This is a genomic window from Modestobacter sp. SYSU DS0904 (assembly GCF_054051115.1).
In genome coordinates, this window is record NZ_JBJHAQ010000002.1 from 57,101 (window position 1) to 113,684 (window position 56,584).

The window sequence follows — 56,584 nt, forward strand, 5'->3', positions numbered from 1 at the left end:
AGGACATCGCGCTGCTCGAGGAGCAGCTGGGGCTCAACGAGTCCGGCGTCTCCCGGTACCTGGACTGGCTGGGTGGCGCGCTCACCGGCGACCTGGGCAACTCGATCGTCAGCCGCCAGCCGGTCGGCGACCTGCTGGCCAACCGGCTCCCGGTCACCGGCGAGCTCGTGGTGCTGGCGTTCGTCGTCTCCCTCGTGCTGGCCATCCCGGTGGCGCTGCTGGCCGCGTACAAGCCCAACGGCCTGCTCGACCGGGTGAGCATGTTCATCAGCACGATGGGGCTCTCGGTGGCCAACTACGTGCTCGCCTTGATCCTCGTGCTGATCTTCGCCGTCCAGCTCGGCACGTTGCCGGCCATCGGGTTCGTCCCGCTGGAGGACGGGCTGTGGCCGAACCTGAAGGCGATGATCCTGCCGTCCGCGGCGATCGGCATCCCACTGTTCTGCTTCTACGCACGCTTCCTGCGGGGCGACCTGGTCGACCAGATGCAGCAGGAGGAGTACATCACCACCGCCCGTGCCAAGGGCATCGGGCCGTGGCAGGTGCTCATCAAGCACGCCTTCCGCAACTCGTCGTTCGGGCTGATCACCGTGGTCGGCCTCAACCTCGGGGCGCTGATCGGCGGCACGGTGATCATCGAGCAGATCTTCGCGCTGCCGGGCATCGGCCAGATGCTGCTGCAGGCCATCAACACCCGTGACGTCGTCGTCGTGCAGGCCGCGGTGGTGATCTTCGCGCTCGTCGCGGTGGTCGCGAACCTCATCGTCGACCTGCTGTACGTCGTCCTGGACCCGAGGATCCGTCATGACAGTCGTTGAACCAGCGGCCGCGTCCGCCGTCGGCCCGGACACCGACCTGGAACAGGTCGAGGCCAGCCGCGGACGCCGCCGCCCCGCCAACCTGGGCACCTGGATCCCCGCCGGGATGATCGGGTTCATCGTGGTGGCCTGCTTCCTGGGGCCGCTGCTGCTGGGGCTGCCCCGCCCGGTCGGCGGGAGCGTGCTGGAGAGCTACCTGCCGGCCGGCTCCCCGGGCCACCTGCTGGGCACCGACCCCAACGGGAACGACATCCTGTCCCGGCTGCTGCACGGTGGGCGGGCGTCGCTGGTGATCGCCACCACCGTCAACCTGCTCGGCCTGGTCATCGGGGGCACGCTCGGCGCGCTGTCGGGCTACCTCGGCGGCGTGCTCGACACCGTGATCATGCGCATCCTCGACGTGCTGATCGCGTTCCCGTCGCTGGTGCTCACCCTCGCGGTGGCGCAGGCGCTCGGCCCGAGCATGACCAACACGATCTTCGCGCTGACCTTCTTCAGCATCCCGGCCGTCGCCCGCGTGGCCCGTTCGGCCGTGCTGCGGCTGCGCGAGCAGCCGTTCATGGCGGCGGCCCAGCTGTCGGGCACGCCGGGCTGGCGGGTGCTGTTCAAGCACCTGGCGCCCAACATCGCCCCGCAGCTGATCACCTTCGCGATGCTCGGCATGGGCATCGTGATCATCATCGAGGGTGCGCTGAGCTTCCTCGGTCTGGGCATCCCTGCCCCGGCCCCCAGCTGGGGCAACATGGTGGCCGACGGCCAGCTCAGCCTCTCCGCGACGCCGATGCTCGTGGTGTGGCCCAGCCTGGCCCTGTTGGTCACCGTCCTGTCCTTCAACCTGCTCGGGGAGAACCTCCGGGCGCGATGGAGCGGTCGATGAGCGGCGAGCGGACGGCGGCCCTCGGGGTCGCGGAGACCCACGTGACCTCGGGGGTGATCGCCTCGGAGCCCGGGGCGTCGCCCGCCGGCGCGCTCGGCCGGCCGGACGCGGCACCGGGGGAGCCGCTGCTGCAGGTCTCGGACCTGCGGGTGCAGTTCACCCGCGGCGGCCGGACGGTGCGGGCGGTCAACGGCCTGTCCTACGAACTGGTGCCCGGCCGGATGATGGCGATCATCGGCGAGTCCGGCTCCGGCAAGAGCGTCAGCTCCCGGGCCCTGATGGGCCTGCTGCCGCCAACGGCGAAGATCACCGGCTCGATCCGGTTCGACGGCCGGGAGCTGCTCGGGTTGTCCGAGGGCGAGCTGCGCAAGCTGCGCGGCGGCGACATCGCCATGGTCTTCCAGGACCCGGCGCGGTCGCTGAACCCGACGATGAAGATCGGATTGCAGATCACCGAGGCGGTCAAGGCGCACAGCGACCTGGACAAGAAGGGTGTGCACGCCCGGGCGGTCGAGCTGCTCCGGCTGGTGAAGCTGCCGGCGCCGGAGCGGCGCTTCCACGAGTACCCGCACCAGCTCTCCGGCGGCATGCGGCAGCGGGTGATGATCGCCATCGCGCTGGCCGGTGAGCCGCGGCTGCTCATCGCCGACGAGGCCACCACCGCGCTGGACGTCACCACCCAGGCGCAGATCATGGACCTGCTGGTCGAGCTGCAGCAACGGCTCGGCATGGCGGTGGTCATGATCAGCCACGACCTCGGGCTGGCGGCCAGCTACGCCCAGGACGTCGTGGTCATGTACGCCGGCCGGGCGGTGGAGCAGGCGCCGACCCGCACCTTGTTCGCGAACGTCCGGATGCCCTACACCCGGGCGCTGCTCGGGGCGATCCCGGCGCTCGATCGGGAGCCGCACTCGCTGCTGCCGGTCACCCCGGGGCAGCCGCCGGACCTCTCCGCCCTGCCCAAGGGCTGCCCGTTCCGGCCGCGTTGCTCCAACGCCACCGACAAGTGCATCGAGCAGCCCGACCTCGTCGAGCAGGAGCCCCAGCACTCCTGGGCCTGCTGGCACCCCTGTGGCAGCGAGGACCAGGGCAGCGCGAACCAGGGCAGCGCGAACCACGGCACCGGGCACCACGGCACCGAGAACGGAGAACAGCGATGACCGCCGTCGACGAGCGCGTGGAGGGCGAGCAGACCCGGGACAAGGCCCCGCTGCTGCGCGCCCGCAACCTGGTGCAGGAGTTCCCGGTCCGGTCGGCCGGCGGGGTCAAGGGCGGCGTCGTGCACGCGGTGTCGAACGTGTCCTTCGACATCGGCGCCGGCGAGACCCTCGGCGTGGTGGGGGAGACCGGCTCGGGCAAGTCGACGCTGGCCCGGTCGGTGATCCAGTCGCCACGACCCAAGTCCGGCAGCGTGGAGTTCCAGGGCCAGGACCTGATGACGCTCAAGCGCGGCGACCTCAAGGACGCCCGCCGGCAGATGCAGATGGTCTACCAGGACCCGTTCGGGTCGCTGAACCCGCGCTGGCGGATCAACGACCTCGTCGAGGAGCCGATGATCGGCTACCGCGCGGGCAACGCCGACTGGCGCCGCACCCGGGTGGCCGAGCTGCTGGACCTGGTCGGGCTCGACCCGACGTCCTACGGCAAGCGGCGGCCGCACGAGCTGTCCGGTGGTCAGGCCCAGCGGGTCGCGATCGCCCGGGCCATCGCGCTGAACCCGGCGCTGATCATCTGCGACGAGGCGGTCTCCTCCCTCGACGTGCTCATCCAGGCGCAGGTGCTCAACCTGTTCGAGAAGCTGCGCCGCGAGCTCGACCTCGCCTACCTGTTCATCAGCCACGACCTGGCCCTGGTGAAGCAGGTCAGCGACCGGGTGGCGGTCATGTACCTGGGCCAGCTGGCCGAGGTCGGACCGGCCGAGGAGATGTACCGGCAGCCGCTGCACCCGTACACGGCGGCACTGCTGGACTCCATCCCGCGGGTCGACGCCGCCACCGGCCGGGCACACCGGCCGACGGCGCTGCCCGGGGAGCCGCCGTCGCCGATCGACCCGCCCAGCGGGTGCCGGTTCCGCACCCGCTGCCCCAAGGCCCAGCAGCGCTGCGCGGACGAGGCGCCGGAGCTCCGCGAGCTGCGGCCCCGGCACCAGGTGGCCTGCCACTTCCCGCTCGCCGGGATCGAGGAGAGCCTGCGCCGCCCCGCCGGGGCCACCGCGGTCGGCACGCCGGCGCCGGCCACCCCGGCACCGGCCACCCCGGCGAGCTGAACCGGACTGGCTGATCGAGACCGGCTGAACGAGACCGGCTGAACGAGAAGAGGGGACGCCCGCCGCCTGGCGGGCGTCCCCTCGTCCGTGGCACCCGGGCCGGTTAGCGTGACCCGGACCACGTCAGCGGCCGGCGGTGCAGCCGGCCCCGCCACCGGGAGCCGCCATGCGCGTGCCCTTGACCACCCGCGACTTCCTCGACCGGGCGGAGCTCGTCTACGGCGACCGGGTCGGCGTCGTCGACGAACCGGCCCAGCCGGCGCCCTCGCTGGGGCGGACCACCCACCGCGAGCTGGCCCGCCGGGCCCGCGCCGTCCAGGCCGGCCTCGACGCGCTCGGGGTGGCCGAGGGCGAGCGGGTGGCGGTGGTCAGCCACAACTCCGCCCGGCTGCTGGAGCTGCTGTACGCCGTCCCCTCCTCGGGGCGGGTGCTCGTGCCGGTCAACTTCCGGCTGCAGACCGAGGAGGTGCGCTACATCATCGACCACTGCGGCGCCGAGGTGCTGCTGGTCGACCCCGAGCTCGCCCCGGCGCTGGACGGCGTCGGCGCACGGCACCGGTTCGTGCTCGGCGAGGACTACGACACCGGGCTGCTGCGCCCGGACACCGAACCGCGTCCCTGGGCCGAGCCCGACGAGGACGCCACCGCCACGATCAACTACACCAGCGGGACGACGGCGCGGCCCAAGGGCGTGCAGCTGACCCACCGCAACGTCTGGCTCAACGCGGTCAGCTTCGGCATGCACATGCAGGTCAGCGACCGCGACGTCTACCTGCACACGCTGCCGATGTTCCACTGCAACGGCTGGGGGCTGCTCTACACGGTGGCCGGGCTGGGCGGCACCCAGGTGGTGCTGCGCAAGGTGGACGGCGCGGAGATCCTCCGCCGGGTCGAGGAGCACGGGGTCACCCTGATGGCCGGTGCCCCGGCGGTCTGGAACGCGGTGCTCGACGCGGCCGCCGAGTGGGACGGTCCGGTGCCGGGACGCGACGGGGTGCGCATCGTCGTCGCGGGCGCGCCGCCGCCGTCCCGGACGATCGCCCGGGTCGAGGAGGAGCTGGGCTGGGAGTTCAACCAGATCTACGGCCTCACCGAGACCTCGCCGCTGCTGACCATCAACCGCCCGCGCGCCGAGTACGACCGGCTGGACGCCGAGGAGCGGGCGCGGGCGCTGTCCCGGGCCGGGGCGCCGGCGCTGGGCACCCGGATCGCCACCAGCGAGTCCGGCGAGGTGCTCGCGCAGGGCAACACCGTGCTGGCCGGCTACTGGGAGAACCCGCAGGCCTCGGCCGACGCGCTCGACGGCGGCTGGTTCCACACCGGCGACGGCGGCACGGTCGACGACGAGGGGGTGCTGACCATCTCCGACCGGAAGAAGGACGTGATCATCACCGGCGGGGAGAACGTCTCCTCGATCGAGGTGGAGGACGCGGTCTTCAGCCACCCGGCGGTCGCCGAGGTCGCGGTGATCGGGGTGCCCGACGACAAGTGGGGCGAGATGGTCACCGCGCTGGTGGTGCTCGCCGAGGGCGCGGACGTCACCGAGGCGGAGATCATCGCCCACTGCCGCACCCGGCTGGCCGGCTACAAGTCACCCAAGCGGGTGGAGTTCCGCCCGGCCATCCCGCGCACCGCGACCGGGAAGGTGCAGAAGTTCAAGCTGCGCGAGGCCTTCCGGGGCACCCAGAGCCACCCGTAGGAGCACCCCGTCGCCCCCGCGCCACGCAGGATCGGCGCGGGCCAAGGCGACGGGGCCGAACCGCGCCGCCGGCGCCTCACCCCGAGGGGTGAGGCGGTCCCGGCTTCCTCAAGGCGTTCACCCGATCCGGTCGATGACCCGGTCGAGAGCACACCCGGACGGGTGTGCCTGGACTGGTCGAGACCGGCGCCGATCCCTGGTGCCGGGCAACGCGAGGAGTCGGGTCAGTGCGCCAGCGGGTCGGAACGCAGCTCAGCACGAGTGGACGACGGGTGTCACGCACCCTCGGGGTCGTCGCGGCGGTGACCGTGTGCCTGCTGGTCGCCCCGGCGCCGGCCTCCGCCGCGCCGGCCGACCCGGGCGACGCCCGGATCAGCGCCGCCGAACGTGCGCGGCAGGACGCCGCGTCGGAGATGGGCGCGATCACCGCGCAGCTCGCCCGTGCCGAGTCCGACGCGGCGGCCGCCTCCGCGGCCGCGCAGATCGCGCTGCAGGACTACGAGGAGGCCCAGGCCGCCTACGAGCAGGCGCGGGCCGACGCCGACGCCGCCGCGGCCGAGGCGGCGCGGGCCGTCGCCGCACTCCGGCAGGGTGAGGCCGAGGTCGCCGCGTTCGCCCGGGCGAGCTACATCCAGGGCAGCACCGCCTCCGGCACGATGGCGCTGCTGTCCGCCGGCGGGCCGGCCCAGCTGCTCGAGCGCGCCGCGCTGCTCGACGCGGTCGGGGAGCACCGCACCGACGTCGTCGCCCAGCTCACCGTGCTGCAGGAGCAGTCCGTCGCGGCCGACGCCGCCGCGCAGCAGGCGCTCGCCGCGGCCGACGGGCTGCAGCAGCAGGCCGCCACCCTGCTCGCCACCGCGCAGCAGCAGGAGATCGCCGCCCGGGCGCAGGCCGATGCCCTCACCGACCAGCAGGCCGCCGTCGAGCAGCAGCTCAGCGCGGCCCAGCAGACGCTCACCGGGCTGCAGGACGCCCGGGCCGCGGCCCAGGCGTACGCCGAGCAGCAGCGGGCCGCCGCGGCCCGCGCGGCCGCGGTTGCACCGCCGCGCAGCTCCTCGACCTCGAGCTCGTCCGCCGGCGGTCCGTCCGCGGGAGCCGGCTCGTCGTCCAGCGGCTCGTCGTCCAGTGGTTCGGCGTCCAGTGGTTCGTCGTCGGGTCGCCCGTCGACCGGGGGCTCCTCGTCCGGGAGCGGTTCGTCCTCCGGCGGCAGCTCCGGCGGCGGTGGCACCGCGCCGGTCGGCGGGACGACGGCGGGTGCGCCGTCCGGCTCGGCGGTGCAGACCGCGATCTCCGCGGCCCGCGGCCAGCTCGGCGTCGCCTACTCATGGGGTGGTGGCGGCAGCAGCGGCCCGAGCTACGGCATCCCGCCGGACGCCGGCGTCTGGGGCTTCGACTGCTCGGGGCTGACCGAGTACGCCTACGCGCAGGCCGGCATCCGGATCGGCGGCACCAGCCGGGAGCAGTACAACCGGTTCAGCGGCAACCGGGTCGCGGTGGGCGACCTGCAGCCGGGCGACCTGCTGTTCTGGGACGACGGCCGGGCCAACCCGACGTCGGAGGCGATCGTGCACGTGGCGCTGTACATCGGCGGCGGCCAGATGGTCGAGGCGCCGGACCGCGGGCAGACGGTGCGGATCTCCTCGGCGCGCACGTCGAGCTCGACCTACTTCGGCGCGGTGCGGCCGACCGGCTGAGCGGGGCCGGGAACGGGGAACTGGGCCGTCGCCCGGACGCAGAAGGGCGTCGGGCAGCCACGGGGGGAGCTGCCCGACGCGACGTTGAATCTAGCAGCCCGGGAGCGCCGGGGCAGGCTCTCCGTTCCGGTGGGTGGACCGACCGGCGCGCCGCGCCGGCGACCGGGTCACCCGGTCGCCACCGGTGTGCGCCGGGGCCTCGCACAGCTGGTTGTAGGAGACTGGCCGGGTGACCGCCGCCAGCAGCGCGCCTGCCCAGCAGCAGCCCACCCCGCCCTCCGTCGACGCCGCCCAGCTCGAGCGGGCGCTCTTCGAGATCAAGCGCGTCATCGTCGGCCAGGACCGCCTGGTCGAGCGGATGCTGGTCGGGCTCCTGGCCCGCGGGCACGTGCTCCTCGAGGGCGTTCCCGGGGTGGCGAAGACCCTGGCGGTGGAGACGCTGGCCACCGTGGTCGGCGGGCGCTTCGCGCGCCTGCAGTTCACCCCCGACCTGGTGCCGGCCGACATCATCGGCACCCGGATCTACAAGTCCGGGCAGGACTCCTTCGACACCGAGCTGGGCCCGGTGTTCGCCAACTTCGTGCTCGCCGACGAGATCAACCGGGCGCCGGCCAAGGTGCAGTCGGCGCTGCTGGAGGTGATGGCCGAGCGGCAGGTGTCCATCGGCGGGGTCACCCACAAGCTGCCCAATCCGTTCCTCGTGCTGGCCACCCAGAACCCGATCGAGAACGAGGGCGTGTACCCGCTGCCCGAGGCCCAGCGCGACCGCTTCCTACTCAAGGTGCTCGTCGACTACCCGAGCCCGGAGGAGGAGCGGGAGATCATCTACCGGATGGGCTCGGTCCCGCCGGTCGCCGAGCGGGTGCTCGACCCCGACGACGTCCGGCGGCTGCAGAAGACCGCCTCGGAGGTGTTCGTCCACCACGCGCTGGTCGACTACGTCGTCCGGCTGGTGGTGGCCACCCGCGCGCCGCGCGAGCACGGCATGCCCGACGTCGCCGGCTGGGTCTCCTACGGCGCCAGCCCCCGCGCCTCGCTGGGGCTGATCGGCGCGAGCCGGGCCCTGGCGCTGATCCGCGGCCGCGACTACGTGCTGCCGCAGGACGTCCTCGACGTCACCGGCGACGTGCTGCGCCACCGGCTGGTGCTCTCCTACGACGCGCTCGCCGACGGCGTGCCGGCCGACCACGTGGTGCGGCGGATCGTGGAGAGCGTGCCGCTGCCGCAGGTCACCCCCCGGCAGCGCACCGGCGGCTTCGGCCCGGGCGTGCCCGGCGGCCCGATGGTGCCCGGCTTCGGCCCGGGCGGTCCCCAGCAGGGCCCGCCGCCCGGCTGGGGCCAGCCCCAGCCCCAGCCCCATCCCCAGTCCCAGCAGCAGCCCGGCCTGCAGGGTTGGGGCCAGCCGGGTCAGCAGCCGTGGGGTCAGCCGCCGGCGCCCAACGGCCACCCCGGTCCCGGCCAGCAGGGTCCCGGCCACCCCGGTCCCGGCCAGCAGGGCACGGGTTCGACCGCGGCGCAGGGTGAGCGGCCCGACGGCGCCGGGCCGCAGCGCGGGTGACCGGCGTCCCGGCGCCGCAGCCGGACAGCGGCGCTCCGCCGCACTTCGGCAGCGGCAACTCCGAGGTGCTGCTGCGCCGGCTGGAGCTCACCGTGCGCCGGCGGCTCGACGGCCTGCTGCAGGGTGACCACCTGGGCCTGGTGCCCGGCTCGGGCAGCGAGGCGGGGGACTCCCGCAGCTACCACCCCGGCGACGACGTCCGGCGGATGGACTGGCCGGTCACCGCCCGCACCCAGGTGCCGCACGTGCGGGAGACGATCGCCGACCGCGAGCTGGAGACCTGGGCGGTGGTCGACCTCTCGGCGAGCCTGGACTTCGGCACCGGGCAGTGCGAGAAGCGTGACCTGGCGATCGCCGCGCTGTCGGCGGTCAGCCACCTGACGGTGCGCGGGGGCAACCGGCTGGGCGCGATCGTGACGACGGGGGAGCGGGTCGACCGCTACCCGGCGGCGCCGGGGCGGCTGGCCGCCGACCGGCTGCTGCGCTCGGTGGTGGCCACCCCGCGGGCGGCCGGTGGGCGCCGCGGCGACCTGGCGGCCGCGCTCGAGCTGCTGCGCCGGCCGCAGCGCCGCCGCGGGCTGGTCGTGGTGATCTCGGACTTCCTCGGCTCCGATGCGCACGGGCCGGCCGACTGGGAGCGGCCGCTGCGCGGGCTGTCCGCCCGGCACGAGCTGCTCGCCGTCGAGGTCGTCGACCCGCGGGAGCTGGAGCTGACCGACGTGGGGCTGCTCACCGTCGTCGACCCGGAGAGCGGGCGCACCCTGGAGGTGCCCACCGGCGACGCGGCGTTCCGCCGTCGCTTCGCCGAGGGCGCGGCCGCCCAGCGCGCGGAGATCGCCGCCGGGCTGCGCCGGACGGGGGCGGCGCACCTACGGCTGCGCACCGACCGCGACTGGCTGGCCGACGTCGTGAGGTTCGTGGCCGACCGCCGGCGCGCCGGCTCCGGAGGTGCATCCCGATGACCCTGCAGTCGCCCTGGTGGCTGCTCGCGCTGCTCGCCGTGCTCGCCGTCGTCGGCCTGTACGTGGTGCTGCAGTTGCGCCGGGCGCGGTACGCCGCCCGGTTCACCAACGTGGCGCTGCTCGGCTCGCTGGTGCCCAAGCGGCCCGGGTGGCGGCGGCACGTCGCGTTCGGGCTGGTCGCCCTGGGCCTCGGGGTGCTCGTGTTCTCCCTCGCCCAGCCCAGCACGGAGGTGCGGGTGCCGCGGGAGCGGGCGACGGTGGTGATGGCGGTCGACGTGTCGCTGTCGATGCGCGCCACCGACGTCGAACCCGACCGGTTCCAGGCGATGCAGGCGGCGGCCAAGGAGTTCGTCGACGTGCTGCCGGAGCGGATCAACCTCGGCCTGGTCGCCTTCGCCGGCACCGCGAGCACGCTGGTCACCCCGACCACCGACCGCTCGGCGGTGCGGACGGCGATCGACAACCTGGAGCTCGCCGAGGCGACCGCGATCGGCGACGCGGTGTTCACGTCGCTGACCGCGATCAGCAACTACCAGGCGTCGCTGGAGTCCGAGGGCGTGTCGGTGCCGCCGGCCCGGATCGTGCTGCTCTCCGACGGCTACAGCACGATGGGCCGTGACGAGACCCAGGCCATCGACGCGGCCAACGCTGCCGAGGTGCCGGTGTCCACGATCGCCTTCGGCACCGACTACGGCACGCTCGACCTCAACGGCGAGGTGGTGCCGGTGCCGGTCGACCGCGCGACCCTGGAGCAGATCGCCGAGGAGACCGGCGGCAGCTACAGCCAGGCGGCCAGCGCGGCCGAGCTGGAGGAGGTCTACGAGGACCTGGGCAGCCAGATCGGCTACACCACCGAGCTGCAGGACATCAGCCCGTGGTTCGTCCGCGGCGGCCTGCTGTTCGCCTTCCTCGGCGTCGTGGGCTCGCTGCTCTGGACCAACCGCCTGCTCTGAGGCCGCACCCACCCCGCGAGGCACAGGAAGCTCTGCACCCGGTTTCGGCGCCGAAACCCCGGGTGCAGAGCTTCCTGTGCCCGGGGGATCAGCGGGTGGGGGCGAGGAGGACCCGGTCCCGGTGGCCGAGGTCGCGACGTCCGCTGTGCGGGTCACGCGGGTGCGTCATCGCCGGGTGGGACGGCGTCGCGGGCACCGGTGCGGGCAGGCCGGCGTCCCCGGCCCGGGAGCGGAGGTGGACGCCGGCGATCATGCAGCGCACGGAGCCGCCGGCAAGCTCGATGGTCGGCACGGCAGTGGGCAGGAGCTGGGTCGTCGCCTCGATCCGCCGGCGTTGTGCGGGGGTCAGGCTGGCGGCGGCCCGGGCCGAGAGCGCGAGCACCGGCCCGTCCCGGCCGGACAGCTCGATGGCGTTGCCGGCGAACTCGTGGACCTGGTGCTCGGAGAGCGCGAAGACCTCCCGGCCGGTCGCGCGCAGCCGGTCGGCCACCCGGGCACGGTCGGTGGGCGTGGTGATCATGTCGAGTCCGACGAGTGCCACCGCCGTGCCGACGGCCATCATCACGTTGGTGTGGTAGACCGCTCGGCCTGCGGCGTCCGCCGCGTCGAAGAGCAGTGGCTCGTAGCCGAACGATGCGCAGAACCGCTCCAGCGCCCGGGGGTGCGCACGGCGGGACCGGGCGACGTAGGCGACCCGTTCCCGGTGGTCGAGCACCATGGCGCCGGTGCCCTCGAGGAACATCCCGTCCCGTTCCAGGCCGGAGAGGTCCACGACCTGGTCGACGTGGTACTGCTCCCGGAGCAGCTCCACGACGTCGGCCCGGCGTTCGCCGCGCCGGTTGACGGCGAACATCGGGTAGAGCGCCACCCGTCCGTCGGCGTGGGTCGTCAGCCAGTTGTTCGGGAAGACGCTGTCCGGGCGTTCGTGCTCGTGATCGTCGAACAGGTGCACGACTACGCCGGCTGCGGCCAGGGTGTCGGCCAGCGCGGTCACCTCGTCGCGGGCCCGGGCGGCCACCGCCTCGGGACCCGACGCGGGCAGGGCCTGGAAGGCGTTGTCGACCCGGGTCAGCTCGTTGGGCCGGAACCGGTGCGGGCGGACCAGCACGACGGCGTGCGGGGCGTGCTCGGACATCGGCGTCGGCTCCGGTCGGCAGCGGGAGGTGACCCCGTGGAGACCTTCGACCCTTCGGATCGTCGGCTGCCACGGGCTGCTCGGCACCCTCACCGCAGCGAACGCGGGGAACGACCCACTGGATCAACGAGCGAGAGCGTTCCGAACGTAACCCAGGACCAGAGGTGTGGTGGCGATCCACCGGCGCATCTGCGGGTCGGTCCTCGCGCCGTTCCAGAGCGCGACTGGCCGTGGCTTCTCCGTGGTGCCGAGCCCCGGAGCCCGCGCCCGTCAGCGGGTGGGGTCGAGGACCAGCTTGCCGGTGGTGCGGCGGGCGAGCAGGTCCTGGTGCGCCTCGCGGACGGCGCCGAGCGGGTAGCGGCCGCCGCTGACCGGGCGCAGCGTGCCGGCGGCGACCAGCGCCAGCAGGTCGGTGATCGCCTCGTCGAGCATCTCCGGACGGCGGAAGCAGTGCGCCAGCCAGAAGCCGGCGACCGCGCGGCTGGTGAGCATGAGCGACTGCGGGTTCACCGGCTTCGGCGGCACCCGGCCCGCCGTGCCGTAGGCGGCGAGCCGGCCGAAGGGGGTGAGTGCGGAGAGGGCGCCCTCGAAGACGTTGCCGCCGGTCATCTCCAGGACGATGTCGACCCGCTGCCCACCGTTGGCCTCGCGCAGGGCGGCGGTGAAGGTCTTCGGGTCGTCCTCGGCCAGCGCCGGGTCGACGGTGGCGTCGGCGCCGAGGGACTCGGCGAGCGCCCGCTTCTCCGCGCTGGAGGCGGTCGCGATCACCCGGCCGGCGCCCCAGTGCTTGGCCAGCTGGATCGCCAGCGTGCCCACGCCGCCGGCGCCGGCGACCACCACCACGGACTCACCGGGGGAGAGGTGGGTGGAGGTGCGCAGCAGGTGCCAGGCGGTGGCGCCCTGCAGGACGACGGCGAGCGCCTGCTCGTCGGTGACCTCGTCGGGCACCGGCCAGGTGAGCCGCGGGTTGGCCGCGACCCGCTCGGCGTACCCGCCGCCGGCCAGCAGTCCGACCACGCGCTGGCCGCCGCCGGCCGGGGTGCCGACGAACTCCGCACCCGGGATGAGTGGCAGCTCCTGCGGGGCGAGGTAGCTGTTCTCCGTCTGGTGGGTGTCGGCGTAGTTCACCCCGGACGAGGAGACCTCGTACAGCTGCTCGCCGTCCCCGGGGACGGGGTCGGGCAGGTCGACGACGTCGAGGACCTCGGGGCCACCGAACTCGGTGATCTGGACGGCACGCATGACCGTGAGGCTAGAGCTGTCCTCGGGGTGGCGCGTCGGTGCTGCATGCCGGCACCTGCCCGCCCGCCTGCCTGCACCGCCGGGGCGCGCTGATCCTGCCGCGGGTCGTCGTGGCCGCCAGCGCAACCGTCGGCTGAGGGGACGGCGGGGCAGCCGGGCGGGCACCGCCGTTCGAGGGTGCCCGGCAGCGCGGCCGGACCGGTCGGCGGACGGGGGCCAGCGCGGATCAGCCGGCGGTGCGGCGGGCCCGATGGGCGGCCATGTGCTCCCGGTTCGCGCAGCTGCTGTCGCAGAACCTGCGGCTGGCGTTCTTGGTGAGGTCGACGAGCGCGTCGTCGCAGCCGCGGGCCGCGCAGCGGCGCAGCCGGTCGAGTGCGTCGGCGCGGACCACGTCGGCCAGGGCCATCGCCGCCTCCACGCCCATCCGGTCGGCCAGCGAGGCGGTCGGCTCGGTGGCGTGCACGTGGTAGCCCCAGCCGTCGTGCCGGACCAGCTGCGGCAGCGCCTGCCCCTCCCGGAGCAGCCGGTTCACCACGGTGACCACGCCGTCCTCGTCGGCGGTCCAGATCCGGGCGAGCACCGTGCGCAGCTGGTGCACCTCGGCCAGCTCGGCGGCGTCGCCGGCGCGGCTGCCGGTGAACTGCCAGGTGTCCAGGAAGGCCGCCAGGGCCGTGGGGTCGGGCAGCCGCTCCGCGCCGTCCGCCGCGGTGTTGACCAGTGCGGTCGCGGCGGCCAGCGCGATCTCGGTGTCATGGGCGAAGAGCATGCGGGCCCTCCCTCCGCGGGTGTCCGGTCGTCAGGAGCTTATGCCCGTTGACCCCTGACTCTCTGCTAGCGTCCCGGATGTCAGGAGCGTCCCTCCGTTGACTCCTGACATGGGGGCTGCCGTGCTCGACCGCCGGACCGGACTGCTCGGCCTGCTGCTGGCGGTGCTCTCCGCCGCCGCCTTCGGCACGGCCGGGGTCTTCGCCGCCGGCCTGCTGGACGCCGGCTGGAGCGCCGGGTCCGCCGTCATCGTGCGCGTCGGCCTGGGTGCTCTCGTGCTGACCGTCCCCGCCGTCCTCCAGCTGCGCGGGCGGTGGCACCTGCTGCGGTCCAACGCCGGCGCCGTCCTGGCCTTCGGCGCGCTCGCCGTCGCGCTGCCCCAGCTCGCCTACTTCTCCGCGGTCGCCCGGCTCTCGGTCGGGGTGGCGCTGCTGCTGGAGTACTCCGCCGTCCTGCTCGTGGTGCTGTGGACCTGGGCGCGGCTCGGCCAGCGGCCCAGCGCGGTCACCACCGCCGGGGTGGTCGTCGCGATCACCGGCCTGGTGCTGGTGCTCGACGTGGCCCGGGGTGCCCAGCTCGACCCGATCGGGATCGTCTGGGGGCTGGTGGCCGCGCTGGGCCTGGCCTCCTACTTCATCCTCTCCGCCCGGACCGAGGGCGCCCTCCCACCGCTGGTCAGCGCATGGGCGGGGCTGGGCGTCGGCGCGCTGCTGCTCGGCGCGGCCGCGCTCGTCGGTGTCGTCCCATGGCGGACGACGGTGTCCGACGTCGAGTTCGCCGGGAGGTCGACCAGCTGGCTGGTGCCGGTCCTGGGCCTGTCGCTGATCGCGGCGGCGATCGCCTACGGCACCGGCATCGCCGCCGTCCGCCTCCTGGGCTCGCGGCTCAGCTCCTTGGTGGGGCTCAGCGAGGTGCTGTTCGCGGTGGTGGCCGCCTGGCTGGCGCTGGGGCAACGCCCGGGACCGGTGCAGCTCGTCGGAGGCATCGTCGTCCTGGCCGGGATCGTGCTCGTCCGGCTGGGCGAACGGCCGGCCGAGGAGCCGGCCGACGTCGTCGACCCGGGGCCGGTCGTCGCTCCGGGCCACCCGGTCGCGGTCGAACCGGCCGACCCGTGACGTCGGTGCAGTAGCCCCCCTGCTCGCACGACGGGCCCCGCGTCGGTGAGTGCCCGGATCCGTGGTGTCGTCGACGGCGTGCGGGGTCGGCGGTGGGACGCTTCCGAGCGGTCGTCGGGATGGCGGCCGGTCATGACCGGAGCTCGATGGCGATGGCGTCCTCGTTCGGCACGGGAGACCTCTCCCCGCAGGCTGCCCTGGTCGGCGCCAACCTGCACGTCTCCGTCGGCGGCGAGCAGCGGCGCCACGTCGACCTGGACGCCGCGGCCACCACGCCGGCCTCGGCGGGCGTCGTCCGTGCCGTGCAGGACTTCCTGCCGTGGTACTCCAGCGTCCACCGGGGAGCCGGCGCGAAGTCGCAGTACACCAGCGCCCGGTACGAGCGGGCCCGCGAGAGCCTCGTCCGGTTCGTGGGGGCCGATCCGGCGACGCACGTGGCCCTCTTCCCCGGCAACACCACCGAGGGCCTCAACCTGATCGCCTTCCGGCTGGGGCTGACCCGGGACGACGTCGTCGTCACCACCGCGGTCGAGCACCATGCCAACCTGCTGCCCTGGCGGCGTCATGCGCGGGTGCGGATCGTCGACGTCGACCGGTCCGGGACCTTCGACGTCGACGCCGTGGTCGCCGCTCTCGACGAGCGGCCCACGCCGCGGGTGCTGGCGGTGTCCGGGGCGTCCAACGTCACCGGCTGGATGCCCGACCTGGCCGGGATCGCCGCGGCGGCCCGCGCCCGCGGGGTGCTGGTGGTGGTCGACGGCGCGCAACTGGTGCCGCACCGGCCGGTGGACATGGCTGCGCTCGGGATCGACGCGCTCGCGTGGTCCGGCCACAGGATGTTCGCGCCCTTCGGCGCGGGCGGACTGGTCGTCGACCGTCGGCTGCTCGCCGACGGCGAACCCTTCCTCGTCGGGGGAGGGGCGGTGAAGGCGGTCTCGCACGAGGAGGTCATCTGGGCCGACACCCCCGACCGGGACGACGCGGGCACGCCCAACGTCGTCGGCGTCGTGGCCCTCGCCGCCGCCGCGGAGGAGCTGCTCGCCGCGGCGGGGCGGAACCGGCTCCACGAGGACCTGCTCGTCCGGGCGCTGGACGACGAGCTCGCCACCGCTCCCGGCCTGCGTCGCCTGGGTCCCACCTCCGGCGACCGCCTCCCGGTGGCCGCCTTCGTCATCGACGGGATGCCCCACGGGGAGGTCGCGGAGCGGCTGGCCCGGGAGCACGGCATCGGCGTCCGCAGCGGGTGCTTCTGCGCCCACCCCCACCTCGGCCGGCTGCTCGGACTCACCGCGGACGAGGTCGCGCAGTTCCACGACGACGTCCGGGCGAACCGGGCCGACCGGGTGCCCGGCGCCGTGCGCGCGAGCTGCAGCTCGGCCACCCCACTGGCAGACGTGGCCGCGCTGGGAGAAGCCCTGCGCGCCCTCACCGCGCACCCGGGGGACCAGGTCCGGCGCCGCCCCGCGGCGACGGCCGGCCAGCTGCGCTGAGCGCAGCCGGACCGGGCATCGGCGGGCGCGCGGCCGGCTCAGCGGGTCAGGGCCGCCTCGAGTGCCCGGGCGTCGGCGTCGGACAACCGCACGCCGATCTCCTCCCGCAGCGCCGTCACCGCCTGCGCCGGGGACAGCTGCTCCTCCTCGGCACTGCCGTCCGGCCGCTCCACCCGCCGGGTGACCCCGCGCAGCCGGACGAACGAGTCGTCGTCCTTGCGGATGGCCACCAGCTGCCCGACGAAGGGTGAGGACGGGTGGGTCGCGGTGAAGTGGTTGGCCATCAGCACGTCCGAGGCGTGCACCGGCTCGTCGACCAGGCTGTACAGGCTGGTGGCCCGGTCCCCGGTCTGCTGTTCGACCTGCCAGGTGTTCTCCGGCCCGCCGGCCATCCGGTACCGCCACCCGCCCTGCCGGTGCCAGCCGGCGTCCCCCCAGCGCAGTGGTTCGAGCAGGGCGTTGCCGAACCCGACGTCGGCCAGCCAGTCCCCGTCGTCGCCGCGCACGTGCAGGGCCATGTGGGTGCGGGGGCGGGGGCGGAACTGGTTCCCGCCGACGCGCGCCAGCAGTCGCTGCACCCGGAAGCCGGCCTCCTCGAGGACGGCGGCGAAGAGGGTGGCGTGCTCGTAGCAGTAGCCGCCCCGGCCACCGCCCACGAGCTTCGCCTGGACGCCGGCGAGGTCGACCGCGGGCGAGCGGCCCAGAACGACGTCGACGTTCTCGAAGGCGATGGTGGCCACGTGCGCGCGGTGCAGGGCGTGCAGCGTCGCACCGGTCGCCGCGACCGGACCCGCGTGCCCGATCCGTGCCAGGTAGGCGGCCAGCTGCAGCTCGCCGGTGGCCCACTCCGGCTGCCGGATCGGTCGGCCTGCGTCGGACATCGGCTGGTCCTGCCCTCCTGGCCCGGCGGGCCGGCTGCTCCCGGTGTCGCGCCGGTGCCGCGTGGGTCCCGGGGCACGGCCCGCCGGCACGCGGGGGGTCACTGCCGGCCCGCGACGGGGATGCCTCATGATGGCAGCATCCTGTCGCGCGCCGCGTCCCGTGGCGCCCCGCTCCGGAGGTAGCGCTCTCATGGAGGGACCGGCGCGCGTGGCCACGGGCAAAGCCGGCCGGGCCGCCGCCGCGGAGCTGCCGGCGGCTGTCGAGCGGGCTCGGGGGGCCGGCGTGCCCGACCGCGTGCCGCTGCTCCGGTGTCCCGGTGCGCGCCCGGGAGACCGGTTGCCGGGGCTCCCGGGCCTGCTCGCTGATCAGCGCTCCCGTCCACGACGAGGACGGCCGACGACCGCACCTCACGAAGGGGCGCGGCCGTGACCGGCCCGACCCGGACCCCGGCGGAGTACGCCGAGGCCTACGCGTCCTGGCAGGGCGACAGCGCCGTCCCGGCGGCTGCCACGACCCGGCTCTCGCTCCAGCTGGAGTCGCTGCGCGGCCTGAGCCTGGTGCGCCGGCAGGTGCACCAGTTCCTGCTCTCGTCGCTGGGCATCGGCCGGGACGACGACGTGCCCCCGGTCGTGGAGGACGCCGTGGAGCGGGCTGTCCTGGTGATCGACGAGCTCACCTCGAACGCGCTGCGCCACGGCGCATCACCCTCGAGCCTGCACGTCGGTGACGACGAGGGCCGGTGGATCGTCGTCGTCACCGACGGCGCCCCCGGACGCGCACCCACCCCGGCCAGGGAGCGCGCCGCCGGGGAGGGCGGCTACGGGCTCTACGTGATCGCCGACCTCACCGCCGCACACGGCGTGCACTACGAGCCCGACCGCAAGCTCGTCTGGGCCTGCCTGGTCAAGCCCGGCTGATCGCCACGGCTGGTCCTCGATGACGTCCAGCCCCTGCTCCCGCAGCCGCGCCAGCCTCTCCAGCATCGCCGCCAGCATCGCCGCCAGCGTCGCCGGGTCGTGCCCGGTCCAGTCGTCCACCTCGCCGACGACGCGCAGCGGATCGCGGGTGCGGTAGGACTGCGTCGGGTTCCGGGGGAACCGCTCGTCGGTCACGTTCGGGTCGTCCTCGAAGGGACCCAGGGGCTCCACGACGGAGATGCGCCCCCGCTCGCCGTTCCCGGCCAACGCCGTCGCCAGCTCCGCTCCCCAGGCGGCGGGGTCGAGGAGCGCGGTGGAGTACACGTGGTTCGACACCCGGCCCGCCTGGAAGTCGGACCCCCAGCCGGGGACCAGCTCGGCGCCGACGTCGAGCGCCGCCTTCGTCCCGTGGGAGAAGGGGCCCTCGACGTGCCCGCAGCTCTCGTGGGTCACGGCGACGCGGTCGCCGCTGGTCTCGTCCATGGCCGGCTCCTGTCCAGACGTCGGGGAAGCCCACTCTGCTCCCGCCCCGTTCCAGGAGGGCCACAGCACGCGCTGCGGTCGCGGGCCCCGGACTGCCCTCACCGATCCGTAGCCTGGCGGCGTGCACCTCAGGAGCCGGGACCGCAGGCCGCGGTTCGCCCGCCTGCCCGACCGGGCGCGGAAGGCGATCTCCGGCTCCGGTCCGCCGACGCAGCCCTTCGCGCTGCGCGCCCGCCCGAGCCCGGTCGATGCGACCACCGCACGGGCGGTACTCGGTCTGGCCCTCCGCATCGGGGAGTCGATGATGGCGGTCGGGGCCTCGGCGGCCGATGCGACCGCCTCGGTGCTGCGGGTCGCGGCGGCCTACGGGATGAGCGACTGCCACGTCGACATCACGTTCACGTCCCTGACGGTCAGCTACGACCCCGACGACGTCCCGCCGCTCATGCTGATGCGCATCGTGCGCCCGCGCGGGTTGGACTACACCCGGCTCCAGGGGATCACCGACCTGGCCGCGGCGATCAGGGCAGCGGGCCTGGACCTGGAGGACGCGCACCGCCAGCTGGACGACGTGCTGTCCGCGCCGCACCCCTACCGCCGGCCGATCCACGCCCTCGGCTGGTCGGGCGTGGCCGGCTGCGTCGCCTTCGTGCTCGGTGGTGGCTGGCTGGTGGCGCTGGTCGCGGCGCTCACCACGGCTGTCGTCGAGCTGACGATCCGGGCGCTCGACCGGCGCGGGCTCCCGTCGTTCTTCCAGCAGGCAGCCGGTGCCGCGGTGGCCACCGGGACGGCCGTCCTGCTCGTCGTCTGGGACGTCGACGTCCGCACCTCGATGGTCGTCGCCGCCGGGATCGTGGTGCTCCTGGCCGGCCTGTCCTTCGTGGGCGCGGCCGAGGACGCGATCAGCGGCTTCCCGGTCACCGCCGCGGCGCGGGCCTTCGAGGTGCTGACCTTGACGACGGGCATCGTCGTCGGCATCGCCGCCGTGCTGGACGTGGCGCAGCGGGCGCAGGTCCCGCTGCGCGTGATCGACCCGTCGACGTACACGGCGCCGTTCGCCGTGACGCTGGTCGCGGCGGCGGGGATGGCCGGGTTCTGGGCGCTGGCCTCGCACGCCCGCCCGCACGCCATCGGGGTGGCGACGGTGGCCGGCGCGCTGGCGTGGACGACGGCGTCGGTGGCCGGGGCGCTCGGTGCCGGCGCGGCGGTGGCGAGCGCGGCGGCGGCCGTGGTCGTCGGCTTCTGCGGCGAGTCGCTGACCGATCGGCTGCGGATCCCGCCCCTGCTGGTCGCGGTCTGCGGCATCGTCCCGCTGCTGCCGGGCCTGACCATCTACCGGGGCCTCTTCGCGATCGTCGTGGAGGCGGACGTGTCGCGCGGGGTGAACCTGCTCGTGGGGGCCGCGGCGATCGGCCTGGCGCTCGCCGCCGGCGTGGTGCTGGGCAGGTACTTCGGCCGGCCGCTGGGCGGCCGGGGTGACCGGTTCGACCGCCGGGTGCGGCGCCGGGCGACCAAGCCCAGCTGAGGTCGGCCCCGAGGGGCGGTGAGCAGCGCGGCTGGACCGACATCCGGCGGATGGAGACCGGCGGCCTGACCCGCCGTCGCCGGTCAGGCCGGCGGGCGCGCCCGGGCGGCGAGCAGCTGCTCGCGCAGGACGTCCGCGTGCCCGGCGTGCTGGGCGAGCTCGCCGAGCACCTGCAGGTACAGCGCCCAGACCGGGCGGGTGTCCCGGCCGGTCACCTCGTCGTCGAGGGCGAGCCCGGCCATGGTCTGCCGGGACTCGGCGTACCGGTGCTCATGGGCCGCCCGCACCGGCGCGATCGTGGCGTCCCTGCGGAGCACGAACGACCAGTCGGGGCTGCTGGCCACCCCGAGCTCCCGGGTCGACGCCCCGGTGACCGCCTGGCCGAACCAGACCGCCTCCACGTAGGTGACGTGCTGGAGCAGACCCAGCAGCGTGGTCTTCGAGGGCACGAGCCGGACCCGGGCCTCCTCCTCGGTCACCCCGTCCAGGCTGTCGTGCATCGCGGTGCGGTGGACGTCCAGCCGTTCGTCGAGGCTGCTGCGCAGGTCGTCGGTCCAGCGGGTCACGGTCCCTCCAGGCGGTTCGGGTGGGCCGAGGATCGCCGCGTGGACCGGCGCCTTGCACGGTCTCGTGCAGATCTGCACGCTCGGCCCGTGACCGCGGACGTCCTCACCGGTGTGGGCCGGCGGCTGCGCGCGCTGCGCCGGGCGCAGGGGCTGACGCTCGCCGCGCTCACCACCGAGACCGGGTTGACGGCGAGCACGCTGTCCCGGCTGGAGCCCGGCCGGGTCCACCCGACGCTCGCGCAGCTGCTGCCGCTGGCCCGGGTGCACGGGCTCCCGCTGGACGACCTGGTGGGCGCCCCACGGACCGGTGACCCCCGGCTCCACCTGGTGCCCACGCAGCGCGCCGGGGTGCAGACGGTGCCGCTGGCCCGACGCCCCGGCGGCGTGCAGGTCTACGAGGTGGTGTTCCCGCCGCTGGGCCGGAAGCCCACCCGCGCGTTGCGGTCGCACCCGGGGCACCAGGTGTTCACCGTCCTGGACGGGGCCGTCCGGTTCGTGCTGGGCGATGCGGAGACCACGCTGGGCCCGGGGGAGACGGCCGAGTTCGACGCGCGGGTCCCGCACTGGATCGGCAGCGCCGACCGCCGGCCGGCCGAGCTGCTCATGCTCTTCGGTCCCCAGGGAGAACGGTCACTCCGGCCCGGGGGCGCCCCGGCCCGCTCCTGATCGGACCGTGTGGCGCCGGCGGGCCAGGTGGTGCAGCCCGGCGGTGGGCACGCGTGCGTCAGGCGTCCAGACCCGAGTAGGTCGGCGTCGCTGCCTCACCGTCCCAGGTGACCCGGAACTCGAAGGCAGTCTCCAGGTCGGCGAGGTACTGGTCGGCCTGCTCCTCGGTGATCGTCCCGTCGGCCAGCAGCGTGTCGATCGCCACGCCGTACTTCGCGACCATGCCGTCGATCAGCTCCTGCGGGTCGATGCCGAGGTCCTCGGCGACCTCGGCGAGGCCCTGGCCGGCCTCCATCCGCACGTGCAGCTCGTCGTGGGAGATGCCGAGCACCTCGTCGAGGACGTCCTGCACCGGCTGGTGGCCTCGGTGCAGGTCCAGGCCCGGGTCGCCGTAGGCGTCCTGGATGAGTTCGACCAGCTGCTCCTCGGTGGTCACCGAGGAGACGTCGACCGACCCGCCGGGGCCGCCCTGGCCGCCGGCGGGCATCCCACCGCCGCCGAACTCGGTCGTGTCGGTCGTGGACGTCGACGAGTCGGTGCTGCTGATGGAGGTGCTGGCCGTGGTGGCGCTGTCGGTGGTGCCGCAGGCGGCCAGCGGGAGGGCCAGGGAGATGGAGAGGGCCAGGGCGGCGACGGTCCTGCGGATCTGCACGGGAACTCCTGCGGGTCGGGGTCGTCGGGGGACGACCCGGGTGGTGTGGGAACCACGCTGGACCGGGCGGCTCGGTGTGCTCGATGTGCCTGCTGTGCGTTCCCTGAGTCCCGCCTGGACGGTCCACACGTCGTCCTCAGCCCGGGCACAGCCGGCCCGGTCACGGTCGACGTCATGACGACGCGCCGCACCCGCGCCCTGCCCTCTCGTGTCATGGCCGCCACCGCGCTCACCGGTGTGCTGGCCGGAGGCCTGACCATGGTCACCGCCGGCACGGCCCAGGCGCACAGCCTCACCAGCAGCACGCTGGCCGTCCGGGTTGGCGAGGAGCAGGTCGAGGCGACGGTCTCCGTTGCGGCCGACACCCTCGACGCGGCGCTCGGCGGCGCGGCCACCGACGCGGACGTGGCCGGCTACCTCGCCGAGCACCTGGCGGTCACCGGCAGCGACGGCAGCGCGTGGTCGGAGACGTGGTCCGCCGTCACCCGGGAGACGGTCGAGGGCATCGAGTCCTACCGGGTGGACGTGGTGCTGGACACCAGCGGCGCCGACCCCTCGTCGTTCACGCTGGCCTACGACGGCGTCATCGAGGCCGACGCGTCCCACGAGGCGGTGGTCGTGCTCACCGACGCCGCCGGGGACATCTCCACCGCGGGCGTGCTCACCGCCGCCGACGACAGCCTCGTCGTCGGCGACACCGCCAGCACCGGGCTGGCCGACATGGTCGGGTACGGGCTGCACCACGTGCTCGAGGGCGCGGACCACCAGCTGTTCCTGCTCACCCTGCTGCTGGTCGCCCCGGTGGTCGCCGTGGCCGGCCACTGGCACCGGCGGGACGGCGCCCGGCCGACCCTGCGCTCGGTGCTGGCGGTGGTCACCGCCTTCACCGTCGGGCACTCGCTGACCCTGCTGGCCTCGGCGCTGGGCTGGGTGACCGCGCCGAGCGCACCGGTCGAGGTGCTCATCGCCGTCTCGGTCGGCGTCGCCGCGGTGCACGCGCTGCGCCCGCTGGCCCGTCGCGGCGAGGTGCTGGTGGCCGGTGGCTTCGGCCTGGTGCACGGGCTCGCCTTCGCCGGCATCCTCACCGACCTGGGGCTGGCGGGGGTCACTTCGGTGCCCGCGCTGCTGGCGTTCAACGTCGGCGTCGAGCTGGCCCAGCTGCTCACCGTCGCGCTGGTCTTCCCCTCGCTGTACCTGCTGTCCCGCACCGGCTGGTACCCGCGGGTCCGCATCACCGGGGCGCTGATCGCGCTGGTCGCGGCGACGACCTGGGCGCTGGACCGGCTCGGCTGGCTGGCCGATCCGCTGGCCGGCGTGGAGGAGGCGTTGGTGGCCCGCTCGTGGTGGGTCGTCGGCGGTCTGGCCGGCCTGGCCGTGGCCGGGTGGGCGACGGACCGGCCGACCGCCCGCGCGGGGACCGACCCGACGCGGGTGCGCTCCAAGGTGTCCGCCCGCTCCCGGTGAGGGCGGACCGGGCCGCGCCGGGCAGCTGGTCCCGCCGAGGTGCTGCCGACGCCAGGCCCGGTCACCCGGCCCGGTGGGGGGAGACTGAGAGTGTGGGGGAGCGAGCAGCGCGACCGTCGGGGGCCACCGGCCGTCCCGCTGCCACCAGTCCGCACGAGTTGGCTGCCGTGGCTCAGCGGTTGTTCCTCGAGGTGGGGTTCGAGGAGACCAGCATCGACGACATCGCGCGCGCCGCCGGCATCGGCCGGCGCACCTTCTTCCGCTACTTCGGGAGCAAGGCCGACGTGCTCTTCGTGGAATCCCCGACCGAGCTGGCCGGGCTCCGGCGAGGGCTGGCCGCCGCGGACCCCGACGAGCCCTGCCAGGCCGTGGTGACCCGCGCCGTCCTGGCGGCCCTGCACCACCCACCGCAGGACCGTGAGTGGGCGTTGCAGCGCGCCCAGCTGGTCCTCGGTGTGCCCGCCCTGGCCGCGCACACCGCGGTGGTCTTCTCGCAGTGGTGCCGGGCGGTGACCGAGTACGCCAGGACGCGCCCGTGCGAGGACCCCTACTACGCGGAGGCCCTCGGGCACGCGGTGGTGGCGGCGGCGGTCGCCGCCCACGCGCACTGGATCGCACACCCGGAGACCGAGCTGGCCGATGCGCTCCGGGGCATGCTGGGCCTGCTGCTGCCTGCAGAGCCGCCCGGTCGCTGACCGACGGCGTCGGCCCGGTGTCCGGCGGGACGATGCCGCTTTGCGTCGTGCATTGCCTTTCGGCACCGAGTGCCACTAGCGTCGGCGCCCTCTCGTCCGTGACCCAGATCACCCGGAGGCGCTGTGCTCGAGACGGCCAGGACCACCTCGTCGCGCGGACCGGGCGACGGGCGGCCCGGGGTGTGAGCGCACCTGGGCCGGACGAGCGGCGGTCGGACGGCGACTGCCCCTGAACTCGGCGCCCGACCGGGGTGCCGGGGATCGATCCCCCGCCGCACGCGGCGAGAGACCGGATCCGAGACGACGACGTCGGAGGAGAAGGACGCATGGGCAAGCTCGAGGGAAAGGTCGTCTTCATCACCGGCGCGGCGCGCGGTCAGGGCCGCAGCCACGCCGTACGGCTCGCGCAGGAGGGCGCCGACATCATCGCGGTCGACCACCTGCAGGACCTGGCCTCGGTCGGCTATCCGCAGGCCACGCAGGACGACATGGACGAGACCGTGCGCCAGGTCGAGGCGCTGGACCGCCGGATCGTCGCGACCCGGGCCGACGTGCGGGACACCGCGGCGCTGGGGGCCGCCGTCGACGAGGGGGTGGCGGAGCTCGGCCGGCTCGACATCGTGCTGGCCAACGCCGGCATCGCCAGCTTCGCGCCGGTCGAGGAGCTGACCGACGAGATGTGGGACGAGATGATCGGGGTCAACCTGACCGGCGTCTTCAAGACGGTGCGGGCCGCGGTGCCGCACATCCGCGCCGGTGGCCGCGGCGGGGCGATCGTGCTCACCAGTTCCACGGCCGGCATCAAGGGGCTGGCCAACCTGGCGCACTACGTGGCGGCGAAGCACGGGGTCGTCGGGATGATGAAGACCCTGGCCAACGAGCTCGCCCCGGACATGATCCGGGTCAACTCGGTGCACCCGACGTCCGTGGACACCGACATGATCCACAACCCGGAGACCTACGGCCTGTTCCGGCCGGACAAGCCCAAGTCCGAGGTGACCCGGGAAGAGGCCGCCGAGTCGTTCCGGACGATGAACGCGCTGCCGGTCGAGTGGGTCGAGCCCGTGGACATCAGCAACGCGATCCTCTTCCTGGTCAGCGACGAGGGCCGGTACGTCACCGGGGTCCAGCTGCCGATCGACGCCGGGGCGGTGGGCAAGTGACCGGCCGGGTCGAGGGCAAGGTCGCCTTCATCACCGGTGCGGCGCGCAGCCAGGGCCGCAGCCACGCGCTGCGGCTGGCCCAGGAGGGTGCCGACATCATCGCCGTCGACATCGCCGGCCCGGTGGAGTCGATACAGATGTACCCGCCGGCCACCGATGAGGACCTGGCCGAGACGGTTCGCCAGGTGGAGGCGCTGGACCGGCGGATCGTCGCCACCAAGGCGGACGTCCGGGACACCGCTGCGCTGCGGGCGGCCGTGGACGATGGCGTCTCCCAGCTCGGCCGGCTGGACATCGTGCTGGGCAACGCCGGGGTGTTCGAGATCCAGCCGGCGCTCGAGCTCACCGACGACGCCTGGCGGGAGATGATCGACATCAACCTGACCGGCGTCTGGAACACCTGCAAGGTCGCCCTGCCGCACCTGATCGAGGGCGGCCGGGGCGGGGCGATCGTGCTCACCAGCTCCACCGCCGGCCTCAAGGGGACGCCGAACACGATCCACTACACGGCGGCCAAGCACGGGGTCGTGGGCATCATGCGCACCCTGGCCAACGAGTTCGCCCAGCACTCGATCCGGGTCAACACGGTGCACCCGACCGGGGTGGACACGGTGATGATCCAGAACGAGAAGACCTGGGGGCTGTTCGCGCCCGACGACCCGGCACCCAGCCGGGCCAAGGCCGAGCCGATCTTCGCCTCGACCAACGCCCTGCCCGTGCCGTGGGTGGAGCCGGTGGACATCTCCAACGCCATCCTGTTCCTCGTCTCCGACGAGGCGCGCTACATCACCGGCGTGACCCTCCCGGTCGACGCCGGCTACACCGTCAAGTGAGTCGTCGCCGGGCGGCGGCGACGCCGCCCGGCGACGACGGGACCGAGGGGTGCATGGGCAGGAACGAGGACGACCCGCTGGTGACCGGCCGCCGGGTCACCGGCGACGACGGGGCCGCGGTCCGCGCCGTGCGCCGTCGGGTGGTCGGCCACCTGGTGGGCCGGGAGCGCGAGCTGGACCTGCTGCTGGCCGCGGTGGCCGCCGGGCGGGACGTCCTGCTGGAAGGGCCGCCGGGCACGTCGAAGTCCACCCTGCTGCGGTCGATCACCGTCGAGTGGGGCATCCCGCTGGTGTTCGTCGAGGGCAACGCGGACCTGACGCCGACCCGGTTGGTCGGCCACCACGACCCGGCCCGGGTGCTGCGTGAGGACTACTCCCCGGACAACTTCGTGCCCGGCCCGCTGGTCGAGGCGATGCGTTCCGGCGGCTTCCTGTACGTGGAGGAGTTCAACCGCGCACCCGAGGACACGCTGAACACGTTGCTCACCGCGATGGCCGAGCGGCGGATCGCGATCCCGCGGGTCGGGACGGTGGTCGCGGAGCCCAGCTTCCGGGTGATCGCCTCGATGAACCCCTACGACAACGTGGGCACGACCCGGCTGTCCAGCTCGGTGCACGACCGGCTCTGCCGGCTGGCGATCGGCTACCAGGACGCCGAGGCCGAGCGCGGCATCGTGGGCCGCCGCACCGGCGTCGAGTCGCCCCGGCTGGTCGCCGACGCGGTGGCGCTCACCCGGGCCACCCGCGATCGGGACGACGTCCGGCAGGGCAGCAGCGTCCGCGGCGCCATCGACACCGCGCTGGTCGCGGCCCAGCTGGCCGCGATGCGTGGGGTGTCGCTGCCCGACGAGCCGTCGATCGCCCCGCCCCGCGGGCTGCCGGAGGAGTACACCGCCGTCGTGCTGGACGCCGTGCTGCTGGCGCTGTCCGGCCGGGTCCTCCTCGACGAGACGCTGGAGACCACGCCGGAGGCGGTGCTGCGGGAGATCTGGGAGGACCACTTCCTGCTGCGACCGGCGGCGGCCGCCCCTGGTTGAAGAGCCGTCGAGGCCGACGCCCCGATCACCCGCCGGGACCGTGCCGGAGCGGCCCGGGGCATGCGACCGCTGCGCCGCAAGCCCAAGCAGCTGACCGATCAGCCCTCGCTGTACGAGCCGGCCCGGGGTGGCGGCGGGCTGGCGTTGTCCTCAGGAGACCGCCGTCGGACCCAGCCTGGTCCGTCCCGACCGGGCGGCACGGCGTCGGGGACGACGGACGAGCCGGCCGACCTGATCCCGCTCACCGACCTGACCACCGAGAGCACGCTGGACCAGCTCACCCGACGCCGTGCCCGGGAGATCGCGCGGCGGCTGTCGGTCCCGCGCCCGCCCCGGGACCGGCGGGCCGGGCACGGGGTCGGGGAGCTCACCAGCACCCCGTGGAGCGGGGGGTCCGACGAGCTCGACCTGGAGCGGACGCTGGAGGCGATCGCCGGCGAGCCGTACCCGGAGGCCACCGACGTCGTCGTCCGGGAGCGGGTCCGCCAGCAGCGCTCGGTGGTGCTGGTCGTCGACGTCTCGGGGTCGATGAAGGGCGAGCGGGTCCGGACGGCGGCCGCGACGGTGGGCGCGCTGGCCGGGGAGCTCGCCCGCGACTCCCTCGCGGTGGTCGCGTTCTGGTCCGACGCTGCGGTGCTGGTGCGACGCGGAGAGCAGGTGGCGCCGCTTGCCGTCCTGGATCTGCTGCTCCGGGTCCCCACCCAGGGGCTCACCAACGTGACCTTCGCCCTGGAGACGGCGGCGCGGCAGCTGGTCGGGGTGCCACCGCGCGACGCCCGGGTGCTGCTGCTGTCCGACTGCGTGCACAACGCCGGGCCGGACCCGCGGGCGACCGCGGCCCGGCTGCCCCGGCTGGACGTCCTGCTGGACACCTCCGGCGAGGTGGACCTGGAACTGGGGCGCGAGCTCGCCCGGGCCGGCCGCGGCCGGGTCAGGCCGGTCCGCGACCACCGCGACGCCGCCGCGGCCCTGACGGCGGTCTTCGCCGACTGAGCGGCCCGTCCCGGGACGTGGGCCGCTGCGGGCCGCCCCGACCGACCGGCCGGCCGGGGAGCCGGCCGGTCAGCGGATCAGCCCAGGTCGGTGCGGGCGTCGGAGAGGTACTCGCGCACCGCGGACTCGGGGACCCGGAAGGACCGGCCGACGCGCACCGCGGCCAGCTCGCCGCCGTGCACGAGGCGGTAGACGGTCATCTTCGACACGCGCATGATCGCCGCCACCTCGGCCACGGTCAGGAACGCGGCCACCGGGCGCGGCGCCGGGCGCTCCTGCACGGGGCGGGCGGCCATCGGCTGGGCCGGCGCCGGGCGCATCGCCGGGCGCATCGCCGGGCGCGGGCCGGGCACCACGGGGCGGGCGTAGCGCTGCTGGGCGTGGGCGACCGGACGGGACAGAGCCGGAGCGGGGGAGCGCTGGGGCAGGGACACGGGGTTCCTCTCGATGGCGGTTCACGGACCGGGCTGCCACTCGTCGCTGGCAACGCTGCGCGTCCGTGCTGGGACCGACAGTAGGGGCATCAGGGGCGGGATGGGCAAGAAATGTGCAACGAGACGAACTGTTCCCGTTCGTCAGGTGTTGTCCGTGCGCCCCGGAAGCCCCGCGTGACGGGCGAGAACGGTGTGGCGACGCCGGCGGCGGGTGCCTGGTGCACCGACGCGTGCGCACCCGGTCTTCCGGGGGCCGGAGCCCGGCAACCGCGGTCCCGGTCCGCGTGTGATGCTCTGCGCGAGCTCGCTCTTCTCTGCAACGACGCGGAAGACCAGAGGTGCCGACGTGACGCGTGGACAACCGGGTGGCCACGGCCTTGATGCCGATGGCTCGGGCCGGGGTGCCCGGTGACCGGTCTCGCCCCGGCCGCCGCGGACCGCGACGAGGAGACCACCGTCCCGGTGTTCTTCCTGTCCGACAGCACCGGGATCAGTGCGGAGACGATGGGCAACGCGCTGCTGATCCAGTTCCCCGACGTGCACTTCGAGCGCACGCTGATCCCGTTCATCTCGACGGTCGAGATGGCCCGGGAGGTCGTCGCCCAGCTCGACGAGGTGATGGCCGGCCCGGTCGCTCCGCTGGTGTTCACCACCGCGGCGGTCGACGAGGTCCGCGAGGAACTGCTGAAGACCAGGGCCCCGATCATCGACTTCTTCGGCATCCACATGCGCATGGTCGAGGAGCAGCTGGGCGCCCGCGGGCTGCGGGAAGCGCGGCGGCTGCACGGGGTCGGCGACGTCCGGCGCTACAACGACCGGATGGCGGCGATCGAGTTCGCCATCGAGCACGACGACGGCCTGAGCCCCCGCGGGCTGGACCGGGCCGACGTCGTCCTGCTGGCGCCGTCCCGCTGCGGGAAGACGCCGACCGCGATGTACCTCGCGCTCCAGCACGGCCTGTTCGTGGCCAACTACCCGCTGGTCGACGAGGACCTGGAGACCACCGACCTGCCCCGCCCCGTGCGGGACCTGCACGAGCGGTGCTTCGGGCTCACCACCACGGTCGCCCGGCTCAGCCGGGTCCGCCAGGAGCGGCGCCCGGACTCGCGCTACGCCTCGGAGGACCAGTGCCGCTTCGAGCTGCGCCGGGCGACGGCGATGTACGAGACCCACTCCCTGCCCACGGTGGACACCTCGGCGGCCTCCGTCGAGGAGATCGCCGCCGTGGTGATCCAGACCCTGGCCCGGCAGCGGCGCTCCGCCGGTCGGTCCACCACGCACCGAGACCTGCGACGACGAGGGAACAGCTGATGAGCACCGACACCGGAGCCGAGACGACCACGCCGACCGACGCCGACAACGTCCGGTGGTTCGCCGAGCTGGGGCTCGGTGACCTGGAGGTCGTGGGCGGGAAAAACGCCTCGCTGGGCGAGATGATCTCCCACCTCGCCGACGCCGGGGTCAGCGTCCCCGACGGCTTCGCCACCACGGCCGCGGCCTACCAGCGCTTCCTCGGCGACACCGGGCTGGCCGCCCGGATCGCCGAGCAGCTGCGCACGCTGGACACCGACGACGTCCGCGCGCTGTCCGCCGCCGGCAAGGAGATCCGCCGGGCGGTCGTCGAGCAGCCGTTCCCGCCGGCGCTGGAGGCCGACATCCGCACGGCGTACGCGAAGCTCGCCGGGGACGACGCCGAGGCCTCCTTCGCGGTGCGCTCCAGCGCCACCGCCGAGGACCTGCCCGACGCCTCCTTCGCCGGCCAGCAGGAGACCTTCCTCAACGTGCGCGGCATCGACGCGGTGCTGCAGGCGGTCCGGGAGGTCTACGCCTCGCTGTACAACGACCGGGCCATCGCCTACCGCGTGCACCACGGCTTCGACCACGAGTCGGTGTCGCTGTCGGCGGGCGTGCAGCGGATGGTGCGCTCGGACGTCGGTGCGTCGGGCGTGCTGTTCACCATGGACACCGAGTCCGGCTTCCGGGACGCGGTCTTCGTCACCTCGGCGTACGGGCTGGGGGAGGGCGTGGTGCAGGGGGCGGTCAACCCCGACGAGTTCTACGTCTACAAGCCGGCGCTGCGGGCCGGGCGCGCGGCCATCCTCAAGCGCGGGGTGGGGGAGAAGGCCACCAAGATGGTCTACACCGAGCACGCCGAGGTCGGCCGGACGACGGAGTTCGTCGACGTCGACCCCGCCGACCGCCGGAAGCTGTCCCTCACCGACGACGAGGTCCTCGAGCTGGCCCGCCAGGCGCTGAACATCGAGGAGCACTACGGCCGGCCGATGGACATCGAGTGGGGCAAGGACGGCCACACCGGGCAGATCTACATCCTGCAGGCGCGCCCGGAGACGGTGCAGTCCCGCTCGGGGAACACCACCGCGCGCTACCGGCTGACCGGCACCGGGGAGGTGCTGGTCGAGGGGCGGGCGATCGGGCAGAAGATCGGCGCCGGCGCGGTCCGGGTGCTCAGCGACATCGACGAGATGGACTCCTTCACCCCCGGCGACGTGCTGGTCGCCGACATGACCGACCCGGACTGGGAACCGATCATGAAGCGGGCCTCGGCGATCGTCACCAACCGCGGCGGGCGGACCTGCCACGCGGCGATCATCGCCCGCGAGCTCGGCATCCCCGCCGTCGTCGGCACCGGCACCGCCACCCGGGCGCTGTCCGACGGCGACCCGGTCACCGTCTCCTGCGCCGAGGGCGACACCGGCCTGGTGTACGCCGGCGAGGTGGGCTTCGAGGTCGCCGAGACCGAGCTGGACGCCATGCCGGAGATCCCCACCAAGATCATGATGAACGTGGGGACGCCGGAGCAGGCCTTCGCGTTCTCCCGGCTGCCGAACGCCGGGGTCGGGCTGGCCCGGCTGGAGTTCATCATCAACCGGCAGATCGGCATCCACCCCCGCGCGCTGCTGGAGCTGGACACCCTCGACGCCCCGCTGAAGGCGCAGATCACCGAGCGGATCGCGGCCTACCCCTCGGCCCGGGACTTCTTCGTGCAGCGGGTCGCCGAGGGGATCTCGATGATCGCCGCGGCGTTCGCGCCGGAGCCGGTGATCGTGCGGATGAGCGACTTCAAGTCCAACGAGTACGCCAACCTGCTCGGTGGTGAGGCCTACGAGCCACACGAGGAGAACCCGATGCTCGGCTACCGCGGGGCGTCGCGGTACCTGTCGGCCGACTTCGCCGACTGCTTCGCGATGGAGTGCGAGGCGCTGCGGTACGTGCGCGACGAGATGGGGCTGACCAACGTCAAGATCATGATCCCGTTCGTCCGGACGGTCGCCGAGATCGAGGGCGTGGTCGAGCTGCTCGCCAGCCACGGGCTCCGCCGCGGGGAGAACGACCTGTCGGTGGTGATGATGTGCGAGCTGCCCTCCAACGCGCTGCTGGCCGGGGAGTTCCTCGAGCACGTCGACGGGTTCTCCATCGGCTCCAACGACATGACCCAGCTGGTGCTCGGGCTCGACCGCGACTCCAGCCTGGTGGCCGGCAGCTTCGACGAGCGCAACCCCGCCGTCCTCGCCGTGCTGGAGATGGCGATCAAGGCCTGCCTGGAGCGCGGCAAGTACGTCGGCATCTGCGGTCAGGGCCCCAGCGACCACCCCGACCTGGCCGAGTGGCTGGTGGCGCAGGGGATCGAGTCGATGTCGCTGAACCCGGACACCGTCGTCGACACCTGGCTGCACCTCGCCAAGAGCAGCGGCACGACCGCCCGCCCGGCCTGACCCGGGGCCCGCTGACGGCGGCGCGCGTCAGCCGCGCTTCGCGCGCCGCTGCAGCCGGGCGGCCAGCCGCGGGTAGGTGGCCGGGAGGAGCCGGACCAGCAGGTCGACGACCTTCGCGTCGTTGCCCACCAGCACCCGCGGTCGCCCCGCCTCGACGCCGGCCACGATGATCCGGGCGGCCTGCTCGGGCGGCATCCGCAGCAGCTTCTCGTTGTAGGTGCGCATCCGCGCCTCGTCCTCCGGCGTCACCGCACCGGCTGCCCGGGAGTGCTCCAGTGCCGCCGTCGCGATGTTCGTGCGCACGCCGCCGGGGTGCACCACGGTCACCTGCACCGGGTGCCCGGCCAGCAGCATCTCGGTGCGCAGCGCCTCGGTGAACCCGCGGACGGCGAACTTGCTAGCGCTGTAGGCGTTGATCGACGCCTGGGCCATGATCCCGTTCAGGCTGGACACGTTGACCACGTGCCCGTCGCCGGAGGCGATCAGGTGGGGGAGGAAGGCCTTCGTGCCGTGCAGGACGCCGAACAGGTTGATCCCCAGGATGCGGTCGTAGTCCGCCCAGTCGCTGTCCAGCACCGTCGTCCCGCCCGCCACCCCGGCGTTGTTGTAGACCTGGTGGACGACGCCGAAGTGCTCGGCCACGGTGGCCGCGTACGCCAGCACCGCGTCGCGGTCGGCGACGTCGAGCCGGGCGCGATGCACCTCGGCGCCCAGCGCCCGGACCCGGGCGGCGGTCTCGGCCGCGCGCCCCTCGTCCACGTCGGAGACCGCCACCCGCGCCCCGCGCCGGGCCAGCTCGAACGCCAGTTGCCGGCCGATGCCCGACCCCGCGCCGGTGACGACGGCGACCTTGCCCTGCACGCTGCTCATCGGTCGTCTCCTGCCGGGGCGCCGGTGCCGCGCACGAGGTCGGTGGTCAGGTCGACGAGCCGGTCGACGACGCCGGGCGCCAGGTGGTGCCCCATCCCGGCGATCTCGACGTGCCGGGCGCCGGGGACGGCTGCCGCGGTGGCCCGGCCGCCGGTCGGGTGCACCATCCGGTCGGCCGAACCGTGCACCACCAGCGTGGGTGCCGTGATCCGCCGGCACTCCGCCGTCCGGTCCCCGGAGGCCTGGATGGCACTGATCTGCCGCGGCACCCCGGCGCGGGCGCGCGCACCGCCGCCCCGTTCCCACAGCCCCAGCGCCCAGGCGCGCTCGAGGTCGTCGTCGGGCACCAGGGTCGGGGAGCCGATGTGCCGGAGCAGGTCGAGGTGCCGCTCGACCGACTCCTCCACCGTGCGGACCGGGGCCTTGGCCAGCCGCAGCAGCGTCGAGCGGGCCGGCTGACCGACCCGCCGGTCGCCGGTGCTGGAGAAGATCGACGTGAGGCTGGCGACCCGGTCCGGGTGCCGGGCGGCGAGCGTCTGGGCGATCATCCCGCCCATCGACATGCCCACCAGGTGCACCCGGTCGATGCCCAGGTGGTCGAGCAGCCCGTGGGTGTCCGCCGCCATGTCGCCCAGGTCGTAGCAGCCGGGGCGGGGCCGGGCCAGCAGCTGGCGGAGCCGGCCCGGGGGTGGGGTGTCGATCCGGCTGGAGCGGCCGATGTCGCGGTTGTCGAACCGGACGACCCGGAACCCGCGGGCCACGAAGCCGTCGACCATCCGCTGCGGCCAGGCGGTCAGGTCGACGCCGAGGCCGGCGACGAGCAGCAGCGGGGCGCCGTCGTCCGGGCCCTCGACGCGGAAGCAGATCCGCGGGCCGGCGGGCAGGTCGACGAACCGGTCCGGATCCGGGTCGCTCACGCGGCCACCTGCTGAGCCGCCCCGCTGCGGGTGAACACCAGCTCCGGGTCCACGACGCTGTCGGCCCGCAGCAGCTTCACGTCGGCCCGGTAGTCCATCGAGGTCAGCCACGGCATCCGGTCACCCTGCCGCGGCAGCTGGTCGACCGCGCGCTGGACGTAGCCGGCCGCGAAGTCCAGGAACGGCCGGGTCGGCATGTCCGGGTCCCGCGGTTCGGGGCGGGCGCTGTCGTACCCGTGCGCGTCGAGGTGGGCGAGCAACCGGGTGAAGTGCTCGCAGAGCAGCCCGATCTTCAGCGTCCAGGAGCTGTTGGTGTAGCCCACCGCGAAGGCCAGGTTCGGCACGCCGGAGAGCATCATCCCCTTGTAGGCGATGGTGTCGGGCAGGTGCACCGGGCGGCCGTCGACGGTGAGCTCCACCCCGCCGAACGCCTGCAGGTTCAGCCCGGTGGCGGTGACGATCACGTCGGCCGGCAGCTCCCGGCCCGACGCCAGCAGCACCCCGGACTCGGTGAAGGTGGCGATCCGGTCGGTGACCACCTCCGCCGTCCCCTCCCGGATGGCCCGGAACAGGTCGCCGTCCGGCACGGCGCACAGCCGCTGGTCCCACGGGCCGTAGGGCGGGTTGAAGTGCTCGTCGACCGGAAAGCCGGCCGGCAGCTGCCGGGTGTTGACCCAGCGGATGATCTTCCGCGCGCGGTCGGGGTGCCGCTGGCAGAACTGCCACACCAGCCGGCCCTTGGCGATGTTCGCGCGCCGGATCAGCGGATGGGCGCGCTCCTCGCCCAGCACCCGGCGCAGCCGGTTGGCCAGCCGGTCCTCGGCCGGCACCGGCATGACGTAGCTGGGCGTGCGCTGCAGCATGGTCACGTGCTCGGCCGTCTCCGCCAGCGCCGGGACGAGGGTGACCGCGGTGGCGCCGCTGCCGATGACGACGACCCGCTTGCCCGCGGTGTCGAGGTCCTCGGGCCAGTGCTGCGGGTGCACGATCCGGCCGCCGAACCGCTCGCGCCCGGCGAAGTGCGGGGTGTACCCCTCGTCGTAGCGGTAGTAGCCGCCGGCGCAGAACAGCCAGCCGCAGGTCAGCGTCCTCCGGTCGCCGGTGTCGGTGTGCTCGACCTCGACGGTCCACCGGGCCTGCTCCGACGACCACGCGGCGGCCACGACCCGGGAGTGCAGCCGCACGCGGCGGTCGATGCCGTGCTCGGCGGCGGTGCCGCGCAGGTAGTCGAGGATCCGGTCGGCGCCGGCGATGGACCGCGGGTCGCGCCACGGCGCGAACTCGTAGCCGAAGGTGTGCAGGTCGGAGTCCGAGCGGATGCCCGGATAGCGGAACAGGTCCCAGGTGCCGCCGGTCGCGCCGCGTGCCTCCAGCAACGCGACGCTGCGCCGCGGGTGGTCGCGCTGCAGGTAGTAGGCGGCGCCGATGCCGGAGATGCCGGCACCGACGATCAGCACGTCGAGGTGCTCGACCGCACTCGGGGTGGTCATGGTCGCTCCAGGGTCGGGCGGGTACCGCCCCCGACTGTGCGCGATGGCGGCCCTCGGTGCCAGGCCGAGCCGACCGCCGCGCGCGCCACCGGGGCCCGGCCCGCGGAGGTCCGGTGATCGGGCGCGCGATGATGGGACCTCGGTACGGCGTGAGGAGGTCGACGTGGACCCAGGGCGCGAGCAGGACGCTGCCCGGTCGGCGGGCGGCTGGGCGGAGCGGCTCGTCGAGCACAGTTCCCAGGGGCTGGCGGTGATCGACGCCCGCGGCGTCTTCCAGGCGGCCAACCCGACCGGCGCCGCGCTCTTCGGCGCCACCCCGGCGACCATCGGCGGACACCCCTCGCCGTTCCGTCCGCCCGGGCGACCTGCCGGGCCGGCGGCGGAGCTGACCGCCGCATGGGACCCCGGGCGGGGGCCGCGGCGCGAGTTCTCCTACCTGCTCGACCCGGTGCCGGGGGAGGACCACTGGGTGGTCTCCTTCCGGGACGTCACCGATGCCCGGGTGCACCAGCGCCGGCTCGCCGCGATCGCCGCGGTGGCCTCGGAGGTGGCCGCCAAGCGCTCGCTGTCGTCGACCGCGGAGGCGCTGGCGCACGAGGTGCTGCGCGCCGACGGCCTGGCCGGGGTGCAGATCCTGACCCTGGACGCCGACCGGGACCGGCTGCACGTGCTGGGCGCCGCCGGCTTCGGCCGGGAGCCGGACTTCTTCGACAAGCTCATTGCCTGCCGTGACCGGGGCGCCCGGCTGCGGATGCTGGACGCGCTGAGCACCGGGGCGCCCGTGGTCGTGCCGCACCGGTACGAGGAGTCGACCGAGGACCCGGCCTGGGAGCCGCTGTGGGAGTTCCTCCGGCACCCGCGGTGGGACACCTTCGTCAGCGTGCCGATGCTCACCCGCGGCCGGCCGACCGGCGTGATCAACGCGTTCTACGCCCCCGACCGGGCGGTGGGTGACACCGAGCTCGGCTTCCTGGTCGCCATGGCCGAGCAGGCGGCGATGGCGGTCGACCAGGCCGCCCTGGTGGAGCGGGAGGGTGAGGTCGCCCGCCGGGAGGAACGGCAGCGGCTGGCGCACGACCTGCACGACTCCGTGGTGCAGCAGGTGTTCTCGATGATGATGCAGGCCACCTCCCTGGGCGTGCTGGTCCGCCGGGGGCTGCCACCGCCTCCGGAGCGGGTCGCCCAGGTCGCCGACGAGCTGGCCGCCGTCGGCGAGGACGTGCTGGCGGACCTGCGCGGCATGGTCGGGGAGCTGCGCCCGGTCGCGACCGCGGGGCGGGGGCTGGAGTCCGCGCTGCGCGCCCTGTGCGAGACGACCGCGGCCCGCACCGGGCTCCAGGTCCGGCTCGACGTCGACGATCCGGCCGGGGTCGCGGGCCGGCTCGGCCCGGACCTGGTGGAGGACGTGTACCGGGTGCTGGCGGAGGCGGTGCACAACAGCGTCAAGCACGCCGCGGCGACCCGGATCGACATCGCGGTGGGGCTCGCCGGGGACCCCGCGGCCCGCTCGGTGGCCGGCAGTGGCCGTCCCGCGGTACGCGCGACGGTCACCGACGACGGGCGGGGACTGCCCGCGGCGACGGGCCGCGCCGACGGGGACGCCGACGGGGGCGCCGACGGGGGCGCCGACGGGGATCAGGGGTCCGCGCCCGGCTACGGCATGACGGCGATGCGCGACCGCGCGCGGAGATGGGGAGGTCAGGTGCAGGTGGAGGACGTCGAGGGGAGCGGCACCCGGGTGCGGCTGACGGTGCCGGCGGCGGTGCCGGTGCCGGTGCCCCCGGCCGACCGATGGGCGGCCGGACGATGACGGCGCCGACGTCGCTGCGCGTGCTGGTGGTCGACGACCACGCGGTCCTGCGCCGCGGGGTCGTCGCCTACCTGGAGGCGCTCGCGGACGTGGAGGTCGCCGGGGAGGCCGCCGACGGCGCCGCCGCGCTGGTGGTGCTCGACGAGCTGGCCGGCGCCCGGGCGCTGCCCGACGTCGTGCTCATGGACCTGGTGATGCCCGGGATGGACGGCGTCGCGGCGACCGCTGAGATCGTGCGGCGCTTCCCCGGCGTGAAGGTGGTCGTGCTGACCAGCTTCGGGGAGAGCGAGCGGGTGCACGCCGCGCTCGACGCCGGGGCATCGGGCTACCTGCTCAAGGACGCCGGCCCGGCCGAGGTCGACGGCGCCCTGCGGGCCGCGGTGGCGGACGAGGTGTTCCTCGACGCCGCCGTCACCCGCCGGCTCACCCAGCGGCTGCGGGCGCCGGAGAACGGCCTCGGGCGGCTGACCGCGCGCGAGCGGGAGGTGCTCGTGCTCGTGGGGCAGGGTCGGTCGAACCAGCAGATCGCCGACGTGCTGGTCATCAGCGAGCGCACCGCCCGCACGCACGTCAGCCACCTGCTGCACAAGCTCGACGTGACCTCCCGGACCCAGGCGGCGCTGCTCGCCGTCCGGGAGGGGCTCGTGGAGCCGAACCGGGGGTGAGCCGGGCAGGGCCCCCGGTGCGGTGGGGAAGTCCTGACCGGGTGCCCCGCAGCCGCCGTTGCCGCCGTCAGCGCTACGGTGCGGCGGTGGCTGAGCAGGTCGTCCGCCTGGGCGCGTGGTGCGACCTCGAGACCGAGGACGAGGCCCGGCGACGACTGCTGGCGGCGCAGGAGGGCGGCGACGCGGAGGAGGCCGACGACGGCCGCACGGGCCCCCGGCCGGGGCGGTTCGTCCCGGGGCCCGGGAGGCCGGTGCTGGACCCCGGTGGGCTCGACTTCCGGGTCGAGGAGTTCGCCGTCCTGGCCGACGGACGTCGCATCCGCCTCCACGACGAACGGGGGTTCGGGCTCAGCGCCGGGGCCGACCCCTGGCAGCACCTGACGCTGGCGGGCCTCGAGGCCGACGTGCGCACCACCGTCCTGCCCGACGACGCGGAGGACACCGGCGAGGAGCACCCCTGGGACTGGCTCGCCGGACTGCTGCACGCCCACGGCATCGACGCGTCGCCCGAGGAGCTCCGCACGCTGCCGTACGACGTCGAGTTCAGCGACCGGCTCCGGGCCCGGCTCCCCACCGGGGCGTAGCGGTCGCGCTGCCGCACGCGGACCGCGCTGCCCTCCGGGCTGCGGACACCCGGCCGGCGCCGGGGGACCGGCGCCGGCCGGGGGAGCAGGGGGATCAGCTCCGGCGGTAGTTCTCGCGGGCGTACCCGAAGAACGGCGCGGGAGCCACCGTCGCCCGGATCTCGCGCTGCACGTGCTCCTCGACCTGGGGCTTGGCGGTGGTGGGCGACTCGCCCCACAGGACGGTGACCTCGGTCCCCGGCTCGGCGACCTCGGCGTCGACGGTCGCCAGGGAGACCATGACCCGCTCGTCGGCCAGGTAGCCGCAGTCCAGCGAGAGGCCGACCTGGCGGCCGTCGGCGAGGACCCGGTCCTCGTGGTGGGTCGCGTAGCGGGCCTTGGGCAGGTCGATGAACTTGGCGCCGGGCCCGGGCCGGTACATCGAGCCCAGCGCATCGGTCACGTCGTCGGCGTCCCAGACCAGGGTGACCTTCTGCCGGTGCGGCCCGGCGGCGATCTCCTCGAGCGCCGCCCGGCCGATGAAGTCGTGGTCGAACCTGACCGTGCGGCCGTAGTCGAGGTCGTAGGGGGTGAGCGCGTACCCGTCGATGTCGGACGGGTCGTGGCTGCCGCCCAGGGAGCCGACGGCCTCGAGCGGGAGCCACTCGCGGTAGGCCTGCATCAGCGGGTCGTCGGTGAAGACGGCCGGGAACGGCGCCGGCACCCAGCCCGACCCCAGGTTGGCCGTCGAGTACGCCTTGGCCCCGACCCGGACCAGCCCGTGGTCGGCCCCGGCCGTGAGCAGCGCCTGGAGCACGTCCTCGCCCTCGGCCCACGGGCCGAACAGCTCGAAGCCGGGCTGCCCGGCCATGCCGTGGCGCAGGCCGTGCACCCGGTGCCCGGCGATGGTGAAGTCGGCCATCTGGAAGAACTTCGTGTCCGGGACCGGCTGCCCGGTGACCGCCGCCACCAGCGCGGGGGAGGTCGGTCCCTGCAGCTCGTAGCGGTACAGCCGGGGCGGCCCGGACCGGCGGACGGCGGAGTTGTCGTCCCGCTCGGTCGTGGCGTCGTAGTCCCCCCGCTCCAGGTTGAACTGCACCCAGTCGAGCACCATCGGGTGGCCGACCAGGTCGAAGAGCTCCTCCTCGAGGTGGAAGAGGATCGCGTCGCCGATCAGCTGGCCGCGGGGGTTGACCGCGACGAACTGCTTGGCCCGGCCGACGCCGAAGGTGGCGAACGTGTTCACCCCGACGTCGCTGAGCAGCCGGAGGGCGTCGGGGCCGGAGATGAACAGGTCGGTCATGTGGTGGGACTGGTCGAGCAGGGCGCAGGAGTCCACCCAGGCGCGCTGCTCGGTGCGCCAGTTGGTGAACTCCGGCTGCACCGGGAAGGTGTGCGCCCGGGTCGGCAGGTTGCGCAGCAGCTGCACCGGGTCACCGACCCGGGCGATGGCCGCGGCCAGGCTCTCGGACTGCTGGTTCTCGGACTGCTGGGGCTGGGAGGTCACGACGGTGGGGGTCCTCTCCGGAGGGGGGTGCCGGTGCGGCACGGGACGCGACGGCGACCGGGACGGCCGCGCGGTGCTCGACCACGACGCTAGGCAGCCGCCGGCTGCGCCGGAACCCGCGACCGACTCCACCTGCGCGTCGGCCGGTCGCACGGGCACCGAGACGGACGTCGCGACCTGCGATCTCCCGCGCCGGACGGGGCCGGGGGGCCGCGGTCGTTGAGCCGCGGGCGCGGGGTGCCTACCGTTCAGCGGGTGAGCGACGTGAACCACGTGGTCGACGCGGACGGCGGACTGCTCAGCGGCGTCCAGGGCCGGCAGTTCGCCGAGGAGCAGCTGCGGGCCGAGCTCGCGCGTGGCGACGTCGTGCCGGGCCAGCGGCTGGTCGAGGCCGAGCTCGGTGAGCGTTACCGGGTCACCCGCAGCAGCGCCCGGATGGCCCTGGACGCCCTCGTGGCCGACGGGCTGGTCGAGCGCGTCCCCAACAGGGGGGTGCGGGTGCGCACCGTGTCGGCGGCCGAGGCGGTCGCCATCATGGAGTGCCGCCTGGTGCTCGACGGGCTGCTGGCGCGCAAGGCCGCCGAGGGGGCGACCGACGCCGACCTCGCCCGGCTGGAGGCGAACGCCCGGCTGCTGGAGCAGGCCCTCGCCCGGCAGGAGCTGATCGAGTACTCCGCGCTGATCCAGCAGCACCACGCGCTGCTGTCGGAGATCGCCCGGCAGCCGGTGGCCGCGGCCCTGGTGGAGCGGTTGCAGGCCCAGATCGTGCGGCAGCAGTACCGCCTGTCGCTGCGGCCCGGCCGGCCGCAGCGCTCGCTGGCCGAGCTGCAGCGGGTGGTCGCCGCCGTGGCGGCGCGCGACGGGAAGGCCGCCGAGGCGGCGGCCCGGGAGCACGTGCAGGAGGTCATCGCGATCCTGCGGGAGCAGGCGGCCGGGTGACCCGCGGACACCCTTCCGGCGAGCCCGCAGAATTGTTGACAATCCTCCGGGACCGGCCCTAGCGTCGTCGGCGGGCGAGCGAGCTGCCCGCCGCTGACGGTGAGGAGCTGACGGTGACCAGCTACGACGACACCGGCGTCCGCTGCACGATGATGCGCGGCGGCACGTCCCGCGGCCTCTACCTCGAACCCGGTGACCTGCCTGGCGACGAGGCCGTGCGCAACGACCTGCTGCTCCGATTGATGGGCACCCCCGACCCCCGGCAGATCGACGGCCTGGGCGGCTCGACGTCGCTCACCAGCAAGGTCGCGGTCGTCGGCCCCTCCGACCACCCGGACGCCGACGTCGACTACCTGTTCCTGCAGCTGGGGGTCGACCAGCCCACGGTCGGCGACCAGCAGAACTGCGGCAACATCCTCGCCGGGGTCGGCCCGTTCGCGGTCGAGCGCGGCCTGGTGCCCGCCGAGGACGGCGAGACCAGCGTGCGGATCCGGATGGTGAACTCCGACAGCATCGCCGTCGCCACGTTCCCGACGCCCGGCCGCCGGCCGGAGTACCGCGGCGACGTCGGGATCGCGGGCGTGCCGGGCACCGCCGCGCCGGTGGTGCTCGCCTTCACCGACACCGAGGGCTCGGCCACCGGCAGCCTGCTGCCCACCGGGCAGGTGCGGGACACCATCGAGGGCGTCGAGGCGACCTGCGTGGACAACGGCATGCCGGTGGTCGTGGCACTGGCCGCCGACTTCGGGCTCACCGGGTACGAGAGCCACGAGGAGCTGGCCGGCAACGCCGGGTTGCTGACGCGGATCGACGCCTTCCGCACCAAGGCGGGTCAGCTGATGGGTCTGGGCGACGTCGCCGGGAACTCGGTGCCCAAGACCGCGCTGCTGGCCCCGGCCCGGGACGGCGGTCAGGTCTGCACCCGCTCGTTCATCCCCGTGCAGCCGCACACCTCGATCGGCGTGCTGGCCGCGGTCAGCGTCGTCACCGGGATGCTGCTGCCCGGCGCGGTCGGCCACGAGCTCACCACCGGCTGGCCGCAGGACACCTCCCAGGTCGACGTCGAGCACCCGACCGGGCACCTGCTCGTCGACGTGGTGGTCGACGCGAGCACCACGCCGCCGCAGGTGCGCCGCTCCGGCGTCGTGCGCACCGCCCGCAAGCTGTTCGACGGCACCGCCTACCCCCGCTGAAGCCGCACCGCAGGACCACCGACTCAAAGGAGAGCTCCGTGCCCCCCCTCCACGACATCGCCCACCTCGCCCACGTCGAGGTGCTCACCGACAAGCCGGAGGAGTGCCTCGACTTCTACGTGCGCTACCTCGGCATGACCGAGCACGGGTCGGTCGGCGACTCGGTGTTCCTGCGCGCGTGGGACGACTACGAGAACGCCACGATCAAGCTCACCGCCGCGCCGAAGCCGGGGGTCGGCCGGACCAACTTCCGGGCGAGCAGCCCCGAGGCGCTGGAGCGCCGGGTGGCCGCCATCGAGGCGACCGGGCTCGGCAAGGGCTGGCAGGACGGCGACCCCGGCTACGGCCCGGTCTACGTCTTCAGCGACCCGGACGGCCACGAGATGGGCGTCTACTACGAGACCGAGTGGTACCGGCCCGAGGGCGACCTCAAGCCGGCGCTGAAGAACCAGGCGCAGGCCTACCCCGGCCGCGGCGTCAGCGTCCGCCGCATCGACCACATCAACTACCTCGGGGTCGACCCGGTCGCCAACCGCGACTTCGCCGTCGACGTCCTCGGCGGGATGGTCACCGAGCAGATCGTGCTCGACGACGGCGTCGCCGGCAGCTGGACGACCTTCACAAACAAGGGCTACGACGCGGTCTGGACCCGGGACAACACCGGCACCGCCGGCCGGCTGCACCACCTGTCCTTCGCCGTCGACAGCCGGGACGACATCATCCGGGCCGCCGACCTGGCGCTGGAGCACGGCATCCACATCGAGACCGGCCCGCACAAGCACACCATCCAGCAGAGCTTCTTCCTCTACATCTGGGACCCGGCCGGCAACCGGATCGAGCTGGACAACCCCGGCGCCCGGCTGGTGATGGCCCCGGACTGGCAGCCCATCGACTGGTCGGCGGCCGAGCGCGCCAAGGGCCAGGCGTGGGGCCTGCAGACCATCTCCACCTTCCACACCCACGGCACCCCGCCCGTCGGTGAGGAGCAGGAGGAGTCCGGCGCGACCGACCCGGAGGGCGACGCCTACGGGACCGCCCGGTGACCGTCCGGATCGCACTCCTCGGGCTGGGGGAGGCCGGGGCGGAGATCGCCCGGGACCTGGTGGCCGCCGGCGCCGACGTCCGCGGCTACGACCCGCAGGTGTCCGGGGTGCCGGGTGTGGCCGTGCGCAGGGACGAGGCGGACGCCGTCCGGGACGCCGACCTGGTGCTCAGCGCCAACAGCTCGCACGACGCGGCCACCGCGCTGCGGCACGCCCTGCCGGGGATCCGACCGGGCACCGTCTGGGCCGACCTGAACACCGCCGCGCCGGGGGTGAAGGTGGCGCTGGCCGAGGCCGCCGGCACTGCCGCCGACGTCGTCGACGTCGCGCTGATGGCCCCGGTCCCGGGCAAGGGGCTGCGCACGCCGATGCTGGTCTCCGGACCGGCGGCGCAGCGGTACGCGGAGCTGATGGGGGGCTTCGGCGCCCAGGTCACCGTGCAGCCCGGCCCGGTGGGGGAGGCGATCTCCCGGAAGCTGCTGCGCAGCGTGTTCTACAAGGGCCTGGCCGCGGCGGTCGTCGAGGCGCTGGCCGCCGCCGACGCGGCCGGCTGCGGTGACTGGCTGCGGGACAACATCAGCGCCGAGCTCGCCGGCTTCGACGAGCAGACCATCGACCGCCTGGTCGACGGCACCCACAAGCACGCCCGCCGGCGGGCCGACGAGATGACCGCCGCCACCGAGCAGCTGACCGGGCTGGGTGTGCAGCCGCGGGTCGCGGCGGCGGCCCGGGACCTGCTCGGCGAGCTGCGCGACCGAGAACAGGGAGTCCCCGCATGATCATCGACTGCCACGGCCACTTCACCACCGCGCCGGCCGCGCACACCGCCTGGCGCGAGCAGCAGGTCGCGGCCTGGGAGGCGGGCACGTCCGCCCCGGCCTACCCGGAGATCAGCGACGACGAGCTCCGGGAGGTCATCGAGAGCAGCCAGCTGCGGCTGATGGACGAGCGCGGCATCGACGTCACGTTGTTCTCCCCGCGCGCCTCGGCGATGGCGCACCACGTGGGCGACGCGGACGTGAGCCTGGAGTGGACCCGGCGCTGCAACGACCTGGTCCACCGGGTGACCACCCTGTACCCGGACCGGTTCATCGGCGTGGCCCAGCTGCCCCAGTCGCCCGGCGCCCCGATCGAGGGGTCGATCGCCGAGCTGCGGCGGTGCGTCGACGAGCTGGGCTTCGTGGGGTGCAACCTCAACCCCGACCCGAGCGGGGGGCGCTGGAGCTCGCCGGCGCTGACCGACCGCAGCTGGTACCCGTTCTACGAGGCGATGATCGAGCTCGACGTCCCGGCGATGGTGCACGTCTCCGCGTCGGCGAGCCCGTTCTTCCACGGCACCGGCGCCTACTACATCAGCGCCGACACCACGGCGTTCATGCAGCTGGTCCAGGGCAACCTGTTCGGTGACCTGCCCGACCTGCGGCTGGTCATCCCGCACGGTGGCGGCGCGGTGCCGTACCACTGGGGCCGCTACCGGGGCCTGGCCGACATGCTCGGGCAGCCGGCGGTGGAGACCAACGTGATGGGCAACGTCTTCTTCGACACCTGCGTCTACCACCAGCCCGGCATCGACCTGCTGCTGGACGTCATCGACACCCCCAACGTGCTGTTCGGCTCGGAGATGGTCGGGGCGGTGCGCGGGATCGACGCGCGCACCGGCCACTACTTCGACGACACCCGCCGCTACGTCGAGGCCGCCTTCGCCAACGGCGCCCTGGACGAGCAGGCCCGCGCCGACGTCTTCGAGCACAACGTCCGCCGGGTCTACCCCCGGCTGGACGCGGCGCTGCAGAAGGCCGGCCGCTGAGCAGCTAGCCGCGGTCCTGCTCGCCGCCGGTGCCCGGCTCCCCGGGGCCGGCGGCGGGCAGCTGTGCGGCGAGCAGCTGCGCAGCGAGGAGTTGGGCGAGGTGCACCCCGCGCACCCCGTGCAGGTCGTCGGCCTGGGTGCGGCAGGAGAAGCCGTCGGCGAGCAGCACGTCACCGGGTGCCCGGCCGGCCAGCGCGGGGGTGAGCTGCAGTGCGGCGACCGCGACCGACACCTCGTGGTGGCCGCGCTCGACGCCCCAGTTGCCGGCCAGGCCGCAGCAGCCGCCCAGGCGGGTGACCTCGGCGCCGGCGTCGGCGAGGAGCCGGGCGTCGGCGTCCCAGCCCATCACGGCGTGGTGGTGGCAGTGCGGCTGGGCGATCACCGTGGTGCCGGCCAGCGACGGTGGAGCCCAGCCGGCGTCGGCGGTCAGCAGCTCCGCCAGGGTGCGGGTGCCCGCGGCCACCCGCTCGGCGGCGGCACTGCGCTGCGGCCCGACGGCATCGCCGTGCAGCAGTTCGGCGGCGTCGCCGCGCAGCACCCCGGTGCAGGAGGGCTCCAGGCCGACCACCGGGATGCCGGCGTCGACGGCTGCGGCGAGCTCGTCGACGGTGCGGCCGAGGATCCGCCGGGCGGCGTCGAGCTGGCCGGTGGTGATCCAGGTGAGCGCGCAGCAGGCACGTGACGAGGTGATCTGCGGTCGGTAGCCGGCGGTCTCCAGCACCTCGACCGCGGCGCGGCCGACCTCGGGGGAGAAGGCGTCGGTGAAGCCGTCGACGAACAGCAGCACCGGCCGGCCCTCGGTGCGCCGCTGGCCGGCGGTGCGGGCGAACCAGGCGCGGAAGGTCTCCGGGGCGAAGGCCGGCACCGAGCGGCGGGGGTCGACGCCGGCGGCGAACAGCGCCAGCCGGCGCACCCCGGGCAGCCGGGTGGCCGCGTTCGCCAGCCGCGGCACCCGGGTGGCCAGCCGGGACCAGCGGGGCAGCCAGCCCAGGGTGTAGTGCGACCGGGGCCGCAACCGGCGCCGGTAGGACTGGTGCAGCACCTCGGTCTTGTAGGCGGCCATGTCCACGCCGGTCGGGCAGTCCGACGCGCAGCCCTTGCACGACAGGCACAGGTCCAGCGCCTCGTGCACGGCGGGGGAGCGCCAGCCGTCGACCAGCCCGTCGGCCGGGTCGCCGCCGACCATCTCCTGCAGCACTCGGGCGCGGCCGCGGGTGGAGTCCTTCTCCTCCCGGGTGGCGAGCCAGGACGGGCACATCACCCCGCCGGCGCCGGTGGTGTCGGCGCGGCACTTGCCCACGCCGGTGCAGCGGTGCACGGCCTGGGCGAAGTCGCCGCCGTCGGTGGCGTAGGCCAGCGCCAGCTGCTGCCGGACCGGCCGGGCGGCGACGACCCGGACGGCGGCGTCGACCGGGTCGGGGTCGACCAGCACCCCGGGGTTGAGCAGCCCGGCCGGGTCGAAGGCGGTCTTGACCGCCCGGAACAGGTCCAGCGCGGCCGGGGAGTACATCCGGGGCAGCAGCTCGCTGCGCGCCCGCCCGTCGCCGTGCTCACCGGACAGCGACCCGCCGAAGCCCACCACCAGGTCGGCCGCGGCCTCCAGGAACGCACGGAAGGCGCCCGGGCCACCGGGCCGGTCGAGCGGGAAGTCCAGCCGCACGTGCACGCACCCGTCGGCCAGGTGCCCGTAGGGCATGGCGGTGAGCCCGTGCTCGTCGACGAGGGCGTCGAAGGCGCGCAGGTAGTCGCCGATCCGGGCCGGGGGGACGGCGGCGTCCTCCCAGCCGGCGTGCGCGGGCCGGCCGGAGGGGGCGCGCCCGGCCAGGCCGGCGCCGTCCTCGCGGATCCGCCACAGCGCGGCGATCCGGGCCGGTTCGTCGACGACGACGGCGTCGACCGCGCCCGCGTCGGCGACCAGTGCCCCGGCCCGTTCGCGCGCGGCCGCGAGGTCCGCGTCGGCGATCTCGACGAACAGCCAGGCCCGGCCACCGGGCAGTGCCGGCACCGCGCCGGGTCCGCGGCGGGCGCGGACCACCTCGACGATCCGGGAGTCGATGCCCTCGCACGCGGTGGGCGAGTGCGGCAGCAGCGCGGGGATGGCGTCGCCGGCGGTGCCGAAGTCGGGGTAGCCGAGCACGACCAGCAGCCGGACGGCCGGGTCGGTGACCAGGTCGACGGTGGCCTCGGTGACGACGGCGAGGGTGCCCTCGCTGCCGACCAGCAGGGACCCGACGTCGAACCCGCGCTCGGGCAGCAGCGCGTCGACGGCGTACCCGGAGACCTGGCGGCCGAAGGTGCCGAACTCGGTGCGGGCGACGGCGAGGTCGCCGCCGATGACCTGGCGCAGCCGGTCCAGCAGCGGTGCGGGGCCCGCGACGGTCGGGCGCCCGCCGTCCCCGCGGCCGGTGGTCAGCCACTCGCCCCCGGCGGTGAGCGCGCGCAGGCCCGCCACGTTGTCCACGGTCCGGCCGTAGCCCAGCGTCCGGGCGCCGCAGGCGTTGTTGCCGATCATCCCGCCGACGGTGCACCGGGTGTGCGTGGACGGGTCGGGGCCGAAGCGCAGCCCGTGCCGGGCGGCGGCCGCCTGCAGCGTGGCGTGCACGGCGCCGGCCTGGACGCGCGCGGTGCCTGCCTCCGGGTCGACGTCCAGCACGCGGTCCAGGTGCCGGGAGAGGTCGAGGACGACCCCGGGGCCGATCGCGTTCCCGGCGACCGACGTGCCGGCCCCCCGGGCGGTCAGCGGCACGCCGAGGTCACGGCAGACCTGCAGCGTGGCCGCGACGTCGTCCTCGTGCCGGGGGCGGACCACGGCCAGTGGCACCACCCGGTACAGCGAGGCGTCCGCGGAGTAGGCGGCCCGGTACGTGGCGTCGGTGAGGACGTCGGCCACCCCGACCCGGCCCAGCGCGGCGCCGAGCTCGGCCGGGGACGCGGCGGCCGTCCGTGCAGTCGGGCTCACGTCGCCACCTCCGGCATCTCCACCCCCAGAAGCTAGAACACCCGGTCCCGCCGATCCGGCGACGGCTCCGGCCCGCCGTCCGGCACCGCGGTGGACCGGGGGAGTCGTGGCATGATCCAGCGCACTGCCCTGGCGGATCCTCCAGCGACTGGCACGTGGGCTGCGACGGGACGGCAGGAGGGAGTCGGGCGGGATGGCTGAGCGGACGGCGGACGGGAAGCGCGTCGACCGCCGGTTCCCCCGGCGGGTCTACGGCGCGGGGGACGAGCCGGACCCCCGCTTCAGCCTGGCCAACGAGCGCACCTTCCTGGCCTGGATCCGCACGTCACTCGCCCTGCTGGCGGCCGGGGTCGCGCTCGAGGCGCTCGACCTCCCCATCGCCGAGGACATCAGACTGGCCAGCGCGCTGGTCTTCATCGTGCTGGGCCTCCTCGCGCCCGTGCAGGCGTGGTTCGGCTGGATGGCGACCGAGCGGGCGATGCGGCAGTCCCGGCCGCTGCCGTCGCCACGACTGGGCCTGTTGACCGCTCTCGGCGTCACCGTGGCGGGCCTGCTCGTGCTGATCGGGCTGTTCCTCCGGTGACCCGGTCCCCGGGGCGGGTGTTCGACGCCGGCCTCCAGGCGGAACGCACGGCGCTGGCCTGGCGGCGCACCGCGCTGGCCATGGCGGTCGGCGCCGTCGGTGCCGGCCGGCTGGCCGTGCCGGTGCTCGGCGTGCTCGCGCTGCTGGCTGCCGCGGTGGGGCTGGTCCAGGCGGCGCTCGTCGCCGGGGCATCGCGCCGCCGCTACCGGATCGTGCACGAGTCGCTGACGACCCGGGGGGACCTCACCGGTGTGCGCCAGCCCGGGGTGCCCATCGCGGCTCTCGCCTGCTCCGGCCTGCTGGTCGGGCTCCTCGCGCTGGCGTTCGTCCTCGGTCGCTGACCCGGGACCCGGACAACGTCAGCCGCGGGCCGCAGCGTCAGTCGCGGGCCGCGGCGGCGTACCGGCGGGCGAGCGTGGCGCAGGCGTCGCGCAGCTGCGGCGGGTCGAGCACGCGGACCGCGGTGTCGAACCGGCCAAGCGCGGCGGCCAGCCCGATCCACGACCAGGCGCCGAGGGTCAGCCGGCAGCGGCCGGGCCCCAGTGGCTCGACGAGGCCGTCGAACGCGAAGGGGGCGACGTCGGCAGCGGGCAGGTCGAGCTCGACCACGCCGGTGCAGGGCCAGGTGCCGGCCTCGGCGGAGCCGGTGAACCGGGCGTCGACGAAGGCCGCGACGTCCCCGCCGGGCAGGTCACGCGGGGCGAAGCGGGGGCCGGTGGGGGTGCGGGGGCTGATCCGGTCGACGCGGAAGGTCCGCCAGTCGGCGCGGTCCAGGTCCCAGCCGAGCAGGTACCAGCGCCCGGCCCGGCTGATCAGGTGGTGCGGCTCCATGCGGCGCGGCGGCGCGAGGCGCCCGTCGTCCTCGGCCGACCCGGTCCCGTGGTCGAAGCGGAGCACCTCGCGGGCCCGGATCGCGGCGCTGAGCGCGAGGAGCACGGCGGGGTCGACGTCCCGGCCGCCGCCGCGGGGCACGGCGGTGACCTGGATGGCGTCGATGCGGTGCCGCAGCCGGCTCGGCATCACCTGGCGCACGGTGACCAGGGCGCGGGTGGCGGCCTCGGCGATGCCGGCGCCGCTGACCGCGGCGACCTGGAGGGCGACGGCGAGGGCGACGGCCTGGTCGTCGTCGAACAGCAGCGGCGGCAGCTCGGCGCCGGCGTCGAGGCGGTACCCGCCGTCCGGGCCCTTGACGGCCTGCACCGGGTAGCCGAGCTCCCGCAGCCGGTCGACGTCGCGGCGCACGGTGCGCGGGGTGACCCCGAGCCGCTCGGCGAGCGCGGCACCGGGCCAGTCGCGCCGTGCCTGCAGCAGCGACAGCAGCGCCAGCAACCGGGACGACGTTCCGCTCATGTCGGAGATCATGCCCGAAGTAGCGGACCGGACCTGTCCTCTACCGCTGTCAGGGTAGGTGTGCACCGTCGGCGAGCAGCGCCGGCGGGCAGCACCCGAGGAGCCCACATGAGCGTCACCACGACCACGCACCTGAACTTCCGCGGTCAGGCCCGCGCGGCTCTGGACCACTACGCCGCCGTGTTCGGCGGGGAGGTCATCGCCTTCACCTTCGCCCAGGGCGGCGACGAGCGGGACGCCGCCGACGGCGCCGTGCCCGACCAGCTGAAGTGGGGCGGCGTGCAGTCGCCCAGCGGCTTCTCGATCATGGCCTTCGACGTCCCGCCGAACCGGCCCCACGACGCCGGCACCGACGCCGTCTACGTCTCCGTCCGCGGGGACGACGCCGAGGAGATCACCCGCTGCTGGCACGGACTGGCCGAGGGGGGCACCGTGCGGGCGGAGCTGGGCCCGGCCGGCTACGCGCCGCTCTACGGCATGGTCACCGACCGCTTCGGGGTGACCTGGGTCCTCGACGTGGTCGCCGCGTACCAGGGGTGACCCGTCCGGTCCGGGCCAGGGGACCGACCGGTCACCTGGCCCGGGCCGAATCCGGCGCGGGGGATCAGCGCGGGGAGATCAGGTGGTCGCCTTGGTGGCGCGCAGCACCAGGTCGGCCACGTCGTCCGGGCGGGACGCCGGCACCGCGTGGGAGGCGCCGGCCAGCTCGACGACCTCGCGCGCCCCCGCCCGCTCGGCCATGAACCGCTGCGCCTGCGGCGGGATGTTGCGGTCCAGCTCCGGGGTGAGGAACCAGCTGGGGAGGTGCTGCCAGGCCGGGTCGGCCGCCGCGCCCTCGTCGAGCGCGACGTCGCGCAGCGGCCGCTGGGTGGCCGCGGCGACGGCGGCCTGCTCCGCCGGGAGGTCGGCGGCGAACTGCTGGTGGAACAGGTCCCGGTGGATGCCGCACCGCCCGCGATGTGCTGTCTCCCGCGGTACGGAGCGCCGGGACCCGGTGATTGCAGCTCTGTAGCGCGCTCCTTGCGTTCTCGTGTCAGATGGAGGGGTCCGTCGCTGCGCGCCCGGTGGCCGGGTATCCCGGGGAGGCGATGCCGACCCGTCCAGACCGCCGCGGCGGGTCCCGCCGATCACCCACGCCGAGGAGCGCGCCGTGCCCGAGTTCCCTCACCGTCCCGTGGACGGGATCGATGCAGAGCTCCGCGCCCTGGGGTCGGTGACCCGGAGTGCGCTGGGCGAGCTGCACGAGGTGCGGCGCCGCCAGGCCGAGCTCGTCGACATGGAGGCCGCCCTGGTGGTGGCCATCGAGGCCCGGAGCCGGCGTATCGACTGCCTGCTGGACGAGCGGCTCCTCGCGCTCGCCGAGGGCGGCCGGGCTCTGCCACCCAGCAGCGCGGTGCCGCCGGTCCGGCCCGCGGACGGCGGGCACGGGAGCACGCCGGGCGCGTACCCGGCGTCGGACACGGTGGTGCTGCCCGGCGCGGCCCGCCCCGGAGCAGGGGAGCGGCCGTGAACCACGGCACCTGCCCGGCCACCCGGCGCACGCGCACGCCCGGCCGCGCCGCGGGCGTGCTGCTGGCCACGGCCCTCGGCCTGGGCGGCCTCGCTGCCTGCGGGGACTCCGCCGAGCTCGAACCCGGTGTGGTGACCACCGACGAGCTGCGGCAGGTGCAGGAGGACGTGTCGGCGCTGGAGGACCGCGTCCGCGGGCTGGAGGACCGCGTCCGCGCGCTGGCGGAGGGCAGCTCCCAGAGCGCTGCGCCGTCGGAGCCCCCGGCCGAGGACGACCCGTTGGTCGAGGACGACGCGGGGGTGCTCCAGGACGCCGGATCGCTCGTCGGCCAGGACGTCACGGTCAGCGCCCGGGTGGTGGAGGTCCTCACCGCGACGGACCTCGGCAGCGCCTTCCGGATCGGGACCGGCCCGGGCGGCGCTGACCCGGGCGGCGCTGACCCGGGCGGCGCTGACCCGAGCGGCGCTGACCCGAGCGGCGTTGACCAGGGTGGGGCCGTCCCCGTGCTGACCGCGAGCCCGTTCGACGACCTGGACGTCGGCGACGTCGTGCGCGTCTCGGGCACGGTCACGACGGTCGACCGCGACACGTTCGAGCAGGACTTCGGCATCGCCGCCGAGGTGCTCCTCGACGACCCCGACGGCTTCTTCGCCGACCACGAGGGCGAGGCGGCGGTGGCAGCCGACCGGATCGCGGTCGTGGCGGAGCAGGCCGGCAGCTGACGCCCCGCCGACCGGCCGGTGGGGCGTCAGTTCCCGTCCGCCGCGCCGGACGTGGCTGTCCCGCTGGCCGTGGCTGTCTCGCCGGCCGTGGCTGTCTCGCTGGCCGTGGCTGTCTCGCTGGCCGTGGCTGTCTCGCTGGCCGTCGCGCCGGACGGGACCACGGGGTCGAGCGGGACGGGGCGGGTGCGCAGGAACTCGGCGACCTGGTAGCAGACCGCCATCAGCGGCACCGCCAGCAGCGCGCCGGCCAGCCCCCACAGCAGCGTGCCGGCGGTGACGGCGACCAGGACGGCGGCAGGGTGCAGCCGCAGCGCCCGGCCCACGATGATCGGCTGGAGCACGTTGCCCTCGACCTGCTGCACGACCAGGACAGCGACGAGCACGATCACCGCGTCGGTCACGTCGTTGGTGACCAGGGTGACCAGCACGGCGACGGCTCCGCTCACCGTGGCACCGAACAACGGGATGAACGCGCCGATGAAGGTGAGCAGGGTGAGCGAGACCCACAGCGGCACGCCGAGGACCAGCAGCACCGTCCCGATGCCGACCGCGTCGATGAGCGCCACGACGATCACCCCCCGGACGTAGCGGCCGAGCGTGGCCCAGGCGCAGTGGCCGGCGCCGTCCACCCGGCTGCGGTGCCGGTCCGGCACCCGGTCCAGCAGCCAGCGCCACATGCTCGCGCCGTCCTTGAGCAGGAAGAACAGCAGGAACACCACGAGCACCACGGCGGCCAGCACGTTGACCGCCGTCCGCGTCGCCGCCATCGGCTCGGGGGCCAGCTGGTAGATCTGGTCCACCAGCGCGTTGCGGGTCTCGGTGACCTGCTGCGGGTCCAGCTGCAGCGGTCCCTCGACCAGCCACACCCGGATCCGGTCGATGCCGGCGGCCAGGGGCTGGGTCAGGTCCCGGAGCTTGCCGGCCGCCCGGAACCCGACGAGGAAGCCGACGCCGCCCAGCAGGGAGAGCAGGAGCAGCACCGTCAGCAGGGCGGCCGCGGCCGGCGGCACCCGCCGCGCGCACAACCACCGCGGCAGCGGCTCGACGAGCGCGGTGAGCAGCATCGCGACGGCGACCGTGACGGTGATCAGCGGGATCCGCAGCAGCAGCCAGAGCACGAGCCAGACGGTGGCCGCCAGGGCGAGCACCGCCGCGCTGGTGACGAGGGCCCGGACCGCCCACGCCGGCGCCGCCCCCCGCAGCCCGGACCTGCCGGGAGCCGGTGCCGCGCCGTCCGCCCCCTCGGCCGGGGAGCTGGGGCGGGGCAGGGCGCGCGGCACGCCGGGCCGCGCGGGGCGACGCCTCACCGGCCGGCCCCGCGGCCGGGGTGCGGTCCCGGGACGGGGTGGTCGCGGTGGTGGGACGTGGGCATCGGTCTGCTCTCCGTCTCTGGTGCGGGGCTCTCGCGCGGCGCGCTGTCGGAGCGCTCCCGTGCAGGGTGGCCTGTCGTGCGGGGTGGGGCGACCGGGGCGTCGCCGTCGCCCCCGAGTACCCCACGCCGGCGGGGGCGCAGCAGTCCCGGGAATCGACACACAGCCGTCACACGTGCGGTCACCGCGGTGGCGGATCCGTGACGAAGCCGCCGCGGAGCGGGGGAGCCGGGCGGTGGCGGGCAGGACCGGGAGAGCCGGCACCGACCCCGGCGGCGTCGTCGCCGCGGCGCGCCGGGCCAGACGAGGGAGAACCGCCATGACCACCCGATCCCGCTCCGCGCGAATGCTCGTCGGCACCGCCGTCGCCCTCTCGACCGGACTGGGCCTCACCGCCTGCGGCAGCGACGAGCCGGAGCCGGGGACGACGCTCGAGGACGTCAACGAGCAGGGCGCGGAGGACCAGGGCGACGTCGACCCCCTCCAGGACGACGTCTCGGAGCAGGACATCGCCGAGGCCCCCGACGAGGACGACAGCGGGGCCTTCTTCGACGACCCGGAGGCGTTCACCAACGAGCCGGTGACCGTCCGGGGGAAGATCGTCGAGGTGCTCAGCCCCGAGGCGTTCGTGATCGGGGAGGGGGACATGGCCACCCTGGTCACCCGGCCGACGACGGACGACGTCACCCTGCTGCCCGGGTACACCGCCCAGGTCACCGGTGACGTCGGCACGTTCGTCCTGCTCGAGGTGGAGGAGGACCTGGGCGTCGACCTGGCGGACGAGGGCGTCGCGATCTTCGAGGACGGCCCGTACATCGCCGCCGTCGACGTCAACCTGCTCGACGAGGAGTGACCGCTGGTCCACGTCAGCCGGTCGGGTCGGCGGGCCCGGTCGGACGGGGCCCGGTCCCGCTGGGTGCGGCCTCTCCGGTCCCAGCGGTCTCCCCGTCACCGGGCTCCGACCCGGTCGGGCTCGGCTCTGACCCGGTCGGGCTGGGCGTCGGCTCGGCCGGGGCGACGGACCGGTAGTCGTCCCGGCCGACCGGCCCGGACGACAGGCCGCTGTCGGTCGGCACCTCGACCGGCAGCCCCTCCACGGTGAAGCGGATGCGCGTGACGGTCGGCAGGTCGGTGAGGGTCCAGACGATCTGCGCGACGGCGAGCAGCTGGTTGGCCCCGGTGATCGAGGTGAAGCCGCGGGTCACCGCCACCGTCGCCGTGCCGTCGGGCAGCACCACCTCCACGCCCCCCACCTCGGGGGCGAGTGCGGTGCGGATGCCATCGGCCGCCTCGGCGCGGGTCGGGCCCTCCACCACCTGCGCCAGCGCGGCGGCCTCGGTGAGGACGCCGAGGCGTCGCTGCACCGCGGTCAGATCGGCGCCGCGGACCAGGTAGATGGTCAGCTCCTGCCCGGTCGACCGGTCCCCGGTCACCGGCTGCGTCATCGAGGGGACCCCGGTGGGCAGGGACTCGGCGGTCTCCTGGGCGGAGACCCCGCAGCCGGTGGCCAGCCCGGCGGCGAGCACGGCCCCCAGCAGCCGCAGGCGTGCGTCGGCGCTCATGGCACCGGCCCGACGGGCAGCTCGACGACGAACCGGGCGCCGCCCGAGGGGCTCTCGCCCACCGACACGGTGCCGCCCATGGCCTGCACGTGCCGGGCCACCAGGGCCAGCCCGAGCCCGGCCCCCTCGGTGTGGGTGCGGATGCTGCCGGTGCCGCGGGCGAAGCGGTCGAAGACGCGCCCCCGTTCCTCGTCCGGCACCCCCGGGCCGTCGTCGTCCACGAGGACGCACACGGTGGTCTCGCCCCGGGCGACCGTGACGCCGGTCAGGCCGCCACCGTGCTTGTCGGCGTTGTCCATGAGGTTGCCCAGCACCCGTTCGAGCCGGCGCTTGTCGGCGTGGATGACGACGTCGGTGGCCGCCGCGTCGACCTGGAGGCGGGCGGTCTCCCGGCCCGCCAGCCGCCGCCGGAGCAGCGCCTCCTCCACGAGGGCGGCCAGCCGCACCTCCTCCACGACGAGGTCGGCGTTGCCGGCGTCGGCGCGCGAGATCTCCAGCAGGTCGGCGATCAGCCGCTCGAAGCGGACCAGCTCCGCGCGCAGCAGCTCCAGGCCCTCCCGGCCGTCGGGCGGCAGCTCGTCGGCGGTGGCCTCCACCAGGTCCAGGGCGCCGAGCATCGCGGTGAGCGGGGTCCGCAGCTCGTGGCTGACGTCGGCGGCGAACCGGGCGTCGGTGCGCACCCGGTCCTCCAGCAGGGCCGCGGTCCGGTTGAAGGAGGAGGCGATGGGGACCAGGGTCGGATCGCCCTGCGGGTCGATGCGGGTGGACAGGTCGCCCTCGGCGATCGACCCGGCGGCGGAGGCGATGCGGTCCAGCGGGCGCAGTGCCGGGCCGGTGACCCACCACCCCACGGTGAGCAGGAGGGGGACCAGCCCGACCACGGAGAGGGCCAGCCCGGTGGCGAGCACCCGGTAGGTGCTGTCCAGCTCGTCGAGCGGGAAGACCTCGACGTAGGCCTCGTCCAGCCCGGCGAGCGGGATGCCGACGGCCATCATCGTCTGGCCCTGGACCTCGATCCGCTGCCGCGCGGGGGTGCCCGCGAGCACCCGCTCGGTCAGGCTCGCCGGCACGGCGTCGCGGCCGACCAGCAGGGAGGTCGTCACCCA

General features: G+C 74.8%; 53 protein-coding genes and 1 pseudogene (2 of these 54 cut by a window edge). 36 read left to right on the plus strand and 18 right to left on the minus strand.

Translation table 11 applies throughout. The features are described 5' to 3' along the window. The 9 genes from ACI79U_RS01445 to ACI79U_RS01485 all read left to right on the plus strand — a co-directional run. Positions 1–818 carry the 3' portion of an ABC transporter permease gene (locus ACI79U_RS01445; RefSeq protein WP_457064343.1) on the plus strand. The gene continues 220 nt to the left of window position 1, outside the view, so 818 of the gene's 1,038 nt are visible here — the last part of the coding sequence; its start codon lies off the left edge, out of view; it ends in the stop codon at positions 816–818. Then, on the plus strand, positions 805–1,695 hold the full coding sequence (locus tag ACI79U_RS01450) for an ABC transporter permease (protein ID WP_457064345.1): 891 nt from the start codon (positions 805–807) through the stop codon (positions 1,693–1,695). The genes ACI79U_RS01445 and ACI79U_RS01450 overlap by 14 nt, the downstream gene beginning before the upstream one ends. After that, positions 1,692–2,855 carry an ABC transporter ATP-binding protein gene (locus tag ACI79U_RS01455; RefSeq protein WP_457064347.1) on the plus strand — a complete coding sequence of 388 codons (1,164 nt, stop codon included), beginning with the start codon at positions 1,692–1,694 and terminating at the stop codon, positions 2,853–2,855. Before ACI79U_RS01450 ends, ACI79U_RS01455 begins: the two co-directional genes overlap by 4 nt. Beyond that, the gene (locus tag ACI79U_RS01460; RefSeq protein WP_457064349.1) at positions 2,852–3,961 is read left to right on the plus strand and encodes an ABC transporter ATP-binding protein; all 1,110 of its coding nucleotides are present in this window, start codon (positions 2,852–2,854) and stop codon (positions 3,959–3,961) included. The genes ACI79U_RS01455 and ACI79U_RS01460 overlap by 4 nt, the downstream gene beginning before the upstream one ends. Before the next feature lie 166 nt (positions 3,962–4,127). Continuing rightward, on the plus strand, positions 4,128–5,660 hold the full coding sequence (locus ACI79U_RS01465; RefSeq protein ID WP_457064351.1) for an AMP-binding protein: 1,533 nt from the start codon (positions 4,128–4,130) through the stop codon (positions 5,658–5,660). 272 nt (positions 5,661–5,932) lie between these two features. Beyond that, positions 5,933–7,354 (plus strand): C40 family peptidase, encoded by a 1,422-nt coding sequence (locus ACI79U_RS01470; RefSeq protein ID WP_457064353.1) that lies wholly within the window; start codon positions 5,933–5,935, stop codon positions 7,352–7,354. Positions 7,355–7,583: 229 nt separating this feature from the next. Beyond that, on the plus strand, positions 7,584–8,912 hold the full coding sequence (locus ACI79U_RS01475) for an AAA family ATPase (RefSeq protein WP_457064355.1): 1,329 nt from the start codon (positions 7,584–7,586) through the stop codon (positions 8,910–8,912). Continuing rightward, a complete protein-coding gene (locus ACI79U_RS01480) occupies positions 8,909–9,874 on the plus strand; it encodes a DUF58 domain-containing protein (protein WP_457064357.1) in 966 nt (321 codons plus the stop codon). Before ACI79U_RS01475 ends, ACI79U_RS01480 begins: the two co-directional genes overlap by 4 nt. After that, positions 9,871–10,827 (plus strand): VWA domain-containing protein, encoded by a 957-nt coding sequence (locus tag ACI79U_RS01485; protein WP_457064359.1) that lies wholly within the window; start codon positions 9,871–9,873, stop codon positions 10,825–10,827. Before ACI79U_RS01480 ends, ACI79U_RS01485 begins: the two co-directional genes overlap by 4 nt. An 88-nt stretch (positions 10,828–10,915) precedes the next feature. Here the strand turns inward: ACI79U_RS01485 and ctlX are convergent, their stop codons facing one another. From ctlX to ACI79U_RS01500, 3 genes are all read right to left on the minus strand, one after another. After that, positions 10,916–11,962 carry a citrulline utilization hydrolase CtlX gene (gene ctlX, locus ACI79U_RS01490; RefSeq protein WP_457064361.1) on the minus strand — a complete coding sequence of 349 codons (1,047 nt, stop codon included), beginning with the start codon at positions 11,960–11,962 and terminating at the stop codon, positions 10,916–10,918. 270 nt (positions 11,963–12,232) lie between these two features. After that, a complete protein-coding gene (locus ACI79U_RS01495) occupies positions 12,233–13,204 on the minus strand; it encodes a quinone oxidoreductase family protein (RefSeq protein WP_457064363.1) in 972 nt (323 codons plus the stop codon). 226 nt (positions 13,205–13,430) lie between these two features. Then, positions 13,431–13,970 (minus strand): CGNR zinc finger domain-containing protein, encoded by a 540-nt coding sequence (locus tag ACI79U_RS01500; RefSeq protein WP_457064365.1) that lies wholly within the window; start codon positions 13,968–13,970, stop codon positions 13,431–13,433. Positions 13,971–14,079: 109 nt separating this feature from the next. Here ACI79U_RS01500 and ACI79U_RS01505 point away from each other — a divergent pair, with 109 nt between their 5' ends. Continuing rightward, a complete protein-coding gene (locus ACI79U_RS01505) occupies positions 14,080–15,084 on the plus strand; it encodes an EamA family transporter (RefSeq protein ID WP_457064367.1) in 1,005 nt (334 codons plus the stop codon). A gap of 92 nt (positions 15,085–15,176) precedes the next feature. Beyond that, entirely contained in the window at positions 15,177–16,574 is a 1,398-nt protein-coding gene (locus tag ACI79U_RS01510) for an aminotransferase class V-fold PLP-dependent enzyme (protein WP_457064369.1), read from the plus strand. 38 nt (positions 16,575–16,612) lie between these two features. Here the strand turns inward: ACI79U_RS01510 and ACI79U_RS01515 are convergent, their stop codons facing one another. Continuing rightward, positions 16,613–17,455, minus strand: coding sequence for an arylamine N-acetyltransferase family protein (locus tag ACI79U_RS01515; protein ID WP_457064371.1), 843 nt, complete (start codon positions 17,453–17,455; stop codon positions 16,613–16,615). Positions 17,456–17,881: 426 nt separating this feature from the next. Between ACI79U_RS01515 and ACI79U_RS01520 the strand changes: the two genes are divergently transcribed. Further along, a complete protein-coding gene (locus ACI79U_RS01520) occupies positions 17,882–18,373 on the plus strand; it encodes an ATP-binding protein (RefSeq protein ID WP_457064373.1) in 492 nt (163 codons plus the stop codon). A 12-nt stretch (positions 18,374–18,385) separates the two neighbouring features. On the opposite strand, the pseudogene arr reads toward ACI79U_RS01520, so the two are convergent. Beyond that, positions 18,386–18,856 (minus strand): annotated as a pseudogene (gene arr / locus ACI79U_RS01525) (NAD(+)--rifampin ADP-ribosyltransferase); the annotation flags it as partial. 121 nt (positions 18,857–18,977) lie between these two features. Between arr and ACI79U_RS01530 the strand changes: the two are divergent. Then, on the plus strand, positions 18,978–20,381 hold the full coding sequence (locus tag ACI79U_RS01530) for a threonine/serine ThrE exporter family protein (RefSeq protein ID WP_457064375.1): 1,404 nt from the start codon (positions 18,978–18,980) through the stop codon (positions 20,379–20,381). Positions 20,382–20,464: 83 nt separating this feature from the next. Here ACI79U_RS01530 and ACI79U_RS01535 read toward each other — a convergent pair whose 3' ends face one another. After that, positions 20,465–20,947 carry a mycothiol transferase gene (locus ACI79U_RS01535; RefSeq protein ID WP_457064377.1) on the minus strand — a complete coding sequence of 161 codons (483 nt, stop codon included), beginning with the start codon at positions 20,945–20,947 and terminating at the stop codon, positions 20,465–20,467. A gap of 87 nt (positions 20,948–21,034) precedes the next feature. Between ACI79U_RS01535 and ACI79U_RS01540 the strand changes: the two genes are divergently transcribed. After that, entirely contained in the window at positions 21,035–21,613 is a 579-nt protein-coding gene (locus ACI79U_RS01540) for a helix-turn-helix domain-containing protein (protein ID WP_457064379.1), read from the plus strand. A gap of 58 nt (positions 21,614–21,671) precedes the next feature. Here ACI79U_RS01540 and ACI79U_RS01545 read toward each other — a convergent pair whose 3' ends face one another. After that, positions 21,672–22,265, minus strand: coding sequence for a hypothetical protein (locus ACI79U_RS01545; protein ID WP_457064381.1), 594 nt, complete (start codon positions 22,263–22,265; stop codon positions 21,672–21,674). Between the two features lie 174 nt (positions 22,266–22,439). On the opposite strand from ACI79U_RS01545, the gene ACI79U_RS01550 reads away from it, so the two are divergent. The 6 genes from ACI79U_RS01550 (at position 22,440) to ACI79U_RS01575 (ending at position 28,450) form a co-directional block, all read left to right on the plus strand. Beyond that, positions 22,440–23,729, plus strand: coding sequence for a HupE/UreJ family protein (locus ACI79U_RS01550; protein ID WP_457064383.1), 1,290 nt, complete (start codon positions 22,440–22,442; stop codon positions 23,727–23,729). A 167-nt stretch (positions 23,730–23,896) separates the two neighbouring features. Beyond that, the gene (locus ACI79U_RS01555; protein WP_457064385.1) at positions 23,897–24,424 is read left to right on the plus strand and encodes an acyl-CoA-like ligand-binding transcription factor; all 528 of its coding nucleotides are present in this window, start codon (positions 23,897–23,899) and stop codon (positions 24,422–24,424) included. A 326-nt stretch (positions 24,425–24,750) separates the two neighbouring features. Beyond that, positions 24,751–25,587 carry a mycofactocin-coupled SDR family oxidoreductase gene (locus ACI79U_RS01560; protein WP_457064387.1) on the plus strand — a complete coding sequence of 279 codons (837 nt, stop codon included), beginning with the start codon at positions 24,751–24,753 and terminating at the stop codon, positions 25,585–25,587. Further along, on the plus strand, positions 25,584–26,420 hold the full coding sequence (locus ACI79U_RS01565) for a mycofactocin-coupled SDR family oxidoreductase (protein ID WP_457064389.1): 837 nt from the start codon (positions 25,584–25,586) through the stop codon (positions 26,418–26,420). The genes ACI79U_RS01560 and ACI79U_RS01565 overlap by 4 nt, the downstream gene beginning before the upstream one ends. A gap of 53 nt (positions 26,421–26,473) precedes the next feature. Next, positions 26,474–27,457, plus strand: a complete 984-nt coding sequence (locus tag ACI79U_RS01570) for an AAA family ATPase (RefSeq protein ID WP_457064391.1) — start codon at positions 26,474–26,476, stop codon at positions 27,455–27,457. A 60-nt stretch (positions 27,458–27,517) separates the two neighbouring features. Next, positions 27,518–28,450, plus strand: coding sequence for a vWA domain-containing protein (locus tag ACI79U_RS01575; protein WP_457064393.1), 933 nt, complete (start codon positions 27,518–27,520; stop codon positions 28,448–28,450). A 77-nt stretch (positions 28,451–28,527) separates the two neighbouring features. On the opposite strand, the gene ACI79U_RS01580 is transcribed toward ACI79U_RS01575, so the two are convergent. Further along, the gene (locus ACI79U_RS01580) at positions 28,528–28,884 is read right to left on the minus strand and encodes an excisionase family DNA-binding protein (RefSeq protein ID WP_457064395.1); all 357 of its coding nucleotides are present in this window, start codon (positions 28,882–28,884) and stop codon (positions 28,528–28,530) included. A gap of 408 nt (positions 28,885–29,292) precedes the next feature. Between ACI79U_RS01580 and ACI79U_RS01585 the strand changes: the two genes are divergently transcribed. Together ACI79U_RS01585 and ppsA are read left to right on the plus strand one after the other, a co-directional pair. Then, the gene (locus ACI79U_RS01585) at positions 29,293–30,195 is read left to right on the plus strand and encodes a pyruvate, water dikinase regulatory protein (RefSeq protein ID WP_457064397.1); all 903 of its coding nucleotides are present in this window, start codon (positions 29,293–29,295) and stop codon (positions 30,193–30,195) included. Continuing rightward, positions 30,195–32,618, plus strand: a complete 2,424-nt coding sequence (ppsA, locus tag ACI79U_RS01590; protein WP_457064399.1) for a phosphoenolpyruvate synthase — start codon at positions 30,195–30,197, stop codon at positions 32,616–32,618. Before ACI79U_RS01585 ends, ppsA begins: the two co-directional genes overlap by 1 nt. A gap of 27 nt (positions 32,619–32,645) precedes the next feature. Here ppsA and ACI79U_RS01595 read toward each other — a convergent pair whose 3' ends face one another. From ACI79U_RS01595 to ACI79U_RS01605, 3 genes are read right to left on the minus strand one after another with little or no spacing between them, the layout of a single operon-like run. Then, positions 32,646–33,488, minus strand: a complete 843-nt coding sequence (locus ACI79U_RS01595) for an SDR family NAD(P)-dependent oxidoreductase (RefSeq protein WP_457064401.1) — start codon at positions 33,486–33,488, stop codon at positions 32,646–32,648. Then, a complete protein-coding gene (locus tag ACI79U_RS01600) occupies positions 33,485–34,405 on the minus strand; it encodes an alpha/beta fold hydrolase (RefSeq protein WP_457064403.1) in 921 nt (306 codons plus the stop codon). The genes ACI79U_RS01595 and ACI79U_RS01600 overlap by 4 nt, the downstream gene beginning before the upstream one ends. Beyond that, positions 34,402–35,895 carry a flavin-containing monooxygenase gene (locus ACI79U_RS01605; protein ID WP_457064405.1) on the minus strand — a complete coding sequence of 498 codons (1,494 nt, stop codon included), beginning with the start codon at positions 35,893–35,895 and terminating at the stop codon, positions 34,402–34,404. Before ACI79U_RS01605 ends, ACI79U_RS01600 begins: the two co-directional genes overlap by 4 nt. 163 nt (positions 35,896–36,058) lie before the next feature. Between ACI79U_RS01605 and ACI79U_RS01610 the strand changes: the two genes are divergently transcribed. The 3 genes from ACI79U_RS01610 to ACI79U_RS01620 all read left to right on the plus strand — a co-directional run bounded on the left by ACI79U_RS01610 (position 36,059) and on the right by ACI79U_RS01620 (position 38,954). Next, on the plus strand, positions 36,059–37,705 hold the full coding sequence (locus ACI79U_RS01610; RefSeq protein WP_457064407.1) for a histidine kinase: 1,647 nt from the start codon (positions 36,059–36,061) through the stop codon (positions 37,703–37,705). After that, on the plus strand, positions 37,687–38,370 hold the full coding sequence (locus ACI79U_RS01615; RefSeq protein ID WP_457072779.1) for a response regulator: 684 nt from the start codon (positions 37,687–37,689) through the stop codon (positions 38,368–38,370). The genes ACI79U_RS01610 and ACI79U_RS01615 overlap by 19 nt, the downstream gene beginning before the upstream one ends. Positions 38,371–38,456: 86 nt before the next feature. After that, positions 38,457–38,954 carry a hypothetical protein gene (locus tag ACI79U_RS01620; protein WP_457064411.1) on the plus strand — a complete coding sequence of 166 codons (498 nt, stop codon included), beginning with the start codon at positions 38,457–38,459 and terminating at the stop codon, positions 38,952–38,954. A gap of 94 nt (positions 38,955–39,048) precedes the next feature. Here the strand turns inward: ACI79U_RS01620 and ACI79U_RS01625 are convergent, their stop codons facing one another. Further along, positions 39,049–40,440, minus strand: a complete 1,392-nt coding sequence (locus ACI79U_RS01625; RefSeq protein ID WP_457064413.1) for an aminomethyl transferase family protein — start codon at positions 40,438–40,440, stop codon at positions 39,049–39,051. A gap of 255 nt (positions 40,441–40,695) precedes the next feature. On the opposite strand from ACI79U_RS01625, the gene ACI79U_RS01630 reads away from it, so the two are divergent. The 5 genes from ACI79U_RS01630 (at position 40,696) to ACI79U_RS01650 (ending at position 45,422) form a co-directional block, all read left to right on the plus strand. Further along, the gene (locus ACI79U_RS01630; protein ID WP_457064415.1) at positions 40,696–41,379 is read left to right on the plus strand and encodes a GntR family transcriptional regulator; all 684 of its coding nucleotides are present in this window, start codon (positions 40,696–40,698) and stop codon (positions 41,377–41,379) included. A 113-nt stretch (positions 41,380–41,492) separates the two neighbouring features. Beyond that, the gene (locus ACI79U_RS01635; protein WP_457064417.1) at positions 41,493–42,572 is read left to right on the plus strand and encodes a 4-oxalomesaconate tautomerase; all 1,080 of its coding nucleotides are present in this window, start codon (positions 41,493–41,495) and stop codon (positions 42,570–42,572) included. 38 nt (positions 42,573–42,610) lie between these two features. Then, positions 42,611–43,615: a VOC family protein gene (locus ACI79U_RS01640; protein WP_457064419.1), complete on the plus strand. Its 1,005-nt coding sequence runs from the start codon at positions 42,611–42,613 to the stop codon at positions 43,613–43,615. Continuing rightward, positions 43,612–44,394, plus strand: a complete 783-nt coding sequence (locus ACI79U_RS01645; protein ID WP_457064421.1) for a DUF1932 domain-containing protein — start codon at positions 43,612–43,614, stop codon at positions 44,392–44,394. The genes ACI79U_RS01640 and ACI79U_RS01645 overlap by 4 nt, the downstream gene beginning before the upstream one ends. After that, positions 44,391–45,422, plus strand: coding sequence for an amidohydrolase family protein (locus ACI79U_RS01650; RefSeq protein ID WP_457064423.1), 1,032 nt, complete (start codon positions 44,391–44,393; stop codon positions 45,420–45,422). Before ACI79U_RS01645 ends, ACI79U_RS01650 begins: the two co-directional genes overlap by 4 nt. Before the next feature lie 4 nt (positions 45,423–45,426). Here ACI79U_RS01650 and ACI79U_RS01655 read toward each other — a convergent pair whose 3' ends face one another. Continuing rightward, on the minus strand, positions 45,427–48,381 hold the full coding sequence (locus ACI79U_RS01655; RefSeq protein ID WP_457064425.1) for an FAD-binding and (Fe-S)-binding domain-containing protein: 2,955 nt from the start codon (positions 48,379–48,381) through the stop codon (positions 45,427–45,429). A 193-nt stretch (positions 48,382–48,574) separates the two neighbouring features. Here ACI79U_RS01655 and ACI79U_RS01660 point away from each other — a divergent pair, with 193 nt between their 5' ends. Next, complete coding sequence (locus ACI79U_RS01660; RefSeq protein WP_457064427.1) at positions 48,575–48,964, plus strand: YidH family protein; 390 nt, start codon at positions 48,575–48,577, stop codon at positions 48,962–48,964. Beyond that, on the plus strand, positions 48,961–49,305 hold the full coding sequence (locus ACI79U_RS01665; protein ID WP_457064429.1) for a DUF202 domain-containing protein: 345 nt from the start codon (positions 48,961–48,963) through the stop codon (positions 49,303–49,305). Before ACI79U_RS01660 ends, ACI79U_RS01665 begins: the two co-directional genes overlap by 4 nt. 37 nt (positions 49,306–49,342) lie before the next feature. On the opposite strand, the gene ACI79U_RS01670 is transcribed toward ACI79U_RS01665, so the two are convergent. After that, positions 49,343–50,314 carry a helix-turn-helix transcriptional regulator gene (locus tag ACI79U_RS01670; protein WP_457064431.1) on the minus strand — a complete coding sequence of 324 codons (972 nt, stop codon included), beginning with the start codon at positions 50,312–50,314 and terminating at the stop codon, positions 49,343–49,345. A gap of 108 nt (positions 50,315–50,422) precedes the next feature. On the opposite strand from ACI79U_RS01670, the gene ACI79U_RS01675 reads away from it, so the two are divergent. Further along, positions 50,423–50,854, plus strand: coding sequence for a VOC family protein (locus ACI79U_RS01675; RefSeq protein ID WP_457064433.1), 432 nt, complete (start codon positions 50,423–50,425; stop codon positions 50,852–50,854). 78 nt (positions 50,855–50,932) lie between these two features. On the opposite strand, the gene ACI79U_RS01680 is transcribed toward ACI79U_RS01675, so the two are convergent. After that, complete coding sequence (locus ACI79U_RS01680; protein WP_457064435.1) at positions 50,933–51,445, minus strand: alpha/beta fold hydrolase; 513 nt, start codon at positions 51,443–51,445, stop codon at positions 50,933–50,935. A gap of 19 nt (positions 51,446–51,464) precedes the next feature. Here ACI79U_RS01680 and ACI79U_RS01685 point away from each other — a divergent pair, with 19 nt between their 5' ends. Both ACI79U_RS01685 and ACI79U_RS01690 read left to right on the plus strand, forming a co-directional pair. Continuing rightward, the gene (locus tag ACI79U_RS01685) at positions 51,465–51,824 is read left to right on the plus strand and encodes a hypothetical protein (RefSeq protein ID WP_457064437.1); all 360 of its coding nucleotides are present in this window, start codon (positions 51,465–51,467) and stop codon (positions 51,822–51,824) included. Beyond that, positions 51,821–52,546: a hypothetical protein gene (locus ACI79U_RS01690; RefSeq protein WP_457064439.1), complete on the plus strand. Its 726-nt coding sequence runs from the start codon at positions 51,821–51,823 to the stop codon at positions 52,544–52,546. Before ACI79U_RS01685 ends, ACI79U_RS01690 begins: the two co-directional genes overlap by 4 nt. A 26-nt stretch (positions 52,547–52,572) precedes the next feature. Here ACI79U_RS01690 and ACI79U_RS01695 read toward each other — a convergent pair whose 3' ends face one another. Next, on the minus strand, positions 52,573–53,853 hold the full coding sequence (locus ACI79U_RS01695; protein ID WP_457064441.1) for an AI-2E family transporter: 1,281 nt from the start codon (positions 53,851–53,853) through the stop codon (positions 52,573–52,575). Between the two features lie 382 nt (positions 53,854–54,235). On the opposite strand from ACI79U_RS01695, the gene ACI79U_RS01700 reads away from it, so the two are divergent. Beyond that, entirely contained in the window at positions 54,236–54,769 is a 534-nt protein-coding gene (locus tag ACI79U_RS01700; RefSeq protein ID WP_457064443.1) for a hypothetical protein, read from the plus strand. A 13-nt stretch (positions 54,770–54,782) separates the two neighbouring features. Here ACI79U_RS01700 and ACI79U_RS01705 read toward each other — a convergent pair whose 3' ends face one another. Both ACI79U_RS01705 and ACI79U_RS01710 read right to left on the minus strand, forming a co-directional pair. Then, complete coding sequence (locus ACI79U_RS01705; protein WP_457064445.1) at positions 54,783–55,478, minus strand: GerMN domain-containing protein; 696 nt, start codon at positions 55,476–55,478, stop codon at positions 54,783–54,785. Next, a protein-coding gene (locus ACI79U_RS01710; protein ID WP_457064447.1) for an ATP-binding protein crosses the window boundary here: on the minus strand, positions 55,475–56,584 show its 3' portion. Its footprint extends 330 nt past the window's final position; the window shows 1,110 of its 1,440 coding nt (coding positions 331–1,440); its start codon lies off the right edge, out of view; it ends in the stop codon at positions 55,475–55,477. Before ACI79U_RS01710 ends, ACI79U_RS01705 begins: the two co-directional genes overlap by 4 nt.

Excerpts from the sequence above, each read along its gene's own strand:
- ACI79U_RS01460 (WP_457064349.1), top strand. The coding sequence starts at position 2,852 with ATGACCGCCGTCGACGAGCGCGTGGAGGGCGAGCAGACCCGGGACAAG.
- ACI79U_RS01560 (WP_457064387.1), top strand. The coding sequence starts at position 24,751 with ATGGGCAAGCTCGAGGGAAAGGTCGTCTTCATCACCGGCGCGGCGCGC.
- ACI79U_RS01670 (WP_457064431.1), bottom strand. The coding sequence starts at position 50,314 with ATGAGCGGAACGTCGTCCCGGTTGCTGGCGCTGCTGTCGCTGCTGCAG.
- ACI79U_RS01615 (WP_457072779.1), top strand. The coding sequence starts at position 37,687 with ATGGGCGGCCGGACGATGACGGCGCCGACGTCGCTGCGCGTGCTGGTG.
- ACI79U_RS01505 (WP_457064367.1), top strand. The coding sequence starts at position 14,080 with ATGGGGGCTGCCGTGCTCGACCGCCGGACCGGACTGCTCGGCCTGCTG.
- ACI79U_RS01550 (WP_457064383.1), top strand. The coding sequence starts at position 22,440 with ATGACGACGCGCCGCACCCGCGCCCTGCCCTCTCGTGTCATGGCCGCC.
- ACI79U_RS01465 (WP_457064351.1), top strand. The coding sequence starts at position 4,128 with ATGCGCGTGCCCTTGACCACCCGCGACTTCCTCGACCGGGCGGAGCTC.
- ACI79U_RS01650 (WP_457064423.1), top strand. The coding sequence starts at position 44,391 with ATGATCATCGACTGCCACGGCCACTTCACCACCGCGCCGGCCGCGCAC.
- ACI79U_RS01450 (WP_457064345.1), top strand. The coding sequence starts at position 805 with ATGACAGTCGTTGAACCAGCGGCCGCGTCCGCCGTCGGCCCGGACACC.
- ACI79U_RS01675 (WP_457064433.1), top strand. The coding sequence starts at position 50,423 with ATGAGCGTCACCACGACCACGCACCTGAACTTCCGCGGTCAGGCCCGC.
- ACI79U_RS01455 (WP_457064347.1), top strand. The coding sequence starts at position 1,692 with ATGAGCGGCGAGCGGACGGCGGCCCTCGGGGTCGCGGAGACCCACGTG.
- ACI79U_RS01595 (WP_457064401.1), bottom strand. The coding sequence starts at position 33,488 with ATGAGCAGCGTGCAGGGCAAGGTCGCCGTCGTCACCGGCGCGGGGTCG.
- ctlX (WP_457064361.1), bottom strand. The coding sequence starts at position 11,962 with ATGTCCGAGCACGCCCCGCACGCCGTCGTGCTGGTCCGCCCGCACCGG.
- ACI79U_RS01575 (WP_457064393.1), top strand. The coding sequence starts at position 27,518 with ATGCGACCGCTGCGCCGCAAGCCCAAGCAGCTGACCGATCAGCCCTCG.
- ACI79U_RS01705 (WP_457064445.1), bottom strand. The coding sequence starts at position 55,478 with ATGAGCGCCGACGCACGCCTGCGGCTGCTGGGGGCCGTGCTCGCCGCC.
- ACI79U_RS01495 (WP_457064363.1), bottom strand. The coding sequence starts at position 13,204 with ATGCGTGCCGTCCAGATCACCGAGTTCGGTGGCCCCGAGGTCCTCGAC.
- ACI79U_RS01500 (WP_457064365.1), bottom strand. The coding sequence starts at position 13,970 with ATGCTCTTCGCCCATGACACCGAGATCGCGCTGGCCGCCGCGACCGCA.
- ACI79U_RS01700 (WP_457064443.1), top strand. The coding sequence starts at position 54,236 with ATGACCACCCGATCCCGCTCCGCGCGAATGCTCGTCGGCACCGCCGTC.
- ACI79U_RS01515 (WP_457064371.1), bottom strand. The coding sequence starts at position 17,455 with ATGTCCGACGCAGGCCGACCGATCCGGCAGCCGGAGTGGGCCACCGGC.
- ACI79U_RS01570 (WP_457064391.1), top strand. The coding sequence starts at position 26,474 with ATGGGCAGGAACGAGGACGACCCGCTGGTGACCGGCCGCCGGGTCACC.
- ppsA (WP_457064399.1), top strand. The coding sequence starts at position 30,195 with ATGAGCACCGACACCGGAGCCGAGACGACCACGCCGACCGACGCCGAC.
- ACI79U_RS01605 (WP_457064405.1), bottom strand. The coding sequence starts at position 35,895 with ATGACCACCCCGAGTGCGGTCGAGCACCTCGACGTGCTGATCGTCGGT.
- ACI79U_RS01660 (WP_457064427.1), top strand. The coding sequence starts at position 48,575 with ATGGCTGAGCGGACGGCGGACGGGAAGCGCGTCGACCGCCGGTTCCCC.
- ACI79U_RS01485 (WP_457064359.1), top strand. The coding sequence starts at position 9,871 with ATGACCCTGCAGTCGCCCTGGTGGCTGCTCGCGCTGCTCGCCGTGCTC.